The 56871-nt window shown below is 74.0% G+C and carries 53 protein-coding genes (1 of these 53 only partly in view); 20 read left to right on the top strand and 33 right to left on the bottom strand.

Annotation, left to right across the window (positions count from 1 at the left end):
* Both IG63_RS0116635 and IG63_RS0116630 read right to left on the bottom strand, forming a co-directional pair.
* A protein-coding gene (locus IG63_RS0116635) for an ABC transporter ATP-binding protein (protein ID WP_030485478.1) crosses the window boundary here: on the bottom strand, window positions 1-282 show its beginning. 1542 nt of this gene lie to the left of the window's left edge; only the first 282 of its 1824 coding nucleotides appear in the window; it begins with the start codon at window positions 280-282; its stop codon lies off the left edge, out of view.
* Complete coding sequence (locus IG63_RS0116630; protein ID WP_245604475.1) at window positions 279-2063, bottom strand: ABC transporter ATP-binding protein; 1785 nt, start codon at window positions 2061-2063, stop codon at window positions 279-281. The genes IG63_RS0116635 and IG63_RS0116630 overlap by 4 nt, the downstream gene beginning before the upstream one ends.
* A 75-nt stretch (window positions 2064-2138) precedes the next feature.
* Here IG63_RS0116630 and IG63_RS0116625 point away from each other — a divergent pair, with 75 nt between their 5' ends.
* Window positions 2139-2750 (top strand): TIGR03085 family metal-binding protein, encoded by a 612-nt coding sequence (locus IG63_RS0116625; RefSeq protein WP_211249364.1) that lies wholly within the window; start codon window positions 2139-2141, stop codon window positions 2748-2750.
* A 51-nt stretch (window positions 2751-2801) separates the two neighbouring features.
* Here IG63_RS0116625 and IG63_RS21740 read toward each other — a convergent pair whose 3' ends face one another.
* From IG63_RS21740 to IG63_RS0116600, 5 genes are all read right to left on the bottom strand, one after another.
* Complete coding sequence (locus IG63_RS21740) at window positions 2802-3674, bottom strand: VldE C-terminal domain-containing protein (protein WP_051707030.1); 873 nt, start codon at window positions 3672-3674, stop codon at window positions 2802-2804.
* A gap of 217 nt (window positions 3675-3891) precedes the next feature.
* Window positions 3892-5016, bottom strand: a complete 1125-nt coding sequence (gene dusB / locus IG63_RS0116615; RefSeq protein WP_281174308.1) for a tRNA dihydrouridine synthase DusB — start codon at window positions 5014-5016, stop codon at window positions 3892-3894.
* 42 nt (window positions 5017-5058) lie between these two features.
* Window positions 5059-5718, bottom strand: coding sequence for a hypothetical protein (locus tag IG63_RS0116610; protein WP_030485473.1), 660 nt, complete (start codon window positions 5716-5718; stop codon window positions 5059-5061).
* Window positions 5719-5767: 49 nt separating this feature from the next.
* Entirely contained in the window at window positions 5768-7165 is a 1398-nt protein-coding gene (locus tag IG63_RS0116605) for a glycine--tRNA ligase (RefSeq protein ID WP_030485472.1), read from the bottom strand.
* 80 nt (window positions 7166-7245) lie between these two features.
* Complete coding sequence (locus IG63_RS0116600) at window positions 7246-7557, bottom strand: antibiotic biosynthesis monooxygenase family protein (RefSeq protein WP_030485471.1); 312 nt, start codon at window positions 7555-7557, stop codon at window positions 7246-7248.
* A 74-nt stretch (window positions 7558-7631) separates the two neighbouring features.
* Between IG63_RS0116600 and IG63_RS0116595 the strand changes: the two genes are divergently transcribed.
* From IG63_RS0116595 to IG63_RS0116565, 6 genes are all read left to right on the top strand, one after another.
* Complete coding sequence (locus IG63_RS0116595) at window positions 7632-8654, top strand: metal ABC transporter substrate-binding protein (RefSeq protein WP_030485470.1); 1023 nt, start codon at window positions 7632-7634, stop codon at window positions 8652-8654.
* A gap of 16 nt (window positions 8655-8670) precedes the next feature.
* A complete protein-coding gene (locus IG63_RS0116590; protein WP_030485469.1) occupies window positions 8671-9453 on the top strand; it encodes a metal ABC transporter ATP-binding protein in 783 nt (260 codons plus the stop codon).
* 1 nt (window position 9454) lies between these two features.
* Window positions 9455-10453, top strand: a complete 999-nt coding sequence (locus IG63_RS0116585; protein ID WP_030485468.1) for a metal ABC transporter permease — start codon at window positions 9455-9457, stop codon at window positions 10451-10453.
* Complete coding sequence (locus IG63_RS0116580) at window positions 10440-10880, top strand: Fur family transcriptional regulator (RefSeq protein WP_036195960.1); 441 nt, start codon at window positions 10440-10442, stop codon at window positions 10878-10880. The genes IG63_RS0116585 and IG63_RS0116580 overlap by 14 nt, the downstream gene beginning before the upstream one ends.
* 68 nt (window positions 10881-10948) lie before the next feature.
* On the top strand, window positions 10949-11098 hold the full coding sequence (locus tag IG63_RS22800; protein ID WP_157210247.1) for a hypothetical protein: 150 nt from the start codon (window positions 10949-10951) through the stop codon (window positions 11096-11098).
* 263 nt (window positions 11099-11361) lie between these two features.
* Window positions 11362-11715: a hypothetical protein gene (locus IG63_RS0116565; protein ID WP_157210246.1), complete on the top strand. Its 354-nt coding sequence runs from the start codon at window positions 11362-11364 to the stop codon at window positions 11713-11715.
* A gap of 4 nt (window positions 11716-11719) precedes the next feature.
* On the opposite strand, the gene IG63_RS0116560 is transcribed toward IG63_RS0116565, so the two are convergent.
* Window positions 11720-12097, bottom strand: a complete 378-nt coding sequence (locus IG63_RS0116560) for a hypothetical protein (protein WP_030485465.1) — start codon at window positions 12095-12097, stop codon at window positions 11720-11722.
* Window positions 12098-12967, bottom strand: coding sequence for a LysR family transcriptional regulator (locus IG63_RS0116555; RefSeq protein WP_157210245.1), 870 nt, complete (start codon window positions 12965-12967; stop codon window positions 12098-12100).
* A 76-nt stretch (window positions 12968-13043) separates the two neighbouring features.
* Between IG63_RS0116555 and IG63_RS0116550 the strand changes: the two genes are divergently transcribed.
* On the top strand, window positions 13044-13778 hold the full coding sequence (locus IG63_RS0116550) for an aspartate/glutamate racemase family protein (protein ID WP_030485463.1): 735 nt from the start codon (window positions 13044-13046) through the stop codon (window positions 13776-13778).
* Here IG63_RS0116550 and IG63_RS0116545 read toward each other — a convergent pair.
* Genes IG63_RS0116545 through IG63_RS0116530 form a run of 4 tightly spaced genes read right to left on the bottom strand, consistent with a single transcriptional unit; the run spans window position 13753 to window position 16620 of the window.
* Window positions 13753-14001 (bottom strand): helix-turn-helix transcriptional regulator, encoded by a 249-nt coding sequence (locus tag IG63_RS0116545; RefSeq protein ID WP_030485462.1) that lies wholly within the window; start codon window positions 13999-14001, stop codon window positions 13753-13755. The two genes, IG63_RS0116550 and IG63_RS0116545, sit on opposite strands and share 26 nt — an antisense overlap.
* Entirely contained in the window at window positions 13998-14852 is an 855-nt protein-coding gene (locus IG63_RS0116540) for an ABC transporter permease (protein ID WP_030485461.1), read from the bottom strand. The genes IG63_RS0116545 and IG63_RS0116540 overlap by 4 nt, the downstream gene beginning before the upstream one ends.
* Window positions 14849-15784 carry an ABC transporter ATP-binding protein gene (locus tag IG63_RS0116535; protein ID WP_036195956.1) on the bottom strand — a complete coding sequence of 312 codons (936 nt, stop codon included), beginning with the start codon at window positions 15782-15784 and terminating at the stop codon, window positions 14849-14851. Before IG63_RS0116535 ends, IG63_RS0116540 begins: the two co-directional genes overlap by 4 nt.
* A 38-nt stretch (window positions 15785-15822) precedes the next feature.
* On the bottom strand, window positions 15823-16620 hold the full coding sequence (locus IG63_RS0116530; RefSeq protein WP_051707028.1) for an isoprenyl transferase: 798 nt from the start codon (window positions 16618-16620) through the stop codon (window positions 15823-15825).
* A gap of 104 nt (window positions 16621-16724) precedes the next feature.
* On the opposite strand from IG63_RS0116530, the gene IG63_RS0116525 reads away from it, so the two are divergent.
* Window positions 16725-18107, top strand: coding sequence for a GntP family permease (locus tag IG63_RS0116525; protein ID WP_030485458.1), 1383 nt, complete (start codon window positions 16725-16727; stop codon window positions 18105-18107).
* On the top strand, window positions 18104-18625 hold the full coding sequence (locus IG63_RS0116520; protein WP_245604474.1) for a gluconokinase: 522 nt from the start codon (window positions 18104-18106) through the stop codon (window positions 18623-18625). Before IG63_RS0116525 ends, IG63_RS0116520 begins: the two co-directional genes overlap by 4 nt.
* On the opposite strand, the gene recO is transcribed toward IG63_RS0116520, so the two are convergent.
* Both recO and IG63_RS0116510 read right to left on the bottom strand, forming a co-directional pair.
* Window positions 18609-19355 carry a DNA repair protein RecO gene (recO, locus tag IG63_RS0116515; RefSeq protein WP_030485456.1) on the bottom strand — a complete coding sequence of 249 codons (747 nt, stop codon included), beginning with the start codon at window positions 19353-19355 and terminating at the stop codon, window positions 18609-18611. The two genes, IG63_RS0116520 and recO, sit on opposite strands and share 17 nt — an antisense overlap.
* Window positions 19356-19509: 154 nt before the next feature.
* Window positions 19510-20376, bottom strand: a complete 867-nt coding sequence (locus IG63_RS0116510) for an alpha/beta fold hydrolase (protein ID WP_084597274.1) — start codon at window positions 20374-20376, stop codon at window positions 19510-19512.
* A gap of 72 nt (window positions 20377-20448) precedes the next feature.
* Here IG63_RS0116510 and IG63_RS21735 point away from each other — a divergent pair, with 72 nt between their 5' ends.
* Entirely contained in the window at window positions 20449-23259 is a 2811-nt protein-coding gene (locus IG63_RS21735) for a PAS domain-containing sensor histidine kinase (protein WP_051707027.1), read from the top strand.
* A 63-nt stretch (window positions 23260-23322) separates the two neighbouring features.
* Window positions 23323-25767 carry a PAS domain S-box protein gene (locus tag IG63_RS21730; protein ID WP_169741813.1) on the top strand — a complete coding sequence of 815 codons (2445 nt, stop codon included), beginning with the start codon at window positions 23323-23325 and terminating at the stop codon, window positions 25765-25767.
* Here IG63_RS21730 and leuA read toward each other — a convergent pair.
* Both leuA and IG63_RS0116490 read right to left on the bottom strand, forming a co-directional pair.
* Window positions 25754-27484 carry a 2-isopropylmalate synthase gene (gene leuA / locus IG63_RS0116495; protein ID WP_030485452.1) on the bottom strand — a complete coding sequence of 577 codons (1731 nt, stop codon included), beginning with the start codon at window positions 27482-27484 and terminating at the stop codon, window positions 25754-25756. The genes IG63_RS21730 and leuA overlap by 14 nt on opposite strands.
* A gap of 127 nt (window positions 27485-27611) precedes the next feature.
* Complete coding sequence (locus tag IG63_RS0116490) at window positions 27612-29081, bottom strand: sensor histidine kinase (RefSeq protein WP_030485451.1); 1470 nt, start codon at window positions 29079-29081, stop codon at window positions 27612-27614.
* A 219-nt stretch (window positions 29082-29300) separates the two neighbouring features.
* Between IG63_RS0116490 and IG63_RS0116485 the strand changes: the two genes are divergently transcribed.
* From IG63_RS0116485 to IG63_RS23660, 4 genes are all read left to right on the top strand, one after another.
* Window positions 29301-29837 (top strand): flavodoxin family protein, encoded by a 537-nt coding sequence (locus IG63_RS0116485; RefSeq protein WP_030485450.1) that lies wholly within the window; start codon window positions 29301-29303, stop codon window positions 29835-29837.
* 66 nt (window positions 29838-29903) lie between these two features.
* On the top strand, window positions 29904-30662 hold the full coding sequence (locus IG63_RS0116480) for a septum formation family protein (protein WP_245604473.1): 759 nt from the start codon (window positions 29904-29906) through the stop codon (window positions 30660-30662).
* A gap of 11 nt (window positions 30663-30673) precedes the next feature.
* A complete protein-coding gene (locus IG63_RS0116475; protein WP_051707025.1) occupies window positions 30674-31486 on the top strand; it encodes a septum formation family protein in 813 nt (270 codons plus the stop codon).
* A gap of 396 nt (window positions 31487-31882) precedes the next feature.
* Entirely contained in the window at window positions 31883-33199 is a 1317-nt protein-coding gene (locus IG63_RS23660; RefSeq protein WP_030485447.1) for an HNH endonuclease signature motif containing protein, read from the top strand.
* A 479-nt stretch (window positions 33200-33678) separates the two neighbouring features.
* Here the strand turns inward: IG63_RS23660 and arr are convergent, their stop codons facing one another.
* The 12 genes from arr to IG63_RS22795 all read right to left on the bottom strand — a co-directional run bounded on the left by arr (window position 33679) and on the right by IG63_RS22795 (window position 46474).
* Window positions 33679-34104, bottom strand: a complete 426-nt coding sequence (arr, locus tag IG63_RS0116465; protein ID WP_425411794.1) for an NAD(+)--rifampin ADP-ribosyltransferase — start codon at window positions 34102-34104, stop codon at window positions 33679-33681.
* A gap of 32 nt (window positions 34105-34136) precedes the next feature.
* Window positions 34137-34898, bottom strand: a complete 762-nt coding sequence (gene hisF / locus IG63_RS0116460) for an imidazole glycerol phosphate synthase subunit HisF (RefSeq protein ID WP_030485445.1) — start codon at window positions 34896-34898, stop codon at window positions 34137-34139.
* Window positions 34895-35626: a bifunctional 1-(5-phosphoribosyl)-5-((5-phosphoribosylamino)methylideneamino)imidazole-4-carboxamide isomerase/phosphoribosylanthranilate isomerase PriA gene (priA, locus tag IG63_RS0116455; protein WP_030485444.1), complete on the bottom strand. Its 732-nt coding sequence runs from the start codon at window positions 35624-35626 to the stop codon at window positions 34895-34897. The genes hisF and priA overlap by 4 nt, the downstream gene beginning before the upstream one ends.
* Window positions 35627-35633: 7 nt before the next feature.
* Entirely contained in the window at window positions 35634-36278 is a 645-nt protein-coding gene (gene hisH / locus IG63_RS0116450) for an imidazole glycerol phosphate synthase subunit HisH (RefSeq protein WP_030485443.1), read from the bottom strand.
* 2 nt (window positions 36279-36280) lie between these two features.
* Window positions 36281-36889, bottom strand: coding sequence for an imidazoleglycerol-phosphate dehydratase HisB (gene hisB, locus IG63_RS0116445; RefSeq protein WP_030485442.1), 609 nt, complete (start codon window positions 36887-36889; stop codon window positions 36281-36283).
* On the bottom strand, window positions 36886-37998 hold the full coding sequence (locus IG63_RS0116440) for a histidinol-phosphate transaminase (protein WP_036195952.1): 1113 nt from the start codon (window positions 37996-37998) through the stop codon (window positions 36886-36888). The genes hisB and IG63_RS0116440 overlap by 4 nt, the downstream gene beginning before the upstream one ends.
* Complete coding sequence (gene hisD / locus IG63_RS0116435; protein ID WP_030485440.1) at window positions 37995-39311, bottom strand: histidinol dehydrogenase; 1317 nt, start codon at window positions 39309-39311, stop codon at window positions 37995-37997. The genes IG63_RS0116440 and hisD overlap by 4 nt, the downstream gene beginning before the upstream one ends.
* A gap of 10 nt (window positions 39312-39321) precedes the next feature.
* Window positions 39322-39657 (bottom strand): TraR/DksA family transcriptional regulator, encoded by a 336-nt coding sequence (locus tag IG63_RS0116430; RefSeq protein WP_051707024.1) that lies wholly within the window; start codon window positions 39655-39657, stop codon window positions 39322-39324.
* 70 nt (window positions 39658-39727) lie between these two features.
* Window positions 39728-40900: a DUF4185 domain-containing protein gene (locus IG63_RS0116425; RefSeq protein ID WP_030485438.1), complete on the bottom strand. Its 1173-nt coding sequence runs from the start codon at window positions 40898-40900 to the stop codon at window positions 39728-39730.
* Entirely contained in the window at window positions 40897-42951 is a 2055-nt protein-coding gene (locus tag IG63_RS0116420; RefSeq protein ID WP_157210243.1) for a YhgE/Pip family protein, read from the bottom strand. Before IG63_RS0116420 ends, IG63_RS0116425 begins: the two co-directional genes overlap by 4 nt.
* Window positions 42948-45737, bottom strand: coding sequence for an MMPL family transporter (locus IG63_RS0116415; protein ID WP_051707023.1), 2790 nt, complete (start codon window positions 45735-45737; stop codon window positions 42948-42950). Before IG63_RS0116415 ends, IG63_RS0116420 begins: the two co-directional genes overlap by 4 nt.
* A gap of 92 nt (window positions 45738-45829) precedes the next feature.
* Window positions 45830-46474, bottom strand: coding sequence for a TetR/AcrR family transcriptional regulator (locus IG63_RS22795; protein WP_169741812.1), 645 nt, complete (start codon window positions 46472-46474; stop codon window positions 45830-45832).
* A 78-nt stretch (window positions 46475-46552) separates the two neighbouring features.
* Between IG63_RS22795 and IG63_RS0116405 the strand changes: the two genes are divergently transcribed.
* From IG63_RS0116405 to IG63_RS0116395, 3 genes are read left to right on the top strand one after another with little or no spacing between them, the layout of a single operon-like run.
* Window positions 46553-47218, top strand: a complete 666-nt coding sequence (locus IG63_RS0116405; RefSeq protein ID WP_030485434.1) for an LON peptidase substrate-binding domain-containing protein — start codon at window positions 46553-46555, stop codon at window positions 47216-47218.
* On the top strand, window positions 47218-47715 hold the full coding sequence (ybaK, locus tag IG63_RS0116400) for a Cys-tRNA(Pro) deacylase (protein WP_030485433.1): 498 nt from the start codon (window positions 47218-47220) through the stop codon (window positions 47713-47715). Before IG63_RS0116405 ends, ybaK begins: the two co-directional genes overlap by 1 nt.
* A 29-nt stretch (window positions 47716-47744) precedes the next feature.
* Window positions 47745-48491 carry an SDR family oxidoreductase gene (locus IG63_RS0116395; RefSeq protein WP_030485432.1) on the top strand — a complete coding sequence of 249 codons (747 nt, stop codon included), beginning with the start codon at window positions 47745-47747 and terminating at the stop codon, window positions 48489-48491.
* A 16-nt stretch (window positions 48492-48507) separates the two neighbouring features.
* Here the strand turns inward: IG63_RS0116395 and IG63_RS0116390 are convergent, their stop codons facing one another.
* The 4 genes from IG63_RS0116390 to IG63_RS0116375 form a co-directional block, all read right to left on the bottom strand.
* Window positions 48508-50031: a DUF3352 domain-containing protein gene (locus tag IG63_RS0116390; RefSeq protein WP_169741811.1), complete on the bottom strand. Its 1524-nt coding sequence runs from the start codon at window positions 50029-50031 to the stop codon at window positions 48508-48510.
* 59 nt (window positions 50032-50090) lie between these two features.
* Window positions 50091-50678, bottom strand: coding sequence for a hypothetical protein (locus IG63_RS22790; RefSeq protein ID WP_051707021.1), 588 nt, complete (start codon window positions 50676-50678; stop codon window positions 50091-50093).
* Window positions 50675-54232, bottom strand: a complete 3558-nt coding sequence (gene dnaE / locus IG63_RS0116380; RefSeq protein ID WP_030485429.1) for a DNA polymerase III subunit alpha — start codon at window positions 54230-54232, stop codon at window positions 50675-50677. The genes IG63_RS22790 and dnaE overlap by 4 nt, the downstream gene beginning before the upstream one ends.
* Window positions 54233-54295: 63 nt before the next feature.
* Window positions 54296-55531, bottom strand: a complete 1236-nt coding sequence (locus tag IG63_RS0116375; protein ID WP_157210241.1) for an MFS transporter — start codon at window positions 55529-55531, stop codon at window positions 54296-54298.
* A 1123-nt stretch (window positions 55532-56654) separates the two neighbouring features.
* Between IG63_RS0116375 and IG63_RS0116365 the strand changes: the two genes are divergently transcribed.
* Window positions 56655-56837 (top strand): hypothetical protein, encoded by a 183-nt coding sequence (locus tag IG63_RS0116365; RefSeq protein WP_157210240.1) that lies wholly within the window; start codon window positions 56655-56657, stop codon window positions 56835-56837.
* The last annotated feature ends 34 nt before the right edge of the window (window positions 56838-56871 follow it).

The raw sequence follows: 56871 nt of genomic DNA, 5'->3' as shown, positions 1-56871 counted from the left end.
CCCGGTGACGAGGATGGCGAGGGCGGCGAGTGCGGCCATCTGGACGACGAAGCCGCGGTCGATCGCGCCCGAGGTGTCGATCCCCCGATCGAGGGTCTGCTGCACGGCGATCGGGACGACGACGCGCCCGGCGGTGCCGAGCAGCGCCAGCAGCACCGTGGTGCGGAAGCCCTCGGCCAACTCGGGCGAGTGGCGCACCCCGCGGCGGATGGTGTCCCAGGCGCCGATCTCCTGGCCGGTGTCGACGGAGGTGCCGGACGCCGTGACGGAGGTCTCGCTCACGGGGCGACCTCCTCGGTGTCGTAGGCGTTGACCAGCACGGCGTACGCCGGGTTGCGCGCGACCAGCTCGGCGTGGGTGCCGCGGTCGACGATGCGGCCGCCCTCGAGGAAGAGCACCTCGTCGGCCAGCGCGATCGTGGCCTTGCGGTAGGCGATGAGCAGCATCGTCACCGCACGCTCGTCGGCGCGGATCGCCTCGAGGATGCGCGCCTCGACCTCGGGGTCGACCGCCGACGTGGCGTCGTCGAGCACCAGCAGGCGTGGACGGCGCAGCAGCGCGCGGGCCAGCGAGATGCGCTGCCGCTGCCCGCCGGAGAGGGAGGTGCCGCGCTCCCCGAGCTTGCTGTCGAGGCCGTGCGGCAGCGCGGCCACGAAGCCGTCGGCCTGGGCGGCCCGCAGCGCCTCCCAGACCTCGGCGTCGGGGACGTCGGACCCGAGCGTGAGGTTGCCGCGCACGGTGTCGTCGAAGAGGAAGGCGCTCTGCGGCACCAGGGCCACCTGGCGGGCGAGCTCGCCCGGGGCCAGCCCGCGGAGGTCCTCGCCGTCGAGGCGCACCGCACCCTCGGCGGGGTCGACCATGCGGGTCACCAGCGTCGTCAGCGTGCTCTTGCCGCTCGCCGTGGCCCCGACCACCGCCACCGTGCGGCCGGGCTCGAGGTCGAAGCGCAGGCCGTCGAGCACGCGGTGGGCCGGCGTGTAGCCGAAGCCGAGCGCGTCGACCTCCAGCCGGGCGCCGTCGTCGCCGCCGCGGAGCCGGCGCTCGCCGTAGGAGGTGCGGCTGGTCTCGTCGAGGACCCGGTGCACGCGGTCGTAGCCGACCACCGAGCGGGGGAACTCGCCCAGCAGCCAGCCGATCGAGCGGATCGGGAAGGCCACGATCGTGAGCAGGTAGGCGACCACGACGACGTCGCCCGCGGCCGCGTCGCCGGAGCCCACGCGGGCGACCCCGACGCCGAGCACCGCCAGCACGCCCAGGTTGGGCAGGCTCTCCAGGAGGGGGTCGAAGGCCGCGCGGATGCGCCCGGCCCGGATCGCCTCGTCGCGCAGCTCGCGAGCCTTGGCCCCGAAGCGGTCGGTCTCCTGCTGCTCGCGGCCCAGCGTCTTGACGACCATCGCGCCGTCGAAGGACTCGTGGGCGACCTCGCTGAGCTCGGCGCGCAGGGCCTGGACGCGGGTCACGATCGGCGAGGAGAGCCGCTGGAAGACCAGGTTGGCGAGCATCACCGCCGGGAAGACGAGCAGCCCGACCACGGCCATGACGACGTCGGTCAGCAGCATCTGCCCCACCGCGATGAGCATCATGGCGAGCGTGCCGACGGCCATCGGGAGCGGCGCGATCGGCGCCCAGGCGGCCTCGACGTCGGAGTTGGCGTTGGAGAGCAGCTCCCCCGTCGGGTGCCGGCCGTGCCACTCCATCGGCAGCGAGAGGTACTGCCGGGTCACCTCGCGCCGGTAGGCCGCCATCACGCGGTACTGCATGATGCCGGCGCCGAGCCGCCGGGCGACGATGCCGACCGCCCGCAGGATGGCCACGGCGACGAAGAGCGCGAAGATCGCGACCATCGCCCCGGTCGTGGTGGTGCCGGTGTCGAAGGCCGGGAGCAGCACCTCGTCGGTGGCCCAGCCCAGCACCCAGGCGTCGGCGACGGTGAGCGCGCCGAAGAGCACGCTGCCGAGCGTGGAGAGGGTGAAGACCCACGGCTCGCGCCGGATCGCCACCCCCAGCACGCGGAAGCCCGCCGTGACGCTCGAGCCGCGGGGGGTGGATGGTCGTCTCAGCACAACGACAGCAACCCTAGGCAGGTCGTCCGACATTCCGGAAACCGGTGCCGCCGGGCCGCGGCTAGTCTGCGAGCCATGGAGCCGATGTCGCGCACGGAGCGCGCCGCGCTGTGCAACTCCGCGCTCGAGGTGGGCCCCGACGCCCCCACGCTGTGCGCGGGGTGGAGCACCAAGGACCTGGTGGTGCACCTGCTCGTGCGCGAGCGCGACCCCGTCGCGTCGGTCGGCATCGTGCTACCCCCGGCGGCGGGGCTGCTGGAGCGCAAGTCGCGCAAGCTCGCCCGCCAGGACTTCACGTCGCTGGTCGAGCGCGTGCGCACGGGACCCCCGGTGTGGTCGCCCCTGCGGCCGGCGCCGGTCGACCGGCGCGTCAACACCCTGGAGCTCTTCGTGCACCACGAGGACGTCCGCCGCGCGCAGCCCGGGTGGGAGCCGCGCGAGCTCACCGACCGGGAGCAGGCCACCTTGTGGAAGGCGATCGCCGCCGCGGGCCGGGCCGTGGCCCGGGCGAGCTTCGACGGCCCGCTCGAGATCGTCTGGCCGCGCGACCACCACGGCCAGGAGCGGCGTACGACGCTGCGCGCCGGCGGCGCGGGCGACCCCGTCGCGCTGCGCGGGGAGCCGGCGGAGCTGGTGCTCGCCGTCTTCGGCCGCGACCAGCACCGCGCGGAGCGCACGAGCGGCTAGCGGCCGACCGCGCGCTCCCCCGCGGGGTCAGCCGTGGACTCAGGCGTGGACTCAGCCGACGAGCACGTGCACGTGGTCGAAGTGGTTGGCCGTGCTCGAGCCCCTGTTCTCCATGCCCCGGAAGCCCTCGCCGCCGCGCTGCGCCGACCAGATGGTCTGCGCGTAGATGATGTTGGAGAGCCCGAACTGGGAGGCGTTGGCGTAGAGGAACTGCTTGACCTGCTCGCCCCGGGCACCGGAGACCATGATGTCGATCGCCAGACCGGTGCCGTGCTCGCCGCGGCCGGCGGCGCCGCCGTAGGTCGTGATGTCGGGGAAGGCGTTGCACACGGCGTTCATCACCGTCTGCGCGCGCGGCTGCAGGCCGCCGGAGGCGACGGCGCCGTTGGCGCAGGGAGCGGTGTTGACGCCGGCCGCGGCGCCGGTCTCCGGCACCTCGGGCTCCACCTGCTTCTCCTTGCTGAGGTAGTCGGCGGTGACCCAGCGGGCCTGGCCGTCGACGACGACCTGGGCGAAGCCGTTCTTGCGCTCACCGGTCACGCCGATGCGCTCGTCGTCGGGGAAGGTGCCGCGGCTGCGGGTCTCCTCGCGGGGCTGCACCCGCAGCTTCAGCGGCGCGGTCGTCCACAGCTTCTTCTCGACCTTGGGCACCCGCGGCTCCAGCGCCGGACGGCGCACCACCGAGCGGGAGGTGCCGATGCTGCGCTCCTCGTCGGCCAGCTCGGCGACGGCGGCCGCGTCGGCCAGCGAGCCCTGGGCCTGCGGCGCCGGGCTCGACGAGGCGGGTGACGAGGCGGGCGCCGGGGCGAGGACGCCGATGCCGACGGCGGTCGCGGTCAGCGCGACCGCGCCGGTGGCGCCGGCGACGCGGGCACGGGTGGAGCTGGGCAGGGCGAGTCTCAGGGAGCGGCGGCCTCGGGGCACGGATCGGTCCTGTCGTCGGGGTCAGGGCGCGGTCGGCGGAGCCTGTCGATCCTCACCCGGAAACCCCCGAGACCGGGTGGAGGACGGCGGTCGCGCACCCACGGTGCGCGAGCGGCTCTCCGACCAGCCGTCGACTGTGCCACATCCCGGCGCGCGACGGCGACCCCGGCCCCGACCTGTGGGGAAGCCCACACGGCGCTCGACGACCCCCTGCGGGTCAGCCGCCACTGGTCTCGGACGCGTCCTCGCGCACCACGCACGCGGTGCCGTCGGTGTCGTCGAGCCATCCCTCGGGCAGCGCCACGCTGCGCCGGGGGCCACCCTGGCGACCGCGCGGCGTACCGAGCTCGACGACGGGGAAGGGCGCCGTCGGGTCGAGCTGCGCGAGCCGCTCGTCGAGCTCCGCCAGGGTGCTCACCAGCGCCAGCGCGCGCCGCAGGTCGCCCCCGGCGGGGAAGCCCTTGAGGTACCAGGTGACGTGCTTGCGGAACTCCTTGCAGCCGCGCTCCTCCCCCATGTGCTCGACCAGCAGCTCGGCGTGGCGGCGCATCATCTCGCGCACCTCGCCCAGCGTCGGCAGGGTCGCGACCTGCTCCCCGCGGAAGGCGGCCGCGAGGTCGCGGAAGAGCCAGGGACGGCCGAGGCAGCCGCGCCCGACGACCACGCCGGCGACGCCGGTCTGCTCGACCATGCGCAGCGCGTCGGCGGCCTCCCAGATGTCGCCGTTGCCGAGCACCGGGATGTCGACGTGGTCGACCAGCCGGGCGATGGCGTCCCAGTCGGCGGTGCCGGAGTAGCCCTGCAGCGCCGTGCGCCCGTGCAGCGCGATCGCGGCGCAGCCCGCCTCCTGCGCGATGCGTCCGGCGTCGAGGTAGGTCAGGTGGTCCTCGTCGATGCCCTTGCGCGTCTTCATCGTCACCGGCACGCCGTGCCGCGCGCCCGCCGTGACCGCGGCGTCGAGCACCTCGGCCAGCAGCCGGCGCTTCCACGGCAGCGCCGCACCGCCACCCTTGCGGGTGACCTTGGGGACCGGGCAGCCGAAGTTGAGGTCGACGTGCGCCACGCCGTACTCGGTGCACAGGATCTCGGTGGCCTTGCCGACGTACGCCGGGTCGGTGCCGTAGAGCTGCACGGAGCGGACCGTCTCGCGCTCGTCGAAGACGAGCATGCGGCGGGTGGTCTCGTCACCCTCGACCAGCCCGCGGCTGGTGATCATCTCGCAGACGTAGAGGCCCGCGCCCTGCTCGGCGCAGAGCCGCCGGTACGCCGCGTTGGTGATGCCGGCCATCGGTGCCAGCACCACCGGCACCGGCACCTCGAGGGAGCCCAGCTGCAACGTCACCGGCCCATTGTCACGCACGTCCGGGCACGCGCCGCGACGGCGTCAGCGAGGCGGACGGACCTCGCCGGACCACGTGATCGGCTCGAAGCTCTGCAGCGGTCGGTAGCTGAGCGCCTCGAGCGAGCCGCGGTCGGGCAGCAGGTAGACCAGGCACGTGGTGGTCTCGGCGCCGGGACCGAAGCGGCGCGGCAGCGGGCGGGAGGGGCAGCGCTCGAAGGGCGTGGTGAAGGTCGACGGCTGCACCAGGGTGTCGCGGCCGTCGACGGCGAAGAGCGGCACCGCCCGGCGCCCGAGCTGCCCGGTGCCGACGTTGGCCACCCGGACCCGCACGTAGTACGGGGTGGACCGGCGCGTGGCCCGGTCGAGCTGGTAGGCCGCGAGGTCGCGGATCCGGGCGGTCTGCGCGGCGACCACGGTGAGCTCGACGACCGACCCGGCGTCGCCGACCTGGTAGGCGACGGTGGCGGTGTCGCCGAAGTCGAGGTCGGCGCCGGCGGGGGTCAGCTCGACGTCGTCGGGCACCTCGACGTCGCCGGTGGGCAGGGCCCTGCTCGGCGAGGCCGACGCCGAGGTGTCGTCGGTCCCGTCGGCCCCGTCGGCCCCGTCAGCCCCGTCGTCGCCGCCGCAGGCGCCGAGGACGAGCAGCAGCGCGACGGCGAGGAGGGCCGCGAGCACGGAGCGGGGCGGGCGACGGGCGAGCACGCCGACATCATGCCCGTCCCGCTGCTCCTCGGTGGGGCGAAACGCGGGCTCAGCAGCCGACGAGGCGCTCCGCGAGCCAGGTGCGCAGGCCCTCGATGCTGATCCGCTCCTGGCTCATCGAGTCACGCTCGCGCACCGTGACGGCGCCGTCCTCGACGGTGTCGAAGTCGACGGTGACGCAGTACGGCGTCCCGATCTCGTCCTGGCGGCGGTAGCGGCGACCGATCGCGCCGGCGTCGTCGAACTCGACGTTCCACAGCCGGCGCAGCTCGGTGGCCAGGTCGCGGGCCTTGGGGGTGAGCGCCTCGTTGCGGGAGAGCGGCAGCACGGCGACCTTGACCGGCGCCAGGCGCGGGTCGAGCTTGAGCACGGTGCGCTTGTCGACCCCGCCCTTGGTGTTGGGCGCCTCGTCCTCGGTGTAGGCGTCGACCAGGAAGGTCATCAGGCTGCGCGAGAGGCCGGCCGCCGGCTCGATGACGTAGGGCAGGTAGCGCTCGCCGGCGGCCTGGTCGAAGTACGACAGGTCGGTGCCGGAGTGCTCGGAGTGGGTCTTGAGGTCGAAGTCGGTGCGGTTGGCGATGCCCTCGAGCTCGCCCCACTCCGACCCCGCGAACTTGAAGCGGTACTCGATGTCGACGGTGCGCTTGGAGTAGTGGGAGAGCTTCTCCTGCGGGTGCTCGAAGTGCCGCAGGTTGTCCTTGTCGATGCCGAGGTCGACGTACCAGCGGGTGCGCTCGTCGATCCAGTACTGGTGCCACTCGTCGTCCTCGCCCGGCTTGACGAAGAACTCCATCTCCATCTGCTCGAACTCGCGGGTGCGGAAGATGAAGTTGCCCGGCGTGATCTCGTTGCGGAAGCTCTTGCCGATCTGGGCGATGCCGAAGGGCGGCTTGCGGCGCGCGCTGGTCACGACGTTGGCGAAGTTCAGGAAGATGCCCTGCGCGGTCTCGGGCCGCAGGTAGTGCAGCCCCGACTCGTCCTCGACCACGCCGAGGTAGGTCTTCAGCAGCCCGGAGAACTGCCGGGGCTCGGTCCACGCGCCGCGGACGCCGCAGTTGGGGCAGGCCAGCTCGGCGAGGTCGACGTCGTCGGGGCTCGCGAGCCCCTTCTTCTCCGCGACCTCCTCCTGGAGGTGGTCGGCCCGGAAGCGCTTGTGGCACGACTGGCACTCGGTCAGCGGGTCGCTGAAGGTCGCGACGTGGCCGGAGGCCTCCCAGGTCTCGCGCGGGAGGATCACGCTGGAGTCGAGGCCGACGACGTCCTCGCGCGCCTGGACCGTCTGGCGCCACCACTGGCGCTTGATGTTGTCCTTGAGCTCGACGCCGAGCGGGCCGTAGTCCCACGCCGAGCGGGTGCCGCCGTAGATCTCACCGCACGGGAAGACGAACCCGCGCCGCTTGGCGAGGGAGACGACGTGGTCGACGGTCGAGGGAGGCGGCTTGGCCACGAGGAGGCTCCTGGGTGTCGGGTCCGTGCCCGCTGGCTGCGGACACGAGCGCCAACCCTAGCGAGCGGGCGGCCGTCGGCTCAGGTGACCCGGGGCAGGTCGCGGTTGAGGTCGCCGTCGAGCCCCTCGTAGGCCGAGGGCTCGTCGAGAGCCCGGCCGAGCAGCGGCACCGCCCGCAGCTTCACGTCGTACGACGAGAGCGCGCGCCGGTAGCTGCCGACGTCGCGCCACCAGGTGACCATCGTCCACAGCGTGGGGTCGTCGACGTTGCGCCCGACCCGCCCGTCCTCGTAGCCGCGCTGGGCGGCCAGCACCTCGTGGGCCTCGCGCAGCTCGTCGCGGAACTGCTCGGCCTCGGTCTCCGGGACGCGGTAGCGGGTCACGACGAGCACGTGCAGGACCCTAGGCCGCGGCGGTGATCGCGCCAATTTGACAACGATTCTCACCTACCTTGAGAATCGTTGTCATGCCCACCACCCGCGTCCTCGCCGCCCTGGCGACCAGCACCCTCCTGACCGTCACCAGTGGCTGCGCCGCCTTCTCCGACGACGCCGCCGGCGCCACCGAGGCCGGCGGCGACCTGCGGGTGGTCGCGTCGTTCTACCCGCTGCAGTACGTCGCGCAGCAGGTCGCGGGCGAGCGCGCCGACGTCGCCAGCCTGACCCAGCCCGGCGGCGAGCCGCACGACCTCGAGCTGGCGCCGCGCCAGACCGCCGAGATCGCCGAGGCCGACCTGCTCGTCTACGAGTCCGGCTTCCAGCCCGCCGTGGACGACAGCGTCGAGCAGAACGCCACCGGCGAGACGCTCGACGCCACCGAGGTCGTCGACCTGCGCCCCCTCGAGGACGACCACGCCGAGGACGAGCACACCGAGGACGAGCACACCGGGGAGGAGCACGCCCACGAGGACGAGCACGCCGAGGAGGAGCACGCCGACGAGGGCCACGCCGAGGACGACCACGACCACGGCGACGTCGACCCCCACTTCTGGCAGGACCCGGCCCGGATGGCCGACCTCGGCGACGCGGTCGCCGAGCGCCTCGCGGACGTCGACCCCGACCACGCCGACGAGTACGCCGCCAACGCCGCCGACCTGCGCGCGGAGCTGGAGGAGCTCGACGCGGCGTACGCCGAGACGCTGGCCTCCTGCGAGCGCGACACCGTCGTGGTCTCGCACGACGCCTTCGGCTACCTCGACAAGTACGGCCTGGAGCTCGAGGCGATCAACGGCCTCTCCCCCGGCGCCGAGCCCACGCCGTCCGACCTGGCCCGGCTGCAGGACCTGATCGAGGACGAGGGCATCACCACCGTCTTCTCCGAGCGCCTGGTCAGCGCGCGCCTCGCCGAGTCGCTCGCCTCCGACGCCGGCGTGGAGACCGCCGTGCTCGACCCGATCGAGGGCCTCAGTGACGAGACCGCGGACGAGGACTACGTTTCTCTGATGCGCGCCAACCTCGAGGCCCTCGCCCAGGCCAACGGCTGCCGATGACCGCCGCCACGTGGTCGTGAGCACCCCGGCCGTCGCGATGCGGGGCGGGTCGGTCGCCATCGGCGGCCGGCCCGTCCTGCGCGCCGTCGACGTCGCCGTCGCCCCCGGCGAGCTGGTGGCGGTGCTCGGACCCAACGGCTCGGGCAAGTCCACGATGGTCAAGGCCATGACGGGACTGCTCCCCCTCACCAGCGGCGAGGTGCACCTGCTCGGCACCCCGCTGAGCGCCTTCCACGACTGGAAGCGCGTCGGCTTCGTGCCGCAGCGGGCCAGCGCGGCGTCCGGGGTGCCCGCCTCGGTGTGGGAGGTGGTCGCCTCCGGCCGGCTCACCCGGCGCCGGCTGCTCCGGCCCCTCGGCCGCGCCGACCGGCGCGCCATCGACGACGCCCTCGACACCGTCGGCCTCGCCCACCGCCGCCACGACGGCGTCTCGCACCTCTCCGGCGGCCAGCAGCAGCGCGTGCTCATCGCGCGCGCCCTGGCGGGCGAGCCCGACCTCTTCTTCCTCGACGAGCCCACCGCCGGCGTCGACGCCGCCAACCAGCTCGCGCTCGCCGACGCCCTCGGGGTGCTGAAGCGGCGCGGCGCGACCCTGGTGCTCGTCGCCCACGAGCTCGGCCCGCTGCGGCCACTGGTCGACCGCGCCGTGGTGCTGCGCGACGGCCGCGTCGTGCACGACGGCGCGCCACCGCTCGACCTCGACCCCCAGCACGCCCACCACCACGGGCCCCACCACGAGCCGGCCGACCACCACCACGACCACACGCCCCACGTGGCCTCGCCGCTGGAGCACCCCTGAGATGGACCTCTTCTCCTACGCCTTCATGCAGCGCGCGCTCCTGGCCGCGCTCTTCACCGGGCTCGCCGCCCCGGCGATCGGCACCTTCCTCGTCCAGCGCCGCATGGCCCTGATGGGCGACGGCATCGGCCACGTCGCGGTCACCGGCGTCGCCCTCGGCCTGCTCACCGGCACCTCCCCGACCTGGACCGCCGTCGCCGTGGCGACCCTCGGCGCCGTGCTCATCGAGGTCATCCGCGAGCGCGGCCACACCAACGGCGACGTCGCGCTCGCGCTGCTCTTCTACGGCGGCCTCGCCGGTGGCGTGCTGCTCACCGGTCTCGGCGGGCAGAGCGCGTCGCGACTGCAGGAGTTCCTCTTCGGGGCCATCACGACGCTCTCGATCGGCGACGTGCTGCTGACGATGGCGCTCGCCACGGTGGTGGTGGTCTGCGCGGTCGGCCTCTCCCCCCAGCTCTTCGCGCTGGCCCACGACCAGGACTTCGCCCGGGTCGCGGGACTGCGGGTGCGGGCCTACAACGTGCTGGTCGCGGTGCTGGCCGCGGTCACGGTGACCGTGGCGATGCGCACCGTCGGCCTGCTGCTCGTCTCGGCGCTGATGGTGGTGCCGGTGGCCACGGCGCAGCAGCTGACCCGCTCCTTCCGCACCACGCTCCTCGCCGCGATGCTGCTGGGCACCGCCGCCTCCGTCGGCGGCCTCACGGCCTCGGCCCTGCTCTCCGACCGCGCGACCGTGGCCCCCGGCCCGGCGATCGTGCTGCTGGCGCTCGCCGGCTTCGCCGCCACGTGGCCGGTGGGCCTCTGGCTGCGCCACCGGGCGCGGGTGCACGCGCCCTTCCCCGACGTCGACGACGGCCCGCTGCCCGAGCACGCCGGAGAGCACCCCCATGCGCACGGTCCGGAGTGCGGCCACGCCGCCGTGCCCCACGGCGACCACGTCGACTATGTTCACGACGGCCACCGCCACGCCGTCCACGGAGAGCACTATGACGAGCACTGACCGCGTCCCTGGGTCCGTGTCCGAGCACGGACCGGGCGCAACCGCCGTCCGCCCCACCAGGCAGCGACGCGCCGTCGCCGCCGCGCTCGAGGCCTTCGACGACTTCCGCAGCGCCCAGGAGATCCACGCGCTGCTGCGCGACCGGGGTGAGTCCGTGGGCCTCTCGACGGTCTACCGGACCCTGCAGACCCTCGCCGACGCCGACGAGATCGACTCGCTGCGCACCGAGACCGGCGAGAGCATCTACCGCCGCTGCAGCGGCACCCACCACCACCACCTGGTGTGCCGCTCGTGCGGCGCGACGGTGGAGGTCGAGGGCCCCACGGTGGAGCGCTGGACCAGCGCGATCGCCGGCGAGCACGGCTACACCGACGTCTCCCACACCCTCGAGCTCTTCGGCACCTGCCGCGCCTGCGCCGGTCGCTGAGGCGCCGCGAGAACGCTGGCCGCAGGCCCGCCACGCGCCTACCCTGGAGACCTGCCAGGAGGTGCCCCATGAGCGAAGGTCGCTGGACCGTCCTCCCACCCGCCGTCGACCCGGCGACCTGCACCGCCGTGCACGCCGTACCTCCTGAGCCCTTCGCCCCCGGCCCGGAGACCCCCGAGACGACCTGGGCCCTGCTGCAGCACGACGCACAGGGCTGACCGTCCGCACGGCGGCGTCTGCGAGGTGCGCTCGGACGCTGGGCACAACATGCTGGCGTGCTCAACGGCGACGAGGCGACGCTCTATCGTGAGCCCGTCCACGAGCACGACGTCCACGAAGGCGGGGTCACCTCGGTGCGGACCGGATGGGGACCGTCCCGGCGAGTGCCGGTCGAGCGAGACGTCGAGTGAGACGAAGCGTGGCAGGAGCCGTGCTGTCGGTGGTCATGCTGACCGCGGCATGCGCGAGTGACCAGGACAACGTGGACCGTGACATCGAGCAGGTGGCCGACGAGGCGCGCAGCCTCATCGACGAGCTCGCCGCGCAGGTGGGCACCGAGCCCGAGGTGCGCCAGGACACGATCACCGACTGCGTGCCCGGAGACAGCGACTCGGGCAAGGACCTGATCTACACCGTCCGGGTGAAGGTGCCGGGCGATGCCTCGACACGACTGCGCGACGACGTGGCTCCCGCCTACGAGGCCGACGGATGGACCGTCCGGCTCCGCGGCGACACCGACCTGCAGCTGCGCCGCGACAACGTCACCATGGGGGTGACGGTCTTCCCGGACGACGGCCTGGCCGCAGTCAGCGGCACGGGTGGCTGCGTGCGGTGAGGGGCTAGCGACCCTCGGGCACGGGCATCCGGGCCACGCCGCCGAGACGCTTGTGGAAGCGCACGTGCGCAGCGTGGCCGCCGAGCAGGTCCCAGAGCACCGCGTGCGCGGCCCAGGGCAGCGGGTCCTCGCCGCGCTGCCAGGTGGGACCGAAGCCGATCCACACCGGCACCCAGTCGGCCGCGCAGTCCCACTCCCCCCGGCGCGCCAGCAGCAGCCGGCGACGGACCTGGAAGGCCACCCGCTCGCCGTCGAGGACCACCGGTGCCGTGCGGACCGGCCAGAACCTCAGGTCGAGGGCCATGCAGGCCAGCTCGAGCTCGGTGAGGACGCACGGGTCGACCAGCACGGTCGCGACGTTCTCGTGGGGCTCCCGCCTCATCTACGCGACGATAGCCGCGAGCAACGACGACCGCATCGCCCCGATCGCCGACACCTGCTCGGCGCCCGCACGGTGCACCAGACCCACGTGGCGCGTCCCGAGGGCCTCGTCGGCGTGCACCTCCACCTCCGGGTGCCGGTAGGCCGCCAGGGCCGAGGCCGGCAGCAGCGTGACGCCCAGCCCCTGCGCCACCAAGTGCTGCACCATGACGTAGTCGTCGCTCTCGTAGCGCAGCCGCGGCGCGAAGCCGGCCGCCTCGCAGCGGGCGACCAGGTGGGTGCGGCAGCGCGGGCAGCCCGCGATCCACGGCTCCTCGGACAGGGCGGCCAGCCGCGCGGGACCCCCGCGAGGCACCACCAGGTGCACCGGCTCGACGGTCAGCGGCGTCCAGGCCAGGCCGCGCAGGTCGCCGGGCGCGGCGTCGTACCCGAAGACCAGGGCGAGGTCGGCGGCGTCGGCGCGCACGGCGGCCACCGCCTCCGCCGGCTCGGCCTCGACCATCGAGACCTCGAGGCCGGGGTGCCGGCGGGTGAGCGAGGCGATGGCGCCGGGCGCGATGGTGGCGGCCGCCGAGGGAAAGGCGGCCAGCCGGACCCTTCCGGCGCGCAGCTGCGCCACGGCCGCCACCTCCTCCTCGGCGAGCCGGAGCTCGCCGGCGATGGTGTCGGCGCGCGCCAGGAGCGCGACCCCCGCGTCGGTGGGCGTGACCCCACGGGGACCGCGCACCAGGAGGGGGCAGCCGGCCTCGCGCTCGAGGCGCTGCAGCTGCTGGCTCACCGCCGGCTGCGTCCAGCCCAGCGCCGCGGCGGCAGCGGTGAGCGAGCCCGCGCGCACCACGTCACGGAAGAGCAGCACCCGTCGCGCGTCCACGACCCAAGTGTGGCTTATGCCTGGGCCAAGCAACACGGGGATTCCTTGGGTCACGGGCGTCCGGCAGGCTCGTCGCATGGCGATCCTCGGACTGGTGGGCGGGATGAGCTGGCACTCGACCGCGACGTACTACCGCGAGATCAACGAGCGGGTCGCGGGCGTGCGCGGGGGGCACGCCTCGGCCCGGCTCGTGCTCAGCTCGCTCGACTTCGAGGAGGTGCGGCGCTGCCAGCTCGACGACGACTGGGAGGCCGCCGCCGCGCTGCTGACCGACGCCGCACGGGGCTGCGTCGCCGCAGGCGCCGAGGCGGTCGCCATCTGCACCAACCTGATGCACAAGGTCGCGCCGCAGGTCGAGGCCGCCCTCGACGTGCCGCTGCTCCACATCGCCGACGCCGTCGCCGCGGAGGCCGGCCGGCTGGGTGCGACGCGGGTCGGCCTGCTCGCGTCGCGCTGGGTGATGGAGGAGCCCTTCTACGCCGAGCGGCTGGCGCCGCACGGCGTCGGCACCGTCGTCCCCGGAGCTGCCGAGCGGGTGGAGGTCGACCCCTTGGTCTTCGAGGAGCTGACCCAGGGCGTCGTGCGGGCGCCGTCGCGGGCGGCGTACGTCGCGGCGATCCAGGGCATGGCCGACCGGGGCGCCCAGGCCGTGGTGCTGGCCTGCACCGAGATCGGCCTGCTGCTGGGACCCGACGACAGCCCCCTGCCCGTCATCGACAGTGCGACCGCCCACGCGCGCGCCCTCGCGGAGGTCGCCCTGGGCGAGGTCGCCCTCGGGCGCACCCTCACGCCGAGTGCGTCTGGTCGCTGACGCGCGGGAAGGGCTCGAGGGAGAAGACCACCTCGACGGGCACGCCGAAGAAGGCGGCCAGCCGGAGCGCCAGGTGCAGCGAGGGGTTGTACTCGCCGCGCTCGAGGTAGCCGACGGTCTGGTAGTGCACGCCGAGGGCGTCGGCGAGCTCGCGCCGGCTCACGCCCTGCTCGGCGCGCAGCAGCGAGATGCGGTTGTGCACCGCCTCCGGCGTGGAGCTCACTTGACCCACTGCATCGTCGCCTCGCGCGCCGCCGCGACCTCGGAGCCGGTCTGGCGTCGCGACATCCGCCGCAGCACCACGGGGGTGACCAGCACGCCGACCACCGCCCACCCGCCGAGCACCGCCACCGTCTCCCAGGTGCGCCAGGAGCCGCCGATCTCGGCGGCCGCCGCGCCGTCGGGCAGGAAGGCCGAGCGCATGCCCAGCCCGGCCCAGTACATCGGGAAGACCTGGGCCACCACCTGCACCCAGCCCCACAGCTGCTGGATCGGGTAGAAGATCCCCGAGATGCCGGCCAGCGCCATGATGGGGAGCATCCCCCACATGCCGACCTTCTGCACGCCGGGCACCAGCGAGCCGATGACCATGCCGATGGGCATCATCGCGAGCAACGACAGCAGCACCACCCAGGCGACCGTCAGCCAGCCCGACGGCTCGGCCATCAGCCCGTCGAAGAGCAGGAAGCTGGGGACGAGCACGGCCAGCAGCTGGGGCAGCACGCTGAGGGTGTTGACCAGCAGGCAGCCGGTGACGTAGCCGACGATGCCGCCCGGGATCGCGCGGTGCCGCAGCAGCGTGCCGTCCTCGCGCTCCATCGCCAGCTGGTAGGCCGGGCCGATCACCACGCCGAAGGCGATCAGGCCACCCAGCAGGCTGGGCAGCGCGAAGGCCGCGAAGGGCAGGTCGGTGCCGGTGTCGGCGTCGCGGCGGATCCAGAGGTAGCCCACGACCAGCGCCGCGGTGAAGAGGTAGAACCACTGGTCCTGGCTGCTGCGCACGCTCTGCACGAACTCCGTCCAGCCGCGGCGCAGGCCGAGACGCACGGCGTGACCCACGGTGGCGCCGCTCATCGCGCCACCTCCGCGAACTCCACGGCGGCGGCCGCGGCGGCACCGCTCTCGTGCTGGTTGACCAGGGCCAGGTAGGCGTCCTCGAGGTTGGCCCGCCTGACCTCCAGGTCGAGCACCTCCCCGGCTCCCGCGGCCTCCTCGGCCAGGAGCGCCCGCACGAAGTCGTTGGGCTCGGCGGTGGCGTGCACGAAGCGCTCCCCGTCACGGGTCCAGGTCACCTGCGCCTCGCCGGACACACGTCGCGCGAGGGCGTCGGCGCTGTCGTCGGCCACGATGCGTCCGCCCGCCAGCACCACGACGCGGTCGGCCAGCTTCTCGGCCTCGGCCAGGTCGTGCGTCGTGAGCAGGATCGTGGTGCCGTCGAGGTCCGCGAGCCGGTGCACGATCTCGTGGAACTCTCGCCGCGCCTGCGGGTCGAAGCCCGCGGTCGGCTCGTCGAGGAAGAGCAGCTCGGGGCGTCCGACGATGCCCATCGCGACGTCGAGGCGGCGCCGCTGCCCCCCGGAGAAGGTGCTGATCCGGCGGTCGGCGATCTCGCCCAGGCCGACCAGGTCGATGAGTTCCTCGAGGTCCCACGGCCGGGTGACGGTCTCGGTGGAGTACGGCGCGTAGTAGCCGCCGAGCAGCGACAGCAGCCGCCGCGGCGTCCAGCGGGGGTGGTCGCGCCAGGACTGCAGCACCACCCCGGTGCGGGCCCGCCACGACTCCCCCGCCTGGGCGGGGTCCTCGCCCAGCACGCTGACCTCGCCCTCCGAGCGGGTGCGGAAGCCCTCGAGGATCTCGATCGTGGTCGTCTTGCCCGCCCCGTTGGGCCCGAGCAGGCAGAGCACCTCGCCCGCCCGGATGTCGAACTCCACCCCGTCGAGCACCAGGTTGTCGCCGTAGGCCATCCGCAGATCGCGGACCTGCACGACCGGTTGCGCCGCAGTCATGCGACGAATGTAGTAGGTCTGCTACATCGGCCGCAAGACTACGACGCCCCGCCGTAGCGCCGGCTGCGACCGGCGTACTCCTCGATGGCCGCCCACAGGTGCCGCCGGTCGACGTCGGGCCACAGCACGTCGGTGAAGACCAGCTCGCTGTACGCCGCCTGCCAGAGCATGAAGTTGGAGAGGCGCTGCTCCCCCGAGGTGCGCCAGACCATGTCGGCGTCGGGCAGCTCGGGCACGTAGAGGTAGCGGGCGAAGGTGCGCTCGTCGACCCTGCCCGGGCGGAGCCGGCCGTCGGCGACGTCCTGGGCCAGCGCCCGTGCGGCGTCGGCGACCTCGGCGCGCCCGCCGTAGTTGACGCACATCGTCAGCGTCAGCACGTCGTTGTCGCGCGTCAGCTCCTCGGCGACCTGCAGCTCCTTGACCACCGAGCGCCACAGCCGCGGTGCGCGACCGGCCCAGCGCACTCGGACGCCGAGCTCGTGCATCTCGTCGCGGCGGCGCCGGATCACGTCGCGGTTGAAGCCCATCAGGAAGCGCACCTCCTCGGGGCTGCGCGACCAGTTCTCGGTCGAGAAGGCGTAGGCGGAGATGGCCCTGACGCCGATCTCGATCGCCCCCTCGACCACGTCGAAGAGCGACGACTCCCCCTCGGTGTGCCCGGCGGTGCGGGGCAGGCCCCGGTCCTTGGCCCAGCGACCGTTGCCGTCCATGACGATCGCGACGTGCTCGGGCACCAGGTCGGCCGGCACCGGGGGCGGCGTCGCTCCGGAGGGGTGCGGCGTCGGCGGTCGCGGGGTGTGCGGCGGGCCGGGGACACGCGTCCGCGAGCGAGGCATGCGGGTCACCCTAGGAGGTCGCCGGACGACGCGTGCGAGCGAGCGGCGGGCTCCTGGGCGCGGCTGCGGAGTTTGACCTGGTCGCCCTGGGACACTGCGTCGCCATGGAAGCCCTCGAACCGGCGTACTCCACGCCCGTCATGCTGGTCATCGCCGCCGCCGCCGTCGCCCTGCTGCTGGTGCTGATCATGGTGGTCAGGCTGCACGCCTTCCTGGCCCTGATCGTGGTCAGCGCGGTCACCGCGGTCGCGGCCGGCATCCCGCTGGGCGACGTGCCGGCGGTGATGATCGAGTTCTTCTCCACCACGCTCGGCTCCGTCGCGCTGCTCGTCGCGCTCGGCGTGATGCTCGGTCGCCTGCTCGAGGTCACCGGCGGCGCCCAGGTGCTCGCCGACACGCTGGTCAGCCGCTTCGGCGAGCAGCGCGCGCCCTTCGCCCTCGGCGTGGCCTCACTGATCTTCGCCTTCCCGATCTTCTTCGACGCCGGCCTGGTCGTCTTCCTGCCGATCATCCTCACCGTCGCCCGCCGCTTCGGCGGCTCGGTGCTGCGCTACGCCCTGCCCTCGGCCGGCGCCTTCGCCGCCATGCACGCCATCGTCCCGCCGCACCCCGGCCCGGTGGCCGCCAGCGCCAGCCTCGGCGCCTCGATCGGCGTGGTCCTCCTCGTCGGCGTGCCGGTCGCCGCGGTGTCCTGGTACGTCGGCTCCTACCTCTTCAGCCGCGTCGTCTCGGCGCGCGTGCACGTGCCGGTGACCGACCTGCTGCTCGGGGAGGTCCGTGACCACGACGGCGGCCCCGACGGTGGCCGGCGCGCCCCGGCCTTCGGCGTCGTCCTGCTGCTGCTCCTGCTGCCGATGGTGCTGATCTCGCTCAACACCGTGGTCAGCTCGCTGATCACGGCGGGCACCCTCGAGGAGTCGGCGCTCGCCGACACCCTGCTGCTGCTCGGCAACACCCCGGTCGCCCTGCTCATCAGCGTGCTCGCCGCGATCGTGCTGCTCGGCTCCCGTGCCGGCTCCCGGTCGGAGGTGCAGGCACTGCTCGACGGCGCCCTCGGCCCGATCTGCTCGGTCATCCTGATCACCGGCGCGGGCGGCATGTTCGGCGGCGTGCTGCGCACCAGCGGCATCGGCGACGCCCTCACCACCTCGCTCGGCGGCCTCGGCCTCCCCCTGGTGCTGCAGGCCTTCCTCATCGCCACGGCGCTCCGCGTCGCGCAGGGGTCGGCGACCGTGGCGCTGACCACCACCGCCGGCCTGGTCGCCGCCTCCGCCACGGGGTTGCCCGAGCTGCAGCTCGCGGCGCTCGTCTTCGCCATCGCCGGCGGGTCGACCGTGCTCTCGCACTTCAACGACTCGGGCTTCTGGCTGGTCGGCAGGCTCTTCGACATGGACGAGAAGACGACGCTGCGCACCTGGACCGTGATGGAGACGACCCTGGGGCTGATGATGTTCGCCTGCGCCAGCGTGCTGTGGGTGCTGGCGTGACGGCGCCGCTCGTGGTGGTCGTCATGGGCACCACCTCCACCGGCAAGAGCTCGGTCGGCGAGCGCCTGGCCGAGAGTCTCGGCGCCGGCTTCGTCGAGGGCGACGACCTCCACCCCCAGGCCAACGTCGACAAGATGGCCTCCGGCACGCCGCTGACCGACGACGACCGCTGGCCGTGGCTGGAGCTGGTCGCCGAGCGCATCCGCGAGGCCGTCTCGCAGCGGCACCGCCTCGTGGTCACCTGCTCGGCGCTCAAGCGCGCCTACCGCGACGTGCTCCGCGGCGACGAGGCCACCGCCGCCGAGGTCTTCTTCTGCCACCTGGCCGGCAGCAAGGCCGTGCTCGAGGAGCGCATCGCCGGGCGACGCGGCCACTTCATGCCGACCTCGCTGCTCGACAGCCAGCTCGACACGCTCGAGGAGCTCGGCCCCGACGAGCAGGGGGCACGCGTCGACGTCGCCCCACCGCTCGACGAGGTGGTGCGGACGGCGCTCGCCGAGGTCAGCGCTCCCCGCTGACCTCGCGCGCGAGCAGGGGCATCGAGCGCAGCGCACGCTCGAGGTGCCAGGAGACGTACGCCGACACCAGGCCGCGCGCCTCGCGACGGTGGCGGTCGTGGGCGGCGTCGACCTGCTCCCAGTGGCCGGAGAGCAGCGCCCCGAGGTGCACCAGTGTCTCGGCGGCGGGGCTGGCCGAGCCCGGCACCCGGCACCGTGGGCACAGCGCGCCGCCCGCCCCCGGGCTGAAGGCGCGGTGCGGCCCCTCGAGGCCGCAGCTGGCGCAGGCCCAGCACGAGGGGGCGTAGCCGGCCACCGACATCGAGCGCAGCAGGAAGGCGTCGAGCACGTCACCGGGGCGGTGCTCCCCCGCCACCATGGTGCGCAGGGCGCCCACGAGCAGCAGGTACTGCTGCACCGAGGGCTCGCGCTCCTCCGAGACCAGCCGCTCGGCGGTCTCGAGCATCACGCTCGCCGCGGTGTAGCGCTCGTAGTCGGCCGCGATCGCCGCGCCGTACGGCGCCCGCGTCTCGGCCTGCGTGACCGTGTCGAGGTTGCGCCCGATCGCCAGCTGCAGGTCGACGTGGGTGAAGGGCTCGAGCCGCGACCCGAACTTGGAGGAGGTACGACGCACGCCGCGCGCCACCGCCCGCACGACCCCGTGCTCGCGGGTCAGCAGCGTGATGATCCGGTCGGCCTCAGCCAGCTTGTGGGTGCGCAGCACCACCGCTTCGTCGCTGTAGACCGGCATGGGGACATCCTCCCCCTCGCCGGTGACACCCCGGCGCGCGACACCGGCGAATTCACCGGCCGGCCGGTGAATTCGCCGAGTGCCACGTGAGGGTCGGTGGGGGCGTCGTACGGCGACGCTCGTGTAGCAGTCGTCCGGCGCACGGCCGGCGGAGTCACCGGGCGGTGGGAGAAGCCGTCCGCCCGGCGTCCTGCAGCGGAGCCGTCGCGAAGCAGCGGGACACGAAGTCGGCGGCCAGCGCGTGCAGCCGCTCGGGGCGGGCGCGCCACTCCAGGAGCGACTGCGCCTCGACGAACTCCCCGTGCGGCAGCTCGGCGGCGAGCATCGCGGCGTCGGCCGCGGGGTGGATCGGGTCGCTGGGGTGGCCCACCACCATGGCGGGCGCCTCGATGCGCCGCCGCGTGGCCGAGGCGGGGGCGATGCGCCCGAAGAAGATGCCGTGGATCGTCGCCGCCATCGCCGCGGGCCGCTGGTCGCAGGTGTCGAGCGCGATGCCGGCCCAGAAGGGCACCAGCCCCCGCGGCACCGCCCGGGTGACCCGGCGTACGGCGCGGACGGTGACCGGCACGAAGCGCGCCCAGAAGAGCATCGGGCCGAAGGCGAGGATCCCCGCCTCGAGCGCGTTGTCGAGCACCGGCATCTCGCACAGCAGGCCGCGCACCCGATCGGGCGCGATCGCGGCGACCTCGAGGCTGACGTTGGCCCCCAGGGAGGTGCCCCCGACCACCGCGGCGGGGGCACCGAGCTCGTCGAGCAGGGTGACGACCTGCTCGGCGAAGGCGGTGACGGAGTAGAGCCGGGGGTCGTCGGGGCGGTCGGAGCGACCGTGCCCGAGGAGGTCGAGGGTGACGACGTGCGCCCCCTGCGAAGCGAGGTGACGGGCCAGCGGCTCGTGCATGCGGCGCGGCATCAGCTGCCCGTGGAGCAGCACCACCCAGTCCTCGCCGCCGCCGTACTCGGTGTACTCCAGGCGGTGACCGTCGTGGAAGAACTGCCCGATGCGCTCGGAGACCAGGCTCATGGGCGTCACCTTGGCACACCACGGTGGCCCGAATGCCGCACCAACTCCCTGCTGTGGCGCCAGAATCGTCGCGTGAGCACCGGTTGGCTCCCCCCTCGCCCCCGCACGGCCGCCGCGCTCGTGGCTGCCGCCAGCCTGGCGACCTGGGGCGCCGTGGCCGTGGGGAGCAGCACTGACACCCTCGGCACCTGGTGGCCGGCCGCGGGACTCGGGGTGGCCGCAGCGCTGCTGGCGCCGCGCCGGCGGCTGCCGGTCGTCCTCGGCGCGCTGCTGATCTCGTTCGCGCTGGGCAACCTGGTCGCCGGGCGCGGGCCGGCCACCAGCGCGCTGCTGGGCCTGGCCGACGTGGCCGAGACGGCGGTCGTCGCCCTGCTGCTGCGGCGGCTCACCGGCGGACGGCTCGACCGGCTCGCCGACGTGCTGGCGCTCGTGGTCGCCGCCCTGGCCGGGGCCGTGGTCGGCGGGGCTGGCGTCGCCGCGACGTACGCCGCCGCGCTGGGCGCCTCCGCGACCGAGATGCTGCCGGTGCTCGTCCTGGCGCACGGCGTCTCGGTGCTCGTCCTGGCCCCACTGGTGATGGTCGAGCGGGTGCTGCCCACGAGCGGTGCGCGCGAGGCGGCAGCCCACGGCGTGCTCACCTGCCTCCTGGTCGTGCTCGCGCTCAGCGGGGCGCTCGGTGGCCTCACCGGCCTGCTGCTGCTGGCGCTGCCCTTCCCCCTGGTCGTCTGGGCGGCCGCACGTCACCAGCTGGGCGCCGTGCTGGTGCTCCTGGTCGCGCTCGCCGTGACGGTCACGGCGACGGCAGCCGCCTTCCCCCTGCGCCTCGCCGGGCCCGGCGACCCCGAGATCGTCCACGTGCAGGTGTCGCAGGTCTACCTGCTGGTCTGCGTGCTGGTCGCGCTCCCGCTCGCGATGGCGATGCACGAGCGCGAGCGCGCGGTCCGCCAGGTGCTCGAGAGCGAGGCGACCTACCGCCGGGCCTTCACCCGCTCGGGGTTGCCGGTCCTGCTGTGCACCCACGTCGACGGCCGACTGCGCATCGACCTGGCCAACCGCGAGGCCCTCGAGCTGCTGGACCGCCCGGGCCAGGAGCTGCAGGGCCAGGACCTGCTCGACGTGCTCGAGGTGCCCGAGCTCGTCGCCTCGCTGACCGCGGGACCGATCGAGGCCTTCGGGGGCTGGGCGGGACCGGTGCCGGTGCCGGGGACGCCGCTCACCCATCTCGAGGGCTACTGCTCGCTGCTCACGACCCGCGGCGGCACCCCGCTGCTCTCCCTCACGCTGGTCGACCTCACGGCACGCCACCGGCTGCAGCACCGGCTCGAGGCCGAGCGCACCTGGACGCGCGCGGTGATGGACACCGCGGCCAGCCTCATCGTCGTCACCGACGTCGCCGGCACCGTGATGGCCGTCAACGCCGCGACGGTGCGGCTGACGGGGTACGCCGCCGGCGAGCTCGTCGGTCGTCCGCTCTGGGAGGTCCTGATCCCCGACCACCTCCGCCTCTCGGTGCTCGACGCCGTGACCAACGTGCTGCCCGTGCCGCCGTCCGGGGAGATGACCGTGGTCACCAAGGCCGGCGAGAGCCGCACCCTGGAGTACGCGCACGCCGCCTTCGTGGAGGCGTCGGCCGAGACCGGCGAGCCCGTGACGACCTTGGTCTTCAGCGCCACCGACGTCACCGAGGCCCGTGAGAGCGCAGGTGTGGTGGAGCACCTGCTGCGCTCGGTCACCTCGCTCGCCTTCGTCGGGACCGACCTCCAGGGCGGCATCACGATGTTCAGCGTGGGGGCGGAGCGCCTGGTCGGGCTGTCGGCGGAGCGGGCGCGCGGACTGCCGCTGGCGACGCTGCTGCGACCACCGCCCGCCGAGTCACCCGAGATGCGTCCCGAGCCGCAGCCCTCGGGACCGCCCGACTTCGCCGACCTCGTGCGCCACGAGGGACCGGAGTCGGCACCGAGCACCACCGACTGGCTGTTGCTCCCCGACGGACGCGACCCGCTGCGGGTCTCGATGACCTGCAGCGCGGTGCGCAGCGACCAGGGCGCGGTGCACGCCTACCTCTTCGTGGTGCGCGACGTGACCGAGACCCGTCGCAACCAGGAGATCCTGGTCAACGCGCTGCGGCGCGAGCGGGAGGTCGTCACGCGGCTGCAGGAGCTCGACCGCGCCAAGGACGACTTCGTCTCGACGGTCAGCCACGAGCTCCGGACGCCGATGAGCAGCATCATCGGCAGCGCCGAGATGCTGGCCGACGGCGTGGTCGGCGAGCTCGGCACCGGGCAGCAGCGGATGGTCGAGGTGATCGCGCGCAACGGCGAGCGGCTGCTCTCCCTCGCCGACGACCTGCTGGCACTGGCGGCCTTCGACCGGGGTGGCGGCTCACCGCGCGGCGACGAGCTCGACCTGCGCGACGTCGTCGCCGAGAGCGTCCGGACGGTGCAGCCACCTGCGAGCGGGCGTCACCTGGCCTGGGAGGTCGAGCTGCCCCCGCATCCGGTGGTCGTGGTCGGCGACCCGAGCCACCTCGAGCGGGCGGTCACCAACCTGCTGACCAACGCCGTGAAGTTCACCCCCGACGGCGGGCGCATCGAGACCACCCTCAGCGCCGACCCCGGTCTGCGCACGGCGACCGTGACCGTGCGCGACACCGGGCGGGGGATCCCCTCGAGCGACCTCGACCACGTCTTCGACCGCTTCTTCCGATCCGAGGAGGCGCAGGAGCAGGCGATCCAGGGCTCCGGCCTCGGCCTGGCGATCGTGAAGTCGATCGTGGAGAGCCACGAGGGGCGGGTGGCGGTGCGCTCCACGCACGGCGAGGGCACCGCGATCTCGATCTCCATCCCGCTGGCGCGGACCCCGGCCCCCGCGCGTCTGGTCTAGCCCTGAGTGGATGGATTGTCCGAATTTGCCCGGACTGCGGGTTCCGAGACGAGAATGGCGCACGTGAGTGCCGCTTCTCGGGTCGCCGCCGTGCGCGCCGTCGTGCTGCTCGTCGTGGCGTTCGCGCTCGGCGTGACGGCGCTGGTGCTGCGCCCCGACCCGAGCGCCGTCGCGACCTGGTGGCCTGCCGCCGGCGCGACCTGCGGCGTCCTGCTGCTCTCACCGCGCCGCTGGTGGCCGGCGCTGGTGCCGGCGATCGCCGTGGTCACCTTCGCCGCCAACGGCCTGGGCGGCCGCCCGCTCGGCGTCGGCGTCGGCCTCGGCCTCACCAACGCCGCCGAGGCACTCGCCGTGGGCATGGTCCTGCACCGCCTGCACCGGCTGGACCGGCACGACCCGGACGCCCGGGTGCCCCTCCGCGACACCGACGACTACCTGCGGCTCTTCCTGGCCGCGGCCGCCGGCGCCCTCACCTTCGGCGCCGGGGCGGCGCTGACGATGGCGGTGCTCGGCCAGCCCGTGTGGGAGACCGCCCGCACCGTCACCCCGTCGCACCTGGCCGCGACCCTGGTGATCCTGCCGCTGCTGCTGATCCCCGCCTGCCGCCCGGTCGACGTACGCCGTCGCGCCGAGCTGGCCGTGCAGGCCGGCCTGGTGGCGGTGGCGCTCGGCGCCACCCTCAGCACGAGCAGCTCGCTCGCACCCCTCTTCGTCCCGCTGCCGCTGCTCGTGTGGGCGGCGGTGCGCTTCCACCCCTTCGTCGCCGCCGTGGAGGTCTTCCTGGTCGCGGCCATCGCGACGTGGGCCACCAGCCACGGCCTCGGCCCGATCGCGCTCTTCAGCGACCGTGCCGGGTCGCACCACCTGCTCGCCGGCGCCAACGTGCAGATGTACCTCATTTGCATGGCCCTGCTGACCCTGCCCACCGCCCTGGCCTCGGCGCAGCGGCTGGAGCTGCTCCGGCGCATCGACCTCGAGCGGCAGCTGAGCAGCACCACGCTCGCCACCACTGCGGCGATCATCGTCGTCTCCGACAATCGAGGCGTCGTGCAGCAGGTCAACGAGGCGCTGGAGCGGCTCACCGGCTTCAGCGCCGAGAGCGCCGTCGGCCAGCGCTTCTGGGAGCTGCCGATGGTGCCGGTGGAGCGCCGCGAGCTGGTGCGCGCCTTCTTCGGGCCGCGGGACGGGTCCGGGGTGCCCGAGCTGCGGGAGGCCGACCTGGTGCACCGCGACGGTCACCGGCTGCGCGTGGTCTGGAACAACAACGTCGTCCGCGACGCCCGCGGCGAGATGACGCACGTCGTGTGCACCGCGACCGACGTCACCAGCGAGCTGACCTCGCGCCAGCTCGTGGAGCACCTCTTCGAGGCGCCGATGGCGGCGCCCATGGTCTCCATCGACAAAGACCTGGTCGTCACGCTGGTCAACCGAGCCGGCGAGGACCTGCTCGGCGTCTCCGCGGACGACGTGGTCGGCCACCACCTCGACACGCTGCTGTCACCGAGGCTGGCCGAGACGCTGCGGCGCGACCTCGGGCAGGCCGCCCGGGCCGCCCAGCGCGACGCGCTCCCGGGCCCGCCGATCACCCGCGACTGGACCTGGAGGCGACCCGACGACGGCCGCACGCTGACGGTCTCGACCACCGTCAGCGCGGTCACCGACGGCGCCGGCGAGCACGTCGGCTACCTGGTGCTCGCCCGCGACGTCACCGCGATGCGCTCGATCCACGAGGCGCTCGTGCGCGCGCTCGACACCGAGCGCGACGCGGTCGAGCGGCTGCGTCGTGTCGACGACGCCAAGAACGAGTTCGTCTCCACCGTCAGCCACGAGCTGCGCACCCCGACGACGAGCATCGTCGGCTACACCGAGATGCTGCGCGACGGCTCCGCGGGCGAGGTGAGCGAGGAGCAGGGCGCGCTGCTCGACGTCATCGCCCGCAACGGCGAGCGGCTCATCGCCGTGGCCAACGACCTGCTCGTGCTGGCCGGCCTCGACTCCCAGGACCGCACGACGTGGGCGGAGGAGCCGGTCGACCTCGGCGAGGTCGCCCAGCAGGCGCAGCAGGCGATTGCCCCCCTGATCGCCGGCCGCAGCCTGCAGGTCTCCTTCGACCTGCCCGACCGGCCGCTGACCGTGACCGGCGACCCCAGCCACCTCGACCGCGTCCTGGTCAACCTGCTCAGCAACGCGGTGAAGTTCACCCCCGACCAGGGCAGCATCGGCTGCCGGCTCTACCGCTGCGGCACCAGGGCCGTCATCGAGGTCAGCGACACCGGCATCGGCATCCCCGAGGACGAGCAGGCCGACCTCTTCACCAAGTTCTTCCGCTCGAGCAACGCCCAGGACCGCGCGATCCCCGGCACCGGTCTCGGGCTCTCCATCATCCACCGCATCGTGACCGAGCACGGCGGCGACATCATGGTGCGCTCGGCGCCCCACGAGGGCAGCACCTTCACCGTGCGGCTGCCGCTGGCCGTGCGCGACGCGCGGCTGGCTAGCGCCGGTTGACCGCCGAGACCACGGCCTTCAGCGAGGCCGTGACGATGTTGGCGTCCAGCCCCACCCCCCACAGCACCTGGTCGCCGACGGCGCACTCGACGTACGCCGCGGCGATGGCGTCGCCGCCCGACGACAGGGCGTGCTCGGCGTAGTCGAGCACCCGCACGTCGAAGCCGTGCTCGAGGCCGTTGAGGGCGTCGACGAAGGCGGCGATCGGGCCGTTGCCCTCACCGGTCAGCGAGCGGACCTCGCCGTCGACGTGGACGCCCACGGTGAGCTGGTCGCGCTCGCCCGCCGCGGAGGAGGTGTGCACGGAGTCCAGCCGGAGCGGCGTCTCGCGGTCGAGGTACTCGCTGCGGAAGGAGTCCCAGATCGCGGCGGGTGACATCTCGCCGCCCTGGCCGTCGGCCGTCGACTCGGTGTTGGCCTGCACGGCGCGGCTGAACTCGATCTGCAGCCGGCGCGGCAGGTCGAGCTTGTGCTCCGACTTCATCACGTAGGCCACGCCGCCCTTGCCGGACTGGCTGTTGACCCGGATGACCGCCTCGTAGCTGCGGCCGACGTCCTTCGGGTCGATCGGCAGGTACGGCGCCTCCCACGCGTGCTCGGCGACGTCGTGACCGGCCTCGCGGGCCTCGGTCTCGAGCGCCTCGAGGCCCTTCTTGATCGCGTCCTGGTGGGAGCCGGAGAAGGCGGTGTAGACGAGGTCGCCGGCGTACGGGTGCCGCGGGTGCACCGGCAGCTGGGTGCAGTACTCCACCGTGCGGCGGATCTCGTCGATGTCGGAGAAGTCGATCTGGGGGTCGACGCCCTGGCTGAAGAGGTTCATGCCCAGGGTGACCAGGCAGACGTTGCCGGTGCGCTCGCCGTGGCCGAAGAGGCAGCCCTCGACGCGGTCGGCCCCCGCCATCAGCGCCAGCTCGGTGGCCGCGACGGCGGTGCCCCGGTCGTTGTGGGGGTGCAGGCTGATGGTGGTGTGCTCGCGCCGGGTCAGCTGGCGGGAGAACCACTCGATCTGGTCGGCGTAGACGTTGGGCGTCGACATCTCGACGGTCGCCGGCAGGTTGAGGATGATCTCGCGGTCGTCGTCGGGCTGCCACACGTCGGAGACCGCCTCGCAGACCTCCACGGAGAAGGGCAGCTCGGTGCCGGTGAAGATCTCCGGGGAGTACTCGTAGCCGATCACCGTCTGCGACAGGTTGGCCTCGGCGTACTTCATGAACAGCTCGGTGCCGCGCACCGCGATGTCCTTGACCTCCTGCCGGTCCGCGCGGAAGACCACGCGGCGGAAGAGCGGCGCCAGGGCGTTGTAGAGGTGGATGTTGGCGTGGTGGATGCCGACGAGCGACTCGGTCGTGCGCTCGATCAGGTCCTCGCGGGCCTGGGTCAGCACCGAGATGGTCACGTCGTCGGGCACCTTGTCGCGCTCGATCAGCTGGCGCACGAAGGAGAAGTCGGTCTCGCTCGCGCTCGGGAAGCCGACCTCGATCTCCTTGTAGCCCATCGCCACCAGCAGGTCGAACATCCGGTGCTTGCGCTCCGGGCTCATCGGGTCGATCAGCGCCTGGTTGCCGTCGCGCAGGTCGGTGGAGAGCCAGCGAGGGGCCTGGGTGATGGTCTGCTGCGGCCAGGTCCGGTCGGGCAGCTCGACCGGCGGGAAGGCGCGGTAGCGGTGGATGGGCATCCCGCTGGGGCGCTGGGCGTGGGCGTGGGGGTGCAGAATCATGGTTCCTCCGAGGTGCTGGGGAGCGTCAGGTGCCGGGCACGCGAGGCTCTCCGCAGCGGGAGGTCCGGCCGGTCAGGACCCGCTGCGGCAGCCAAGGAGGAGGCGGTCGCGGTGCACGGAGGCGACTTTAACAGGTGACGCTGGGCCAGTCGGCGGACTGGTCGGCCGGCTGGTGCCGCGGGAGCCGCAGCACGACCGTCGTGCCACACCCCTCCTCGGAGGCGACCTCGACCGTGCCGCCGTGCCACTCCACGATCGACTGCACCAGCGCGAGGCCGAGCCCGGTGCCCTGGATCTCGTCGGCGACCGAGAGGGAGGAGCGGAAGAAGCGGGAGAAGATGCGGTCGAGCTCGGCCTCGGGTATCCCGATGCCCTCGTCGGCGATGCTGGCGACCACGTCGTCCTCGTCGACGCCGAGACGCACCGTGATGGTCCCGCCCGCGCGACTGAACTTCACGGCGTTGGTGAGCACGTTGAGCAGCACCCGCTCCAGCTGCACCGGGTCACCGGTCACCGGGCTGACCTCGCCCTCGCTGACCACCACGACCTCGAGCTGCCTCGCGACGGTGGCCGGCGCCAGCATCTGGCGGCACTCGGCGACGACCGCGGCCAGGTCGACCGGCCGGAAGTCGAGGCTCACCTGCTCGGAGTCGTAGGCCGAGAGCGCGAGCAGGTCCTCGACGAGGGCGCGCAGCCGGTCGACGTTGCGCGCGATGATGCCGATGCCCTGCGACGCCTCCTCGGAGAGCGCCCCCATGCCGCCCTCGGCCATCAGCTCGAGATAGCCGACGATGCTGGTCAGCGGCGTGCGGAGCTCGTGGGAGACCGTGGAGATGAAGGCGTCCTTGGCGCGGTCGAGGTCCTCGAGGCGGCGCACGGACTCGCGCTGCTGCTCGAAGGCCTGCACCTGCACCAGCGAGGCGACCAGGTCGTGGGAGACGCCCTGGCAGATGGCCACCTCGCGCGGCTGCCAGCCCCGGGGGCGGATCGAGGAGAGCAGCAGCCACCCGACGACCTCGTCGCCGACGGCGATGGGGACCGCGAGCAGCGCGGCGATGCCGAGGGCGCGCTCGATCGCCGGACCGCCGTGGAGCCCGAGGCGGGGGTCCTCGGCGACGTGGTCGATCTGCAGCGGCTCGAGGAGCGACGCGGTCTCGAGCAGCAGCGTGGTCAGCTCCTCGGGCAGGTCGACGAAGGAGCTCGGCTGCGGCAGGGCGGCCGCGTCGGGGCCGTTGCTCCAGGTGCCGCGCACCGCGGCGTACCGCTCGGCGTCGACGAGCAGCACGTCGCAGCGGTCGACGACCGTCGCCTGGCCGACCGACTCGGCGGCGCGGTTGACCAGCTGCGCGGAGTCGAGGTCCTGGCGCAGTGCTCGGGCCAGCTCGTGGACGACCCGGGCCTGGTCGGCCCGCTCGAGCAGCTCGGCCTGGGCCGAGCGGAGCTGGCGCACGGAGTCGTAGAGGTCGGCGGTGGCCCGCTCGCCGATGCTCTCGGCCGCGAGCCGTCGCGCCTGCTCGCGGCGCAGCTGCCGGCGCAGGCGGCGTACCTCGGACGCCGGGTCGGCAGCGGCGTCCCTGGAGCCGCGGAGGAGGTCCATCGTGTGGTCAGCCTGTCTCGGGAGTCGTCGTGGACACGCCACCGATGGCGGCCCGAGCGAGCCTCCCCGCGGACGCCGTCGGCAAACGTCGGTGGGTCACGCTCGCCTCCCTGGTCGTCCGTTCTGTCGGTATGTCCGAGCGTAAGCGCGGGGCGGCCCCGATCCCTCCAACGCGCTCCTCGTCCCCTCGTGTGGTCTAGAGAGGTGCATCATCGAGGTGTGCCGCAGCTGCTCGTGGTCCACCACTCCCCCACCGCCGCGACGCGGCAGCTCACCGACGCGGTGGTCGCCGGGTGTCGCGACGACGTCGTCCACGAGGACCTCCCACCGGGCACCGAGGTCGAGGTGCGGGTGCTCGAGGCGCTGGCCTTCGCCCGCGGCGAGGCCGACCACCACGACCTGCTGGCGGCCGACGGCTACCTGCTCGGCACCACCGCCAACTTCGGCTACATGAGCGGCGCCCTCAAGCACGTCTTCGACAGCACCTTCCTGCACGTGGGCGGGGCGCTCGACGACGACGGCGCCCCGGCCGGGGGCGACGGACCCGGCGGCGCGACGGCGCGCCGTCCGTACGGCCTCTACCTGCACGGCAGGTACGACCTGACCGGCGCGGTGCGCTCGGTGCAGTCGGTGACCGGTGCGCTGGGGTGGCGGCAGGCCTTCGAGGTGGTCGGCGTCGTCGGCGAGACGACCGAGGCGGACCGTGCCCGCGCGCACGAGCTCGGCGCTACGATCGCGGCACTGCTCACCGGCTGAGGGGGAACGCTGTCCGGCACGACCCTGCGTGGGCTGACCCCTCCCCCGGCGCTGCGTCTCGCACCGGTGCTGCTCGCGCTGGCGCTGGTGCTCACGGCCTGCTCCTCGGCGCCGCTGCGCCCGGAGTCCGAGGCTCCCCCGGACCGGGTGCCGGAGCTGGGCGAGTGCTACGCAGTCACCCCCGACGACGTGGCGCAACCCAGCGTCGACGCGGCGCCCGTGCGGTGCGCCGGCGAGCACACCGCGCAGACCTTCGCCGTCGGCACGCTGCCGGAGAGGCTGGGCGACGACCGCGAGGACCCGGCCCTCGGCCGCTGGATCCACCCGCGCTGCCAGCGCGCCTTCGAGCGCTTCCTCGGCGCGGACGAGAGCCTCGCGATGCGGATCCAGCTCAGCTGGGCGTGGTTCCGCCCCGGCGAGGCCGCGTGGGACGACGGCCGCCGCTGGTACCGCTGCGACGCCGTCGGCGGCCGCGCCGACGCGACGGCGTACGAACCGCTGCCGGAGACGGTCGAGGGACTCTTCCGCGCGGAGCCGCCCCAGGAGTGGCTGACCTGCGCCCGGGGTGAGACCGTGGCCGGCTCCGAGAAGGTGCCGTGCTCGCAGGAGCACGACTGGAGGGCGGTGACGACCATCAAGCTCGGCGGTCCGGACGACCCCTATCCCGGTGACCGCGAGGTGCAGGTGCGCTCGCGGGACTTCTGCTCCGACTCGGTGGTCGCGTGGCTGAACTACCCGGTGGAGTACGAGTTCGGCTACACCTGGTTCCGCGAGGCGGAGTGGCAGGCGGGCAACCGGAGGTCGGTGTGCTGGGCGAGGCAGTGAGAGGGCGACCGATGCGCGGCACGTCGGTCCTGCTGGCGGCCCTGCTCCTCCTGCTCACGGGCTGCGCCGGCGAGCCCGAGGCCGAGTCGAGTGCCTCGGCGCCGGCCACCCCGAGCCAGGCACCCGAGCCCGACCCGCCGCCGCAGGCCGGTCAGTGCCACCGGATCAGCCTCGACGCCGCCGCCCGTCCCACCGCCGACGACGAGGCCGCCGTCGACTGTGCCCGGCGACACACCTCGGTGACGGTGGACGTCCGGCCCCTCGACCTCGTCGAGGACGGCCACCTGCTCGCCGTCGACTCCCCCGCCGCGCAGCGCCGCCTCGCCGAGACCTGCCCGCGCTCCCTGCTGGAGCGGGCCGGTGGCGACCAGCGGACGCAGCGGCTCTCACGGCTGCAGGTGGTGTGGTTCACCCCGTCCGACGAGCAGGTGCAGGCCGGCGCCGACTGGGTGCGCTGCGACGTCGTCGCGGTCGGCTCCGAGGAGCGCCTGGTCCCGCTCCCCCCACGCTTCCGCGGCATGCTCGACCGGGAGGGCGCTCTCGACACCTTCGGCACCTGCGGCACCGCCTCCCCCGCCGCCGACGACTTCCGCCGCGTCGCCTGCGCCCAGCCCCACACCTGGCGTGCCCTCGACGTCGTCGACCTCCCCCCCGACGCCCCCTTCCTCGACGAGGCCGTGACCGACCAGGCCGACAGCACCTGCCAGGACCTCGCCTCCGACGCCTCCGGCGGCTCCCTGGAGCTCACCTGGGCCTTCGAGTGGCCCACCCGCGCCCAGTGGGACGCCGGCCAGCGCTACGGCTACTGCTGGACCCCCACCTGACGCTCACCCCGCACGCGTCGTCCGCCGCGCGGGTCCCTGAGGTGCGAGCGCAACAGCCTCGAAGGGCGCATACGCGGGGCTCACCCCACCCGTGCCCTTCGGGTGGTCGAGGAGGTCGCGCAGCGACCGTCTCGAGACCCCGTACGCCGCCCGCTCACCAGGTCTCGAGACAGGCGCTGCGCGCCTTCCTCGACCACCCGGCCGCGCGGGTCCCTGAGGTGGCAGCGCAGCGAGCCTCGAAGGGCGCATACGCGGGGCTCACCCCACCTGCGCCCTTCGGGTGGTCGAGGAGGTCGCGCAGCGACCGTCTCGAGACCCCGCAACCCAGCCCGTGAAGTTATGCACAGATCCTCGAACACACGTTCTACTGTCGCATCTCAATAGTAGAATCTCCCCATGGAGCCGCACCCCCACCACCCGAAGCGCCAGGTCCTCGACGTCCTCGTCGCGGCCCGCGCCGAGGAGCACGAGGTACAGGTCCGGCAGCTGCGCCTCGCGCTGGAGTGGGCGCTGCTGCACCCCGCTGCCGAGGGTGCGGCCTACGCCGGCTGGGGCGACGACGGCCTCGTCCTCGGCAACGACGTAGGTGGCCCGATCCCGCTGGCCGGCGACGGCGCACCGCTCGTCGCCGCAGCAGCACCACTCGAGCTGGCCGGAGCCCTCAACCGCCCGGCCGAGCACGCCCAGCAGCTGCTCGGCGACACGTTGGAGCTGGCCTTCCGGCTCCCGCGGCTGTGGGAGCTGATGTGCGCGGGGCGGATCGCGGTGTGGCGCGCTAGGGCGATCTCCCGGGAGACCCGCGATCTGAGCCTGGACGCCGCGCTGCACGCGGACCGGCTGCTGTGCGCCGTGCCCGACCGGCTCGAGCAGCTCTCTGCCGCCGGTGCTGCCCGGCTGGTGCACGAGGCACGACTGCACGCCGACCCCGACCGCGCCCGGGCGGATGAGGACGAGGCGCAGGCACGTCGTGGGGTGTGGCTGCAGCGCGACGGCCGCGCACCCGCCGTCACCGACGTCCACCTGACGCTCGACACCCCGGATGCGCTGGCGTTCGACACCACCGTCGGCCGGCTCGCCGCGGACCTGAAGGAGTTGGGTGACACCGACGTCCTCGACGTCCGCCGCGCCAAGGCCGTCGGCGTCCTCGCGGACCCGCAGCACGCGTTAGACCTCATGAGCGGGGAGACCACCGACTCTGGGCCTCGCGGTGCCGGGACCCTCGACCTGAACGTCCACCTCACCCCGTCAGACCTCGCCGACGATCAGGGCGTCGTGGTGCTCGAGCGACTCGGCGCCCTCTCCGCCGACCTCTTCGCTGGCTGGCTCGCCCGTCACGCCGTCGACGGCGTCGCGGTCCGAGTGCGGCCGGTCATCGACCTGAGTGCTGATGCCTCGGTCGACCGTCACGACCCGCCACCGGCGATGCGCGAGCAGGTGATCCTGCGGGACGCGACGTGCGTCTTCCCCGGCTGCCAGCGTGACTCGCGCTCCTGCGACCTCGACCACATCCGGCCCTACGACCCCGCTGGTCCGCCCGACCAGACGCGACCTTCGAACCTCGCGCCACTCTGCAGGCGTCACCACCGCGCCAAGACCCACGCCGGCTGGACCTACGTCCGCCGCCGCGACGGCACCTACGACTGGACCAGCCCGCAGGCCAAGACCTACTCCGTCGTCCCCACCTCGCGCGCACCCCTCGCCACCCACCGCTGACCAACCTCGACCCACCCCGCCGACCGCCCGGGTGGTCGAGGAGGTTGCGCAGCAACCGTCTCGAGACCCCGCACGCTGGCTCACCGGGTCTCGAGACAGGCGCTGCGCGCCTTCCTCGACCACCCGGGCCCTGTCGGTCGAGCCTGTCGAGACCCCGCGCGCCTGCACATCTCACCGGGTCTCGAGACAGGCGCTGCGCGCCTTCCTCGACCACCCGGGCCCTGTCGGTCGAGCCTGTCGAGACCCCGCGCGCCTGCGCACGTCACCGGGTCTCGAGACAGGCGCTGCGCGCCTTCCTCGACCACCCGGGGGCCGGCGGTCGAGCTTGTCGAGACCCCACGCGCCTGCGCACGTCACCGGGTCTCGAGACAGGCGCTGCGCGCCTTCCTCGACCACCCGGGGTCGGGCTGCGCTCCTTCGACCACCCGGGGTCGGGCCGCGCGCCTTCGTCGACCACCCGCGCCGGGACCCGGTCGGGTCTAGTTGATGATCTCGGCGTCGTCGGCGGCGAGGGCGGCGAGGCGGGTGCGCCAGGCCTGGCGGGCCTCGGGGGTCAGGCGGGGCCAGTCGGTGACCTCGCCGGTCACGCGGAGGGGGTCGCGGGTGCGGTAGGAGCGGGTGGGGTTGCCGGGGAAGCGCTTGTCGGTCACGTTGGGGTCGTCCTCGTAGGGACCGGTGGGCTCCACGACATAGACCCGCGGGGCGGCGTCGTCAGCCGCGAGGTCGGCGGCGAGCTCGGCGGCGAGGCCGGCGCCGTCCTGCAGGGCGGTGAAGTAGACGTGGTTCATCACCACCTCCGGCCGGTAGTTGGACCGGTGGCCCGCCGTGAGCAGGTCGCCCACGCGGAGGTCGGCCCTCGTGCCGTGGAAGAACGGCCCCTCGTCCAGTGCCTTGGCCACGCGCACAGTCTGGCAGGGCCGCGTCGGTGCGGCCGGGGTCAGCGCACGGGGTGGCCGGCGGCGGCCAGCGACTGCTTGACCTCACCGATGCGCAGCGTGCCGAAGTGGAAGACGGTGGCGGCGAGGACGGCGTCGGCGCCCGCGTCGACGGCCGGCGCGAAGTGCTCCAGCGCGCCGGCGCCGCCGCTGGCGATCACGGGGATGCTGACCTCGCGGCGTACGGCGCGGATCAGGTCGAGGTCGAAGCCGTCGGTGGTGCCGTCGGCGTCCATGGCGTTGAGCAGGATCTCACCGGCGCCGAGCTCGGTGGCTCGGGCGGCCCAGGCGACGGCGTCGAGGCCGGCCGACTCGCGGCCACCGTGGGTGGTGACCTCGAAGCCGCTCTCGGTGCCGGGCGCCCGCCGGGCGTCGACCGAGAGCACCAGCACCTGGTTGCCGAAGCGGTCGGCGATCTCGGCGACCAGCTCCGGACGACGGATCGCGGCGGTGTTGACGGCGACCTTGTCGGCGCCCGCGCGCAGCAGCCGGTCGACGTCATCGACGCTGCCCACGCCGCCGCCGACGGTCAGGGGGATGAAGACCTGCTCGGCGGTCGCGGAGACGATCTCCATCGTGGTCGAGCGGCCCTGGTGGCTGGCGGAGATGTCGAGGAAGGTCAGCTCGTCGGCGCCCTCGGCGTCGTAGAGCTTGGCCAGCTCGACGGGGTCGCCCGCGTCGCGGAGCTCCTGGAAGTTGACGCCCTTGACGACCCGCCCCGCGTCGACGTCGAGGCAGGGGATGACGCGGACGGCGAGGCTCACAGCGCGCTCAGCGTCAGGGCGAGCGCGTCCTCGAGCGTGAAGCGGCCCTCGTAGAGCGCGGTGCCGGCGATGGCGCCCTCGACACCGATCTCGACCAGGCCCATGAGGGCCTCGATGTCGGCGAGGGTGGTGACGCCGCCGGAGGCGATCACGGGCGCCTCGGTGGCGGCGCACACGTCGCGCAGCAGGTCGAGGTTGGGGCCCTGCAGCATGCCGTCCTTGTTGACGTCGGTCACGACGTAGCGCGCGCAGCCCTCGGAGTCGAGCCGGGCGAGCACCTCGTAGAGGTCGCCGCCGTCGCGGGTCCAGCCGCGGGCCGCGAGGGTGCGGCCGCGCACGTCGAGACCGATCGCGATCCGGTCGCCGTGCTCGGCGATGACCTTGGCGCACCACTGCGGCTGCTCGAGGGCCGCGGTGCCGATGTTGACCCGGCGGCAGCCGGTGGCGAGCGCGGCCTCCAGCGACTCGTCGTCGCGGATGCCGCCGCTCATCTCGACGTCGATGTCGAGGGCGCCCACGATCTCGGCCTGGAGCTCGCGGTTGGTGCCGCGGCCGAAGGCGGCGTCGAGGTCGACCAGGTGGAGCCACTCGGCGCCCGCGTCCTGCCAGCGCCGCGCGGCGGCCACCGGGTCGCCGTAGACGCGCTCGGAGCCGGCGACGCCCTGGGCGAGCTGGACCGCACGGCCCTCGGTGATGTCGACGGCGGGCAGGAGCTGGAGGTAGGTCATCGGGTCCTCAGGAGAGCGAGTCGACCCAGTTGCGGAGCAGCTGGGCGCCGGCGTCGCCGGACTTCTCGGGGTGGAACTGGGTGGCGCTGAGCGGGCCGTTCTCGACGGCCGCGACGAAGCGGTCACCGCCGTGGGAGGCCCAGGTGACCAGGGGCGCGCGGGTGCGGTCGTTGGTCTGCAGCGTCCACTCGCGCACGCCGTAGGAGTGCACGAAGTAGAAGCGCTCCTCCTCGATGCCGGCGAAGAGGGTCGACGGGCGCTCGGCGTCGTGCGGCACCTCGACGGTGTTCCACCCCATGTGCGGTACGACGGGGGCCTGCAGCCGCTCGACCGTGCCGGGCCACTCGCCGCAGCCCTCGGTCTCGACGCCGTGCTCGACCCCGCGCTCGAAGAGCACCTGCAGGCCGACGCAGATCGCGAGCACCGGGCGACCGCCGGCGAGGCGGCGTCCGATGGTCTCGGGCCCGCGGACGGCGCGGAGCCCGGCCATGCAGGCGGCGAAGGCACCCACCCCGGGGACGACGAGCCCGTCGGCCTCGACGGCGGCCTGCCGGTCGGCGGTGAGCGTCACGTCGGCGCCCGCGCGCTCGAGGGCGCGCACGGCGGAGCGGAGGTTGCCCGACCCGTAGTCGAGCACGGTGACCGACGGCACGGCTACAGCGATCCCTTGGTCGACGGAACGCCCGTCTCGCGCGGGTCGAGCGCCACCGCGTCGCGCAGCGCGCGGGCGACGGCCTTGAACTGCGCCTCGACGATGTGGTGGGGGTCGCGACCGCCCAGCAGCCGCACGTGCATGGTGATGCCGGCGTGGTGGGCGATCGACTCCAGCACGTGCGCGGTCAGCGAGCCGGCGTACGGCACGCCGGAGCCGCCGATCAGGGCGTAGACCTGACCGTCGGGCTCGCCGGAGTGCACGAAGTAGGGCCGGCCGGAGACGTCGACGACCGCCTGCGCGAGCGCCTCGTCGAGCGGCACCAGCGCGTCGCCGTAGCGCCGGATGCCGCGCTTGTCGCCGAGCGCCTCGCGCAGCGCCTCCCCGATCACGATGGCGGTGTCCTCGACGCTGTGGTGGCCGTCGATGTGCACGTCACCCTCGGTGCGCACGGTGAGGTCGACCAGCGAGTGGCGGCCGAGCGCGTCGAGCATGTGGTCGTAGAAGCCGACGCCGGTGCTGATGTCGGTCGCACCGGTGCCGTCGAGGTCGAGCTCGACGAGCACCGAGGACTCCTTGGTCCGGCGCTCGATGCGGCTGGTGCGGCTCATGGCGCGATCTCCTGGGGGGCGGTGGCGTGGACGAGGGCGCTGCGGAAGGCCGCCATCTCCTCGGGGGTGCCGACCGAGACGCGCAGCCAGCCCTCCGGGCCGGTGACGCGGATCAGCACGCCCTGGTCGAGCAGATGCTGCCAGACCCGCTCCCGGTCGGCGAACTCCCCGAAGAGCACGAAGTTGGCGTCGCTCGGCGCCACCGAGAGGCCCCGCTCGCGCAGCCAGGCGACGAGGGCGTCGCGCTCGCCGCGGAGCTCGGCGACCTTGCCGAGCAGCTCGTCGCGGTGGCGCAGCGCCGCCAGCGCCGTGGCCTGGGTGACCGCGGAGAGGTGGTAGGGCAGCCGGACGACGCGCAGCGCGTCACAGATCTCGGGCGCCGCGGCGAGGTAGCCCAGGCGGGCTCCCGCGAGCGCGAAGGCCTTGCTCATGGTGCGCGTGACCACCAGGTTGCGGTGCGCGGGCAGCAGCTCGAGCGCCGAGGGCGTGCCGGCGCGGCGGAACTCGGCGTACGCCTCGTCGATCACGACGACCCCGCCGTCGCCGACGAGCTCGCAGAGCGTGCCGATGACCTCGTGCGGCAGCGCGGTGCCGGTGGGGTTGTTGGGCGAGGGCAGCAGCACCACGCTCGGGCGGTGCTCGGCGACCACGCGCTCGGCCTCGGCGAGGTCGAAGGAGAAGTCGGCCTCGCGACGGCCCACGACGTAGGTGGTGAGGCTGTCGCGGGCGTACTCCGGGTACATCGAGTACGTCGGCGCGAAGCTCACCGCCGTGCGTCCCGGCCCACCGAAGGCCTGCAGCAGCTGCAGCATCACCTCGTTGGAGCCGTTGGCCGCCCAGACCTGAGCAGGGTCGACCCGGACGCCGGCCTCGTGGTGCAGGTAGTCGGCGAGCGCGCCGCGCAGCTCGGTGAACTCGCGGTCGGGGTAGCGGTTGAGCGACCCCGCCACCGCCGCGACCGACGCCGCGACGTCGTCGACGACGGCCTGGGAGGGGCCGTAGGGGTTCTCGTTGACGTTGAGCTGGACCGGCGCCTGCTCGAGCGAGAGCTGCGGTGCGCCGTACGGCGCCACCCCGCGGAGCTCCTCGCGCAGCGGGGGCCAGCTCACGACGGGGTCTCGGCAGGCTCGACCGACGCGCGCACGTCGACCGCCGCCGCGTGGCCGGGGAGGTCCTCGGCGTGGGCCAGCACGGTGACGTGGCGGGCCACGTCGTCGAGCGCCTCGCGGGTGTACTCGACGAGGTGCACGGCCTTGAGGAAGGAGCGCACGGAGAGCCCCGAGGAGTGGCAGGCACAGCCGGCCGTGGGCAGCACGTGGTTGGAGCCGGCGCAGTAGTCGCCGAGCGAGACCGGGGCCCACGGACCGACGAAGACGGCGCCGGCGTTGCGCACCCGGCGGGCCACGTCGGCGGCGTCGGCGGTCTGGATCTCGGTGTGCTCGGCGGCGTAGGCGTTGACCACCGCGAGGCCCTGCTCGACGTCGTCGACCAGCACGATGCCGGACTGCTGCCCGGTCAGGGCGGTGCGCACGCGCTCGACGTGGCGGGTCGCGGCCACCTGCTTCTCGAGCTCGACCTCGACCTCGTCGGCCAGGCGCAGCGAGTCGGTGACCAGCACGCTGGCGGCCATCGGGTCGTGCTCGGCCTGCGAGACCAGGTCGGCCGCGACGTACGCCGCCTCGGCGGTGTCGTCGGCGAGCACGGCGATCTCGGTGGGACCGGCCTCGGAGTCGATGCCGACGACGCCCTTGAGCAGCCGCTTGGCCGCGACGGTGTAGATGTTGCCCGGCCCGGTGACGAGGTCGACCGGCCGGCACGGGCCGGCCCCGTGGGCGAACATCGCGATCGCCTGCGCCCCGCCGGCGGCGTAGACCTCCGTGACGCCGAGCAGCTCGCAGGCGGCCAGGATCGTCGGGTGCGGCAGACCGCCGTGCGCCTTGTTGGGCGAGCTGGCGAGGGCGATCGAGCCGACGCCGGCCACCTGGGCGGGCACGACGTTCATCACCACGCTGGAGACGAGCGGCGCGACGCCGCCGGGCACGTAGAGCCCGACCCGGTCCATCGGCACCATGCGCGCGGTGACGACCGCACCGGGGGCGACCTGGGTGACGACGTCGTCCTCGCGCTCGGCCTCGCAGGTGCGCCGCAGCCGCGCGATCGACTCCTCGAGCCCGGCGCGCACGTCGGGGTCGAGCTCGTCGAGGGCCCGGGTCAGCGCCTCGCGGGGCACCGCCACGTCGGTCAGCTCGACGCCGTCGAAGCGGGCGGAGTACTCCAGCACCGCCGCGACGCCGCGCTCGCGCACGTCGTCGCAGATCGGGCGGACGACATGCACGGCGGCCTCGACGTCGAAGTCCGCGCGCGGCACCACGGCGCGGTAGTCGTCAGGGGTCTCCCCCCGCAGGTCGATCCGGCGAATCATGCCCTCCAGTCTAGGCGTGGGCGACGCAGGTGCGGGCCGTGGGACGGGCGACGAGACGCGCCGGCGGGATCGGCTCCCCGCACACCTCGCACCGGCCGTAGCGTCCCGCGGCCAGGCGCTCGAGGGCGGCGTCGACCTCGGCCAGCCGTGCACGGGCCTGCGCCCGCAGCGCGCCGAGCTGCGAGCGCTCGTAGGCGATCGTCGCGCCCTCCGGGTCGTGCTCGTCGTCGGCGTTGGTGTCGCGGGAGGCCTGCACCACGCCGTCGAGGTCGTGGTCGAGCTCGTCGAGCCGCTGCCGGGCCTCCTCCCGGAGCTCCCGCAGCCGGGCGGCCAGGTCGTCGTCCACCCCTCCAGCCTGGCACCCCCAGCCGACACCCCCAGCCGACACCCCCGGCCGACAGCCTCGCCCGACGGCCTCAGCCCGGCAGCCGCACGACCATGAAGGCGGGGCGGTAGCGGAAGGGGTCGGCGGTGACCTTGGTGACGTCGGTGTCGTTGCGGCTGTAGGAGACCAGCACGCGGCCGGGCTCGGGGTGCAGGTCCGGGTGCGCCAGCGGCATGTAGCGCAGCTCGCCGGCGTCGACGTCGGAGGGCAGGGAGGCCACGGCGGTGCCGTCGTCCCACGGTCCCGCCGGCGACGGCGCCTGCCACACCGCCACCTCGCTGCCGAGGAACTCGTCGCGCTTGCTCAGCGCGTACCACCGCCCGTCGCGCTCGAAGACGCTCAGCGTCTGCGAGACCCCCCGCTCCGCCGGCACCAGGACCGCGGCCCGGTCGGCGCGCGGCTGCCAGCGGCGTCCGTCCCAGTAGCGCCAGGCACCCAGGTCGAGCACGTCGGTCGGTCGGACCCGGGCGACCCGCAGCGAGAAGCCGAAGACGCCCTCCCGGTCGGGGCGGGCGGTGCCGTAGAGATAGGCCCAGCCGTCGTGGACGACGGCGGCCGCGCCCCACTGCGGGCGGGCGGGGTCGGGGTCGTCGTCGCCGAGGTCGCGCTGGGCGAGCAGCCGCGGCGTACCTCCGGCGGGCACCGTGAAGACGGCGACGGAGGGGCCGAGGGACTCGAAGGCGAAGGCGCCGTCGGGCGCGTCGGTGGTGCGCACCCGTTGGGTGCCGACGGCCACGAGGTCGAAGCCGTCGTGCTCCTCGCGCGCCACCGACATCGGCCAGTAGCCGACCCGCTCGTCACGGTCGGGGACGACGGCGCCGTGGTCCTGCGGCACCACGGCCTCCGCGCAGCCGTCGCCGATCACCAGCATGGAGTTGCGCACGAAGCGCTGCCCGTCGAAGTCGGCGGCCCGGAGCGTGTCGCCGAAGACCCACAGCCGGCGCCCGTCCTGCAGCGCGACGTCGGCGCCCACGTCGGCGCCCTGGAAGGCGCCGTTGCCGCGCACCGAGCGCACGAAGCGGTTGGCGTCGTCGACCGAGCGCAGCGGCCCGGTCTCGACGCAGTCGGTGAGCCTCGCGCTGCTGTCGCCGAGCGATCCCTCGGCCCGGGGGCCCGGCGGGTCGCGCTGCACCCACCACAGCCCCGTCGCGACCGTCACCGCCAGGACCGCCACCAGCGCCAGCAGCGCCGGGCGAGCTCTCACGTGGCCAGCATGACAGCGGCCGGCTCCCGGTCGTGCTGCAGCCGGTGCCGCTTCACCACCCCGCCCGCGAGCAGGTACGCCGACCCGCCCCACGCGACGAGCACCAGCACCGCCCCCGTCACCGACCCCACCGCGCCGCCGGAGACCAGCTGGCTGGCCGCGTCGACGTACGCCGTCACCGGCAGCAGGCCGTTGAGCACCTGCACGGGGGCGGGCGCGGTCTCCAGCGGCAGCACGTTGCCCAGCGAGGCCAGCTGCACCGCGAGCAGCAGCACGCCGACCCCCACGCCGACCCAGCCGCCGGCGAGCCGCAGCGCGTAGGCCACCAGCCCGAAGCACACCGCCGCCAGCACGCTGAGCAGGCCGAAGCCCCAGGCCGAGACCATGCCGACGCGCAGCACCGCCAGGGCCAGCAGCACCGCCGCGGCCTGGGCGAGCGCCAGCCCCAGCACCGGCAGGGCCTGCACCAGGGCGAGCCGGCGCGAGGAGACCGGGGTCAGGGCGTGCCGGAGCCCGCCGAGCACGTCGACCCCCAGCGAGGCGGCGACCGCGCCGAGCCACAGCACCAGCCCGACGATCGCCGCGACCAGCCAGCCGTCGTCGTGGGCGGCGTGCTCCACCGAGCTCGACAGGACCACCGGCTGGCTCACCGTGCCGGCGAGCGCCGTCTGCTGGTCGTCGCTGTAGGTCGGCGACTCCGCGGCGCCCTTGGCCAGCCCCTGGCTGAGCTGCTCGGCGCCCGCGTCGGCCTGGCCGGCGCTGGAGCTGAGCGTCTGCGAGCCCGTGGCCAGCTCGCCGGCGGCCGTGGCGCTGGACGCCGCGCCGCCGGCGACCGAGCCGGTCGCCGCGTCGAGCTCGGTCGCGCCGTCCGCCACCGAGACCGCCCCGTCGGCGACGTGCCGGGAGCCGGCCGCCAGGCGGTCGCTCGCCGCCGCGAGGTCGCGAGCCCCGCTGGCGAGCTCGCGCTGACCGGCGGCGAGCGCGCGCGTCCTGTCGCGGACGACGCCGGTGGCGCGGCCGAGCCCGTCGACGCCTCGGTCGACGACCCGGGACCCGGCGCCCACCGCGGTGGAGCGCACGGCGAGGCGGTCGAGGTGGGCGCAGAAGGCGACGTCGGCCCCGGAGGCGCGGCAGGACGACCGCAGCGCGCGCAGGTCGGACGCCAGGCCCTGGCTGCCCTGGGCCAGCCGGTCGGTGGCGCGCCCCACGACGGCGGTGGCGCGGGCGACCTCGCCGGTCAGCCGGGCGAGGTCGCGGCCACCGGCCGCCAGCCTGCCGCTGCTGCGGGCGAGCGAGCCGGCACCGCGGGCGACGTCGGCGGAGCCGGTCGTGAGCTCACGGCTGCCGCGGGCCACCTCGTCCGCGCCGGTGCTCAGCGACGCCGCGCCCTGCTGCAGCTCCCCCGCCCCCGAGGCGAGCGCGTCGAGGCCCCCGGCGAGCTCCTCGGTGCCGTCGTCGAGCTGTACGGCGCCGTCGGCCAGCTGCGCGGTGCCGTCGGCCAGCTGCGCCGCGCTGTCGGCGGCCTGCTGGTTGGAGTCCGCGATCTGGTTGAAGCCCCCGTAGACGTTCTTCAGGTAGCCCTCGGTCGACTGCTGCCCGAGCGCGTCGGCGGCCGCGGCGACGACGGCCTGGCTCAGGTAGGGCACCGTGACGCTGGCCGCGCCGTTGCTCTCCAGGGTGAGCCGACCCGCCTGGGGCTGGTCGCCTGCGGTGGAGACCAGGGCCGCCGAGAAGTCCTCCGGGATGGTCAGCACCGCGTAGTACTCCCCCGAGCGCAGGCCCCGCGTCGCGTCGCTCGTGTCGGTCAGGGTCCACGCCAGCCGGGGGTCGGCGTCGGCGGGGTCGGTCAGCGAGGCGGTCAGCGCCCGCCCTCCGGCGACGGTGGTGGGGTCGGTGACGATCTGGTCCTCGTTGACGACCGCCACCGGGATCCGGTCGACCCGGTCGGCCCGGCCGGTGGTCGACCACACCAGTGCGGCGGCCGCCAGCCCCGGCAGCAGCAGCCCCACCAGGACCCGGCGCGACCAGGTACGCCGCCGTGACCCGCTCACGCGAAGACCTCGCCGGCGCGGGCCCCGCGCTCCTCCGGCGCCTGCTCCGTCACCGGGGTGACACCCTCGGCCACGACGACCACGGCGGCGCCCTCGTCGGCGAGGGCCTGGGCGAGCCCCTCGAGCGTCGGCTCGGCCCGGCGCGTCGGCGGCGCGACCAGCACCACCACCCGGACGCCGCTCGCCAGCGCGAGCGCGGCCTCGACCACGGCGCCGCGCCACGCGGGCGGTGGGTCCACCCGGGTCGTCAGCGACGCCGTCAGGATCGTGGCGGCGGCGGTCAGCTCGCGCCGTCGGCGCCTGGAGGAGCTCAGCAGCCTGACACGGGCGGCGACGGCCGCCGGGGTGGAGTCGTGCGGGCCCGCGATGGTGGGCTCGACGACGGTCACCAGCGGCTGCGCCGCCGCGCGCTGCTCGGGCAGCAGCAGGCCGGCCACCACCAGCTCCCCCGCCTGCTGGTGGCCCCGACCGCCGAGCACGTACGCCGTCGCGCGGCCGGCGCCCGGCGCGACGTCGAGGCGGCCCACCCGACCGGGCGGCACCGCCAGGTGCAGTGGCTCCTCGCTCCCCGGCACGACGAGACCGCGGGCGAGCAGCGCGACCGTGCCGTGCTCGTCCTGCCAGCTCTCCACCGCCACCTTGCGGTGCAGCGCCGCACCCTCGACGTCGACCTCGGGCAGCCGCCGCGCGAGCCAGCCGGGCAGCCACCACGCGCCGCGGCCGAGCAGCACGAGCACCGCCGGCACCAGCGTCATCCGCACCACGAAGGCGTCGACGAAGACCCCGACCGCGAGCCCGAGCGCGATCGGCTTGATGGTCGCGCTCCCCGCGGGGATGAAGGCCACGAAGACGCTCGTCATGATCAGGGCGGCCGCGGTCACCACGCGAGCCGAGGCCCGGAAGCCCCGCTCGACCGCCCCCCGCGGGTCGCCCGTGGCGACGTACTCCTCCCGCATCGCGGAGACCAGGAACATCTCGTAGTCCATCGCCAGTCCGAAGAGCACCCCCATGACGAAGATCGGCAGGAAGCTCACGATCGGTCCCGGCGCCTCGCCCAGCACTCCGGAGAGCCAGCCCCACTGGAAGACGGCCACCACCGCGCCGAGCGCGGCCCCGACCGAGAGCAGGTAGCCCAGCGTCGCCTTGAGCGGCACCGCGACCGAGCGGAAGACCACCGTCAGCAGCAGCAGCGAGAGCCCGATGACGATCGCGGCGAAGGGCACGAGGGCACCGCCGAGCCGCTCGGAGACGTCGATGTTGATGGCCGTCTGGCCGGTCACGAGGATCTGGCCGACGCCGAGGTCGTCCTCCCACCCGGGCGCCGCGGCGCGCAACGCGCGCACCAGGTCGCTGGTCGACGCCGCCGTCTGCCCCTCGCGCGGCACCACCTGCACCAGACCGGTGTCGCCCCCGGGGTTGGGCGTGGCCATGGTGATGTCGACGACGTCGGGCACGGCCGCGATGTCGTCGGCGAGGTCGTCGACGGCGCCGCTCGGGTCGGTGCTCGCGATCACGTCGACCGCCACCGAGAGCGGGGAGTTGTAGCCCTCGCCGAAGGTCCGCGTGATGGCGTCGTAGGTCTCGCGCGCCGAGGTGCCCGACGGCGCGGTGCTGTTGTCGGGCAGCGCCAGGCGCATGCCGGCGGCCGGCACGGCGACCAGCCCGAGCAGCACCAGCACCGCGGCCACGGTCAGCAGCGGCACCCGCGTGACCGCGCGGACCCAGGGGCCGGCCACGCCGCGCCGGGGCGATCGTGGCCGGCCCGAGCGGCGCGTGCGCTCGCGCGGGGGGCGAGGTCGCAACCGCTCCCCCAGGAGGAGCGCGAGGGAGGGGATGAGCGTGAGCGCGGCGAGCACCGCGACGCTGACCGCGCCGGCGGCCGCGAGACCCATCACGGTGAGCACGGGGATGCCGGCGACGGCGAGCCCGGCCAGCGCGATGACGACCGTCGCCCCCGCGAAGACGACCGCGCTCCCCGCCGTGGCGAGGGCGCGCGCCATCGCCTCCGTCGGCGCGAGACCCTCGCCCAGGTGGCGCCGGTAGCGGGAGAGGATGAAGAGCGCGTAGTCGATGCCCACCGCCAGGCCGAGCATCTCCGCCAGGGTGGGGGCGTTGCTCGAGACGGTCGCGACGGAGGAGACGAGCACCACCGTGCTCAGCGTCACGCCCACGCCCACCAGCGAGCTCAGGATCGGCATCCCGGCGGCGACCAGGGAGCCGAAGGTGACCGCGAGGATCAGGAACGACACCATCAGCCCGAGCAGCTCGGGCACCCGGCTCGGGTCGTTGTCAGCCTTGTAGGCGTCGCCGCCGACGTACGTCGTGAGGGGGCTGCCCGGCTTCGGCTCGGCCGCTGCCGCGACCGCGTCGAGCACTCGCGAGGAGGGCACCTGGTCGTCGAAGCGCAGCTGCGCGATCGTGGAGCGCCCGTCGTCGGAGAGCAGCGGGTCGTCGCCGTCGAGCGGGTCGCTCACCGACACGCCGTCGACGGCGTCGGTGCGCGCGACGAGGTCGGCGACGTCGGTGCGGGTCGTGGGGTCGGTGAGACGTCCCGAGCCCGTCGAGATCAGCACCTGGCCGGCCGCCCCGGTGAGGCCGAAGCGGTCGCTGAGCACGACCTGGCCCTGCTGCGACTCCGTGCCGGGGATCGCGACGGAGTCGTCGAAGTCGTCGCCGAGGGCGCCCGCCCCGCCCACCAGCAGCGCCAGCAGCAGCAGCCAGCCCGCGAGGACGAGTCCGCGCCGGCGTGCCAGGACCTCCGCGAGGTGGAACAAGGCGAGCGACACGGCCACTCCTCCGGGTCCGGCACACCGTCGAGAGAGATGTGGCAAGCATCTTGCCAATACTTCGGCCCTGGCAAGGGGCCGTGCCCGGTGGCCTAGGCCATGCCCGCCGGCTCGAGCAGCGCCCGCAGCATGGTGGCCAGCACCTCGCGGGTGCTCTCCTCCGACAGGCCGCGCTCCCGGCGGAGGGCCTCGAGCGGCTCGAACTGGCACACCGTGTCGATCGCCGCCGCCACCGCCTCGGCCCGCTCGGGGCCCAGCCGGTCGAGCTCGGGCGCGAACTGCTGCCACACCAGCGCGTGCAGCTGGCTGCGCCGGTGGTGCACCACGGCCGCGATCACCGGCAGCTGCCGCGCCGCGAGCAGCGCGACGCGCGCGGTGGGGGCGATCGCGCCGTAGAGCAGCATCCGGTGGTCGAGGAAGGCGGCGATCCGCTCCTCCGGACCGCCCTCGCCGGCCCCCTCGAGCACGAAGAGCGGCTCCGCCACGACCAGCCGTCGCTGCAGGGCCGCCAGCAGCAGCTGCTCGCGGTCGGGGAAGTAGCGGTAGACCGAGCGCAGCGAGACCCCCGAGCGACGGGCGACGTCCTCCGGGGAGGGCTCGATGTCCCCCTCGACGAAGAGCTCGTGGACGGCGTCGAGCACCGCCTCCAGGTTGCGCTGCCGCCGCGCCGCACGACCGTCGGTGCCGGCGGGCGTCGTCCCCCCGGACACGGCGTCAGGCACGGCGTCGCTCGACACGCTCACACCGTACGTCGCGGCGCGCGGAGCCGCCGCGCGCCGCCCCTGAGCGCCGGGCCGACTCGCTAGGTTGGCCCCATGACGACGGTGCCGCTGTTCCCCCTCAGCACCGTGGTCTTCCCCGGGGTCTCGCTGCCGCTGCACGTCTTCGAGGAGCGCTACCGCACCCTGATCCGTGAGCTGCTCGAGGTGGAGCAGGTCTTCGACCGCGTCTTCGGGGTCGTCGCCATCCGCGAGGGCTACGAGGTCGGCGACCACGGCGCCCAGTCGGTGCACCGGGTCGGCACCCTGGTGCAGCTGAGCGAGGTGCACCCCTACGACGACGGCCGCTTCGACATCGAGGTGATCGGTCGCGAGCGGCTGCGGGTGCTCGAGCACGACGCCAGCGGCCCCTTCCTGCGCGGCCAGGTGACGCTGCTGCCCGACGGTGAGGAGGAGGGGGCGGCCGAGGAGGCGGCGCACACGCTCGAGGTCTTCGAGACCTACCGCGCGCGGCTCTCCGACCTGCGCGGTGGACCGGTGCTGGTGGGCGAGCTGCCACGCGACCCGGCGTACCTCTCCTACGCGCTGGCGAGCACCTGCCTGCTGACGCTGCCGCAGCGACAGGAGCTGCTCGAGGCCGAGGGCGCCACCGACCGGCTGCGCGCGCTGCGGGGCCTGCTGCGCGAGGAGATGCGGGCGATGCGCGCGCTGCCGTCGCTGCCCGCGACCGAGGTCGCGCGCACCCGGTGGTCGCCCAACTGATGGCCCGGGAGCGGCGCGCCCGGAATGGCGGGACCCCGGCCACGACGGCGCTCGACCGGGCCGGCGTCGCCTACTCGGTGCACCCCTACGACCACGACCCCGCGGCGGCGTCGTACGGCGGCGAGGCGGCGGCGCTGCTCGGCCTGGAGCCCGGCGAGGTCTTCAAGACCCTCCTCGCCGACGTCGACGGGCGGCTGGTGGTGGCCGTGGTGCCGGTCAGCGGCCAGCTCGACCTCAAGGCCCTCGCGGCCGCCCTGGGGGCCAAGCGCGCGGCGATGGCCGACCCGGCGCGGGCGGAGCGGAGCACCGGCTACGTCGTCGGCGGCATCAGCCCGCTGGGGCAGCGCACCGCGCTGACCACCGTGGTCGACGCCAGCGCGCTGGAGCTCGCGCGCGTCTACGTGAGCGGCGGACGGCGCGGCCTCGACCTCGGCCTGGACCCGCGCGACCTCGTCCGGCTGCTCGAGGCGCAGGTCGCTCCCCTGGCCCGGGTGTGACCACGGGTGCCTCCGGGCACCGGCACGGCATGCAGCCCACCACCGCACGAGACCTCTCCGGCACCGTCGCCGTCGTCACCGGCGCCTCCAGCGGCATCGGGGAGGCGACCGCTCGCGCGCTGTCGGTCCTCGGCGCCACGGTGGCGCTGGTCGCGCGCCGCGCCGACCGGCTCCAGCAGCTGGCCCACGAGCTCGCCGAGGCCGGGGGGCAGGCCGACCCGGTGGAGGTCGACGTCACCGACGCCGACGCCGTGCGCGCCGCGCTCGACGGGGTCGCCGAGCGGCACGGCGCGATCGACGTGCTGGTCAACAACGCCGGCGTGGCGCGCTCGGGTCCCGCCGCGGAGGCCGACCTGGCCGACTGGCAGCTCATGGTCGAGGTCAACCTCGGCGGCGTTCTCAACGCGACGCACGCCGCGCTGCCGCACCTGCTGGCCGCGGCGTCGGGCACCCGCGGGGTGGCCGACCTTGTCACGGTGAGCTCCGCCAGCGGCCGCCGGGTGCCCAAGCCCGAGAGCAACGTCTACGCCGCCACCAAGCACGCTGTCGGTGCCTTCAGCGAGGGCCTGCGCCAGGAGCTCGGCCCCCAGGGCGTGCGCGTGGGGCTGGTCGAGCCCGGCTTCGTGGTCACCGAGCTCACGGCGGGGCGTGACTTCGGCGAGCGCGAGGCGCTGCAGGCCGAGGACGTGGCCGACGCCATCGGCTACATGGTGACGCGGCCGGCACACATGGGCGTCAACGAGCTGCTCGTGCGCGCGGTGGACCAGGTGAGCTGACCCAACCGCGCCACGGTCAGTTCAGCGACAGCCGGGCCTCGCCGCGGGCGACGTCGCCGTCGACCCAGCCGGAGATCCCGAAGGCCCGCAGCGGCGCCAGGTTGTCCTCCAGCTCGGGGTCGTCGACGGTGCTCGTGACCAGCTCGCGCCAGGAGTCGGTGAGGTGGAGGTAGAGCACGGCGGTGGCCTGCTCGCCCTCGGGCACCACGGACTCGAAGGCCTCGGAGTCCAGCAGCGAGCCCTCCCCCTCGAGCAGGCTCTCGGCGTACGCCGGCTGGAAGGACATCGCCACGGTGTCGTCGTCGGACTCGACGACCACGCCCTGCGACTCCAGCGACAGGCCGCTCGCCTGCTCGACCCGGTCGAGGATGTCCTGGATCTCGGCGGCGTCGCCCTGGACGCGGAGCCCGGCCGGGACGTCCTGCGGCCCGGTGGGCTCCGAGGCCGGGGCCTCACCGCCGACCGAGAGGCTCAGCGAGTCGCCGAGCAGCGTCAGCACGTCGTCGGGGAAGCTCAGCCCCACCGAGCCCAGCGCGCCCTCGACCTGGCCGAGCAGGTCGTCGGTGGCGCCCGGCTGGCCCGGCGCGGTGGCCTCGCGGATCCGGTCGCGGGTCTCCTCGCTGACCCCGAGCGCCAGCAGCGCCGCGGTGTCGTCGGGCAGCGTCTCGAGCTCCTGGTCGAGCGGCGCGTCACCGACGGCGCCGGCCGCGCTGCTGGCGAAGGAGAGCACGACGCCGTCGTCGAAGCGCAGCGAGGCCGCGGCTCCCTCGAAGTCCTCCAGCTGCTCCTCGAGCCCCTCGGTGTCCTGCCCGCCCTGCGCGGCCAGCTCGCCGAAGAGCTCGGCCGCCTCGGCCGCGGCGTACATCTCCACGATGCCGTCGCCGCCGGCCTCGTCGGTCCAGCGCTGGTAGGCGTCGTCGCCGCTCAGCGGGTCCTCCTGGCCGTCGGCCAGCGCCTGCTCGGCGATCTCGTCGGTCTCGGCGATCACGACGTAGTCGTCGCCGAAGGCGAGGCCGCCGGCCTGGTCACCGGTGTCGCCGCAGGCCTGCAGCGCCTCGATGCCGTCACGCGCGGCGTCGGCGTCGGTCACCTGGACCACGCCGACGGGCGTCGGCTCGTCGTCGCCCGGGAGGGCGGCCACGGCGAAGCGCTGGCCGAGCCAGGGCTTGACGTCCTCGGCGTAGTCGACGTCGGGGCAGACGTCCTCCTCGGCCTGCAGCCTCTCGAAGAGCGCCTGCACCACGTCGTCGTCGGACTCCAGGCCCACCTCCTCGCGGAAGGCGGGGAACTTGCGCAGCGTCTGGATCGCCTCGATCTTCTGGCCGCCGGAGGGGTCGAGGTCGACACTGACCACGCCGAGCGTGTCGGCGGGCAGCACGTCGGCCGGCTGCGCGCCGCCACCGGCCAGCAGCCGCCAGGCCGCGAAGCCGCCGCCGGCGAGCAGCAGCACCACCGCCCCGGAGACGAGCAGGACGACCAGGCTGCCCCGGCCGCGGCGCGAGGAGCCCGTCGGCTCCTGCGGCTCGGGCTGCACAGGCATGGAAGTGGTCTCGGACATCGGTCCCCCCGTTGGTCGTCCGCGGCGCTACGGGCAGCAGGCTACCCCGGCGCGGGACGGCCCGGCGCGATCCGCGCGGCATCGTCGGGGTGGTCGGCGGGGCCGGCGTCGGACTCCGAGGGGGTCTCTCCGGGCTCCTCGCCGTCGGCACGGCGCAGCACCAGCAGCTGCACCAGCGCCCCGGCCACCGCGGCCACCGGCCACAGCCAGGCCATGCCCGTGGCCTGCAGCGTCAGGTCGAGCGGCGCCTGGGCGCCGACGTCGGCGCCCGCGAGCACGTCGGCGGGGTCGGGCGGCCCGAGCAGGCTCCCCCCGCGCACCATCAGCACGGCTGACAGCCCGGCGCCGAGTGCCACGAGCAGCACCATCAGCTCGGGACGGCGCGAGCGCCAGGTGAGCAGCGCGAGCCCGCTGAGCAGGCCCAGGACCAGCGCGACGGCGCCGAACCAGCCGTCGATGCCGACCTGCAGCTCCAGCTGCTGGCCCTGCAGTGCCGCACCGCCCTCGGTCTGCGTGGCCACGGGAGTGGGGGCGAGCTGCGCCCAGGCGACGGCGCCGAGCACGCCGGCGGTGACGAACCACACCAGGCAGATCACGACGTCGGCGAGCGAGCCCCTGCGGTCGCTCACCCCAGGCACCCGGGACCGAGCAGCTGCTTGAGGTCGCCGTACAGCGCGGGCGAGGGAGCGACGCGGAGCCGGTCGTCGACGCGCAGCAGCTGGGTGCCGCCGCGGGTGAGCAGCCGCAGCCGGACCTCGGTGGTGCCGGGGTGGGTGCGCAGCACCTCCTTGAGCCGGTCGACGATGGGCGGCGTGCAGCGGGTGGAGGGCAGCGAGATCGTCACGGGTCCGACGGCGCGGTCGTCGAGCGAGGGGGTCGTGACGGCGCGGCCGCGGACCTCGGGCTGGTCCTTGCTCCGGTCGAGCCGGCCCTGCACCGCGACCACGGTGTCCTCGACGAGCAGCGTGGCGGCGAGCTGGTAGTCGCTGGGGAAGAAGAGCACGTCGACCGCGCCCTCGAGGTCCTCGATGGTCACGATGGCCCAGGTGTTGCCGGTCTTGGTGATCTTGCGCTGCACCTGCGTGATCAGCCCGCAGATGGTCACCTGCTGACCGTCGGGCCGGTCCTCGTCGGTGACGAGCTGGCCGATGGTGCAGTCGGCGGCGCTGGAGAGCACGTGCTCGAGGCCGGTGAGCGGGTGGTCGGAGACGTAGAGGCCGAGCATCTCGCGCTCGTGGCCGAGCAGCGTCATCTTGTCCCACTCCTCGAGGTCGGGCACGGCCACCTTCATGTCGAAGATGGGCTCGTTACCGCCCATCAGCTCGTCGAAGAGCGAGTCCTGCCCGCCGCCGGCGTCCTTCTTCATCGAGGCGTAGCGGTCGACGGCCTCCTCGTGGACGGCGACCAGCGCCCGCCGGCGGTGCTTCATGTCGTCGAAGGCGCCGGCCTTGATCAGCGACTCCAGCAGCCGCTTGTTGCAGACCTGGGCGTCGACCTTGTCCATGAAGTCGTTGAAGTCCTCGAAGCGGCCGTGCTCCTCGCGCGCGGCCACGATGCGCTCGACGACGCCCGCCCCGACGTTGCGGATGGCGGTGAGCCCGAAGCGCACGTCCTCGCCGACGGGCGTGAAGTTCTTCGACGACTCGTTGACGTCGGGCGGCAGCACCCGGATCTTCATCCGGCGGCACTCGTTGAGGTAGATCGGGCGGCGGTCCTTGTCGTCCTTGGTGCTGGTGAGCAGCGCCGCCATGTACTCCTGCGGGTAGTTGGCCTTGAGGTAGGCCGTCCAGTAGGACACCACGCCGTACGCCGCGGAGTGCGCCTTGTTGAAGGCGTAGTCGGAGAAGGGCAGCAGGATGTCCCACAGCGCGGTGATCGCCTTCTGCGAGTAGCCCCGCTCGAGCATGCCGCCCTGGAAGCCGGCGTACTGCTTGTCGAGCTCCTCCTTCTTCTTCTTGCCCATCGCGCGCCGCAGGTTGTCGGCCTGGCCCAGGCTGAAGCCCGCCAGGACCTGGGCGATCTCCATCACCTGCTCCTGGTAGACGATCAGGCCGTAGGTCTCCCCCAGCACCGGCTCCAGCGCCTCGGCGAGCTCGGGATGGATGGGGTCGATGGGCTCGCGGCCGTTCTTGCGGCGGGCGTACTTGTTGTGGGAGTCGGCGCCCATCGGGCCCGGGCGGTAGAGCGCGCCGACGGCGGAGATGTCCTCGAACTTGTCGGGGCGCATGCTGCGCAGCAGCGCGCGCATCGGGCCGCCGTCGAGCTGGAAGACGCCGAGGGTGTCGCCGCGGGCCATCAGCTCGTAGGTCGCGGGGTCGTCGAAGGGCAGGTCCTCGAGCACGACCTTCTCGCCGCGGTTGGCCTCGATGTTCTCCAGCGCGTCGTCGAGTACGGTGAGGTTGCGCAGGCCCAGGAAGTCCATCTTGACCAGCCCGAGCGCCTCGCACATCGGGTAGTCGAACTGGGTGATGATCGCGCCGTCCTGCTCGCGCTTCATGATCGGCACGACGTCGACCAGCGGCTCGCTCGACATGATCACGCCGGCGGCGTGCACGCCCCACTGGCGGATCTGGCCCTCCAGGCCGACCGCGGTCTCGTAGATCTTGCGGACGTCGGCGTCGGAGTCGTGCAGCGTGCGGAACTCCGCGGCCTCGGCGTAGCGCTTGTGCTCGCTGTTGAAGAGCTCCTTGAGCGGCACGCCCTTGCCCATCACGTCGGCGGGCAGCGCCTTGGTGATCCGGTCGGAGACGCCAAAGCCGTAGTCGAGCACGCGGGCGGCGTCCTTGATCGCCGCCTTGGCCTTGAGCCGGCCGAAGGTGGCGATGTAGGCGACCCGGTCGCTGCCGTACTTGTCGCTGACGTAGCGGATCACCTCGGCGCGTCGGCGCTCGTCGAAGTCGATGTCGAAGTCGGGCATCGAGGGGCGCTCGGGGTTGAGGAAGCGCTCGAAGATCAGGCCGTGCTGCAGCGGGCACAGGTCGGTGATGCGCAGCGCGTACGCCGCGATGGAGCCGGCGCCCGAGCCGCGGCCCGGGCCGACCCGGATGCCGTTGTCCTTGGCCCACTGGATGAAGTCGGCGACCACGAGGTAGTAGCCGCAGTAGCCCTTGGCGCCGATGACGCCGAGCTCCATCTCGACGCGGTCGCGGACGTCCTGGGTGAGCGCGTCGCCGGGGTAGCGCGACTCGATCCCGCGCCAGACCTCCTTGCGGAACCAGGAGTCCTCGGTCTCCCCCGCCGGCACGTCGGCGCGCGCCATGTAGCCGCCGGTGGACTCGCTGAACTGGACGTCGCAGCGCTCGGCGATCAGCAGCGTGTTGTCGCAGGCCTCGGGCATCTCGTGCTTGTCGGCCCACAGCGAGCGCATCTCGGCGGCCGACTTGATGTAGTAGCCGCCGCCGTCGAACTTGAGCCGGTTGGGGTCGGAGAGCCGCTTGCCGGACGCGACGCAGATCAGCGCGTCCTGCGCCCCGGCGTCCTCGGGGTTGTTGTAGTGGGAGTCGTTGGTCGCCACCGGCGGGATGCCGAGCTGCTTGCCCAGGCGGAGCAGGTCGTCGCGCACGCGCTTCTCGACGCTGATGTCGTGGTCCATCAGCTCGAGGAAGAAACTGTCCTTGCCGAAGATGTCCTGGAAGTCGCTGGCGGCCTTGACGGCCTCGTCCCACTGGCCCAGCCGGAGCCGGGTCTGGATCTCGCCCGAGGGGCAGCCGGTGGTGGCGATCAGACCCTGCGAGAGCTCGGAGAGCAGCTCGCGGTCGGCGCGGGGCTTGTAGTAGAAGCCCTCCATGCTGGAGCGGCTGGAGAGCCGGAAGAGGTTGTGCATGCCGACGGTGTCGGCCGCCCACATCGTCATGTGGGTGTAGGCGCCACCGCCCGCGACGTCGTCGCCGCCCTCCTCGGCCGCGCCGCCCCGACCCCAGCGCACCCGCCGGCGCTCGCCGCGCATCGTGCCGGGCGTCAGGTAGGCCTCCAGCCCGATGATCGGCTTGACGCCGTGCTTGCGGCCCTTGGACCAGAAGTCGTAGGCGCCGTGGAGGTTGCCGTGGTCGGTCATCGCGATGGCCGGCATGCCCAGCGACGCGGTGCGCTCGAAGAGGCCGTCGAGCAGCGACGCGCCGTCGAGCATGGAGTACTCGGTGTGCACGTGGAGGTGCACGAACCCGTCGTTGCTGCCCGGTGCCATGGAGCGCGTTCAGACCTTTCGGCTCGGAGGGCAACTGCGTGGGGGAAGGGGATTCACCCTACGTCAGCCAAGCACCCGCCCCTGACAGCGACGCGTCCTCGCGGCGAGCACCGCGGCGGCGAGCAGCGCCGTCCCCGCCAGGACCGCGACACCGGCCGCGACGCCGTCCCAGCCGGCCGTGGTCCACGCCTCGCCGAGCCAGAGCCCGAAGATGCTCGAGCCCCCGTAGTACGCCGCCACGTAGACCGCGCTGGCCCGGGTGCCGCGGCCGGGACCCGCCACCGCCGGCGCCCATCCGCTGGCGGTGCCGTGCGCCGCGAAGAAGCCCGCCGTCAGCACCACGAGACCGACCACGACGAGGACCAGCCGGTCGGGCAGCGTGAGCGCCAGGCCGGCCAGCATCACCAGCACCGAGGCGGCCAGGACGCCCGGGCGGCCCCAGCGGTCGGCGGCACGGCCGGCCGCGGCCGACGACACGCTGCCGGCGAGGTAGGCCAGGAAGACCAGGCCCAGCAGCCCGGGGGCGAGCGAGAAGGGCGGGTCGGAGAGCCGGAAGCCGAGGTAGTTGTAGACCGCCACGAAGCCCCCCATGAGGGTGAAGGGCACCACGGCCACCAGCCACACGCGGGGTGCCGGCCAGCCGGCCGCACCGGAGGCCCCCTCCCCCGGACCGCCAGTGTCGTCGGCGACGGTGTCGGGCAGCACCCGCCAGAAGACCACCGTGACCGCCGCGGCCGCCAGCGCCAGGGCGAGCACGCCCCAGCGCCAGCCGGCCAGGTCGGAGACCCCGGAGGTGACCAGCCGGCCGGAGACCCCGCCGAGGGAGTTGCCGGAGACGTAGAGCCCCATCGCGGACGCCAACCCGGCCGGGTGCACCTCGGCGCCGACGTGGCCCATCGCCACGCCCGCCACCGCGGCCAGTGCGACCCCGGTCAGGGCGCGCAGCACCACCAGGGTGGTGAAGTCGGGGGCCAGCGCCACCGCGACCGTCAGCAGCACGGCTGCCACCAGGCCGCCGCGCATCACCCGCGCCCGCCCGTAGCGCCGGGCGAGCCCCACCACGGGGATCACCGTCAGCGCGAGCGCCCCCGTGCTCGCGCTCACCGCCAGGCTCGCCAGCGTCGGCGCCACGGCGTACTCCGCGGCGAGCTGGGGCAGCACCGGCTGCGTGGCGTAGAGCAGGCCGAAGGCCGCCAGCCCCGCCAGCACCATCGCCAGGTTGAGCCGCCGGTAGCCCGCCGACCCCGGCCGGTGCAGCAGCTCCACGGGCTGGCCGCCGGACGGCCCCGAGACACTCACCCCACCACCGTGCCCCGCCGCCGCCCGGGACGACACCGGATGTGAGCCGTCAGACACGCGCCCCGGCTCGGTCCGGGTGGTCGAGGAAGGCGCAGCGCCTGTCTCGAGACGTGGTCGAGGAAGGCGCGCAGCGCCTGTCTCGAGACCCGGCGAGGTGGGCCGCTTACGGGGTCTCGAGACGGTTGCTGCGCAACCTCCTCGACCACCCGGAGTGGCTCAGGTGGTCAAGGCGCGCGGACCGACGCCGGGTGGTCGAGGAAGGCGCGCGGACCGTGGTCGAGGAAGGCGCGCAGCGCCTGTCTCGAGACCCGGCGAGGTGGGCCGCTTACGGGGTCTCGAGACGGTTGCTGCGCAACCTCCTCGACCACCCGAAGTGGCTCAGGTGGTCAAGGCGCGCGGACCGACGCCGGGTGGTCGAGGAAGGCGCGCAGCGCCTGTCTCGAGACCCGGCCGGGGGGCCGCTTACGGGGTCTCGAGACGGTTGCTGCGCAACCTCCTCGACCACCCGGAGTGGCTCAGGTGGTCGAGGTACGCGGGGCGCGGGGTCTCGACAAGCTCGACCGACGGGGCCCGGGTCAGTGGTGGGTGGCGAGGGGTGCTCGGCTGGTGGGGACGACCGTGTAGGTCTTGCCCTGCGGGCTCGACCAGTCGTAGGTGCCGTCGCGGCGGCGGACGTAGTTCCAGCCGGCGTGGGTCTTGGCGCGGTGGTGGCGCCTGCACAGCGGCGCAAGGTTCGAAGGTCGCGTCTGGCCGGGCGTGCCGTCCGGGTCGTACGCCTGGATGTGGTCGAGGTCGCAGGAGCGCGAGTCGCGGGCGCAGCCGGGGAGACGCAGGTCGCGTCCCGCAGGAGGACCTGCTCGCGCATCGCGGGTGGTGGGTCGTGTCGGTCGACGGAGGCGTCGGTGCTGAGGTCGATGACGGGCCGCACGCGGACGGCGACGCCGTCCACGGCGTGACGCGCCAACCAGCCCGCGAACAGCTCGGTGGAGAGTGCGCCGAGCCGCTCGACCACCGCCACGCCCTCGCCCTCGAGGTCTGACGGGGTGAGGTGGACGTTCAGGTCGACGGTCCCGGCATCGCGAGGCCGGGCATCGCTCGACTTCCCGGTCATGAGGTCGAGCGCGTGCTGGGGGTCGGCCAGCACACCGACGGCCTTGGCGCGGCGGACGTCGAGGACGTCGGTGTCACCCAGCTCCTTGAGCTCTCCGGCCAGCCGACCGACGGTGTGGTCGAAGGCGATCGCGTCGGGGGTGTCGAGGGTCAGGTGGAGGTCGGTGACGCCGGGTGCGTGGCCGTCGCGGTGTAGCCACACCCCACGCCGCGCGAGCGCCTCGTCCTCG

This window comes from Nocardioides aequoreus (assembly GCF_000720335.1).
Lineage (GTDB): Bacteria > Actinomycetota > Actinomycetes > Propionibacteriales > Nocardioidaceae > Marmoricola > Marmoricola aequoreus.
This window is presented reverse-complemented; position numbering and strand designations above follow the sequence as displayed.

What these genes read in the sequence shown, in the direction of transcription:
- IG63_RS0116625 (WP_211249364.1), top strand. Translation starts at nt 2,139, where the DNA reads ATGGAGCCGATGTCGCGCACGGAGCGCGCCGCGCTGTGCAACTCCGCG.
- IG63_RS0116595 (WP_030485470.1), top strand. Translation starts at nt 7,632, where the DNA reads ATGCCCACCACCCGCGTCCTCGCCGCCCTGGCGACCAGCACCCTCCTG.
- IG63_RS0116585 (WP_030485468.1), top strand. Translation starts at nt 9,455, where the DNA reads ATGGACCTCTTCTCCTACGCCTTCATGCAGCGCGCGCTCCTGGCCGCG.
- IG63_RS0116580 (WP_036195960.1), top strand. Translation starts at nt 10,440, where the DNA reads ATGACGAGCACTGACCGCGTCCCTGGGTCCGTGTCCGAGCACGGACCG.
- IG63_RS22800 (WP_157210247.1), top strand. Translation starts at nt 10,949, where the DNA reads ATGAGCGAAGGTCGCTGGACCGTCCTCCCACCCGCCGTCGACCCGGCG.
- IG63_RS0116560 (WP_030485465.1), bottom strand. Translation starts at nt 12,097, where the DNA reads ATGAGGCGGGAGCCCCACGAGAACGTCGCGACCGTGCTGGTCGACCCG.
- IG63_RS0116550 (WP_030485463.1), top strand. Translation starts at nt 13,044, where the DNA reads ATGGCGATCCTCGGACTGGTGGGCGGGATGAGCTGGCACTCGACCGCG.
- IG63_RS0116540 (WP_030485461.1), bottom strand. Translation starts at nt 14,852, where the DNA reads ATGAGCGGCGCCACCGTGGGTCACGCCGTGCGTCTCGGCCTGCGCCGC.
- IG63_RS0116535 (WP_036195956.1), bottom strand. Translation starts at nt 15,784, where the DNA reads ATGACTGCGGCGCAACCGGTCGTGCAGGTCCGCGATCTGCGGATGGCC.
- IG63_RS0116530 (WP_051707028.1), bottom strand. Translation starts at nt 16,620, where the DNA reads ATGCCTCGCTCGCGGACGCGTGTCCCCGGCCCGCCGCACACCCCGCGA.
- IG63_RS0116525 (WP_030485458.1), top strand. Translation starts at nt 16,725, where the DNA reads ATGGAAGCCCTCGAACCGGCGTACTCCACGCCCGTCATGCTGGTCATC.
- recO (WP_030485456.1), bottom strand. Translation starts at nt 19,355, where the DNA reads ATGCCGGTCTACAGCGACGAAGCGGTGGTGCTGCGCACCCACAAGCTG.
- IG63_RS0116510 (WP_084597274.1), bottom strand. Translation starts at nt 20,376, where the DNA reads ATGAGCCTGGTCTCCGAGCGCATCGGGCAGTTCTTCCACGACGGTCAC.
- leuA (WP_030485452.1), bottom strand. Translation starts at nt 27,484, where the DNA reads ATGATTCTGCACCCCCACGCCCACGCCCAGCGCCCCAGCGGGATGCCC.
- IG63_RS0116490 (WP_030485451.1), bottom strand. Translation starts at nt 29,081, where the DNA reads ATGGACCTCCTCCGCGGCTCCAGGGACGCCGCTGCCGACCCGGCGTCC.
- IG63_RS0116475 (WP_051707025.1), top strand. Translation starts at nt 30,674, where the DNA reads ATGCGCGGCACGTCGGTCCTGCTGGCGGCCCTGCTCCTCCTGCTCACG.
- IG63_RS23660 (WP_030485447.1), top strand. Translation starts at nt 31,883, where the DNA reads ATGGAGCCGCACCCCCACCACCCGAAGCGCCAGGTCCTCGACGTCCTC.
- priA (WP_030485444.1), bottom strand. Translation starts at nt 35,626, where the DNA reads ATGACCTACCTCCAGCTCCTGCCCGCCGTCGACATCACCGAGGGCCGT.
- hisB (WP_030485442.1), bottom strand. Translation starts at nt 36,889, where the DNA reads ATGAGCCGCACCAGCCGCATCGAGCGCCGGACCAAGGAGTCCTCGGTG.
- hisD (WP_030485440.1), bottom strand. Translation starts at nt 39,311, where the DNA reads ATGATTCGCCGGATCGACCTGCGGGGGGAGACCCCTGACGACTACCGC.
- IG63_RS0116405 (WP_030485434.1), top strand. Translation starts at nt 46,553, where the DNA reads ATGACGACGGTGCCGCTGTTCCCCCTCAGCACCGTGGTCTTCCCCGGG.
- ybaK (WP_030485433.1), top strand. Translation starts at nt 47,218, where the DNA reads ATGGCCCGGGAGCGGCGCGCCCGGAATGGCGGGACCCCGGCCACGACG.
- IG63_RS0116395 (WP_030485432.1), top strand. Translation starts at nt 47,745, where the DNA reads ATGCAGCCCACCACCGCACGAGACCTCTCCGGCACCGTCGCCGTCGTC.
- IG63_RS0116390 (WP_169741811.1), bottom strand. Translation starts at nt 50,031, where the DNA reads ATGCCTGTGCAGCCCGAGCCGCAGGAGCCGACGGGCTCCTCGCGCCGC.
- dnaE (WP_030485429.1), bottom strand. Translation starts at nt 54,232, where the DNA reads ATGGCACCGGGCAGCAACGACGGGTTCGTGCACCTCCACGTGCACACC.